The 57,671-nt window shown below is 70.0% G+C and carries 48 protein-coding genes and 4 pseudogenes (1 of these 52 running past the window's edge); 23 read left to right on the top strand and 29 right to left on the bottom strand.

Features of this window, described 5'->3' with window-relative positions; genetic code table 11:
• The 13 genes from AB0J08_RS03025 to AB0J08_RS02965 form a co-directional block, all read right to left on the bottom strand.
• Positions 1 to 459, bottom strand: partial view of a hypothetical protein gene (locus AB0J08_RS03025; protein ID WP_360625909.1) — the start only. Its footprint begins 459 nt before the window's first position; only the first 459 of its 918 coding nucleotides appear in the window; it begins with the start codon at positions 457 to 459; its stop codon lies off the left edge, out of view.
• 290 nt (positions 460 to 749) lie between these two features.
• Positions 750 to 1,178, bottom strand: coding sequence for a hypothetical protein (locus AB0J08_RS03020; protein WP_360625906.1), 429 nt, complete (start codon positions 1,176 to 1,178; stop codon positions 750 to 752).
• Positions 1,179 to 1,188: 10 nt separating this feature from the next.
• On the bottom strand, positions 1,189 to 1,959 hold the full coding sequence (locus AB0J08_RS03015) for a hypothetical protein (protein WP_360625903.1): 771 nt from the start codon (positions 1,957 to 1,959) through the stop codon (positions 1,189 to 1,191).
• Positions 1,960 to 1,970: 11 nt separating this feature from the next.
• A complete protein-coding gene (locus AB0J08_RS03010) occupies positions 1,971 to 2,384 on the bottom strand; it encodes a hypothetical protein (RefSeq protein WP_360625900.1) in 414 nt (137 codons plus the stop codon).
• A gap of 48 nt (positions 2,385 to 2,432) precedes the next feature.
• Positions 2,433 to 3,077: a hypothetical protein gene (locus AB0J08_RS03005; protein WP_360625897.1), complete on the bottom strand. Its 645-nt coding sequence runs from the start codon at positions 3,075 to 3,077 to the stop codon at positions 2,433 to 2,435.
• 61 nt (positions 3,078 to 3,138) lie between these two features.
• Positions 3,139 to 3,465: a hypothetical protein gene (locus AB0J08_RS03000; RefSeq protein WP_360625894.1), complete on the bottom strand. Its 327-nt coding sequence runs from the start codon at positions 3,463 to 3,465 to the stop codon at positions 3,139 to 3,141.
• Positions 3,462 to 4,733, bottom strand: coding sequence for an ATP-binding protein (locus tag AB0J08_RS02995; protein ID WP_360625891.1), 1,272 nt, complete (start codon positions 4,731 to 4,733; stop codon positions 3,462 to 3,464). The genes AB0J08_RS03000 and AB0J08_RS02995 overlap by 4 nt, the downstream gene beginning before the upstream one ends.
• Before the next feature lie 253 nt (positions 4,734 to 4,986).
• Positions 4,987 to 5,430 carry a DUF6238 family protein gene (locus tag AB0J08_RS02990; RefSeq protein ID WP_360625888.1) on the bottom strand — a complete coding sequence of 148 codons (444 nt, stop codon included), beginning with the start codon at positions 5,428 to 5,430 and terminating at the stop codon, positions 4,987 to 4,989.
• A gap of 13 nt (positions 5,431 to 5,443) precedes the next feature.
• Positions 5,444 to 6,901 (bottom strand): SCO6880 family protein, encoded by a 1,458-nt coding sequence (locus AB0J08_RS02985; protein WP_360626374.1) that lies wholly within the window; start codon positions 6,899 to 6,901, stop codon positions 5,444 to 5,446.
• Positions 6,902 to 6,966: 65 nt separating this feature from the next.
• Positions 6,967 to 8,196, bottom strand: a complete 1,230-nt coding sequence (locus AB0J08_RS02980) for a type IV secretion system protein (protein WP_360625885.1) — start codon at positions 8,194 to 8,196, stop codon at positions 6,967 to 6,969.
• 272 nt (positions 8,197 to 8,468) lie between these two features.
• On the bottom strand, positions 8,469 to 9,167 hold the full coding sequence (locus AB0J08_RS02975; protein ID WP_360625882.1) for a hypothetical protein: 699 nt from the start codon (positions 9,165 to 9,167) through the stop codon (positions 8,469 to 8,471).
• A complete protein-coding gene (locus tag AB0J08_RS02970; RefSeq protein WP_189278178.1) occupies positions 9,167 to 9,484 on the bottom strand; it encodes a DUF6112 family protein in 318 nt (105 codons plus the stop codon). The genes AB0J08_RS02975 and AB0J08_RS02970 overlap by 1 nt, the downstream gene beginning before the upstream one ends.
• 96 nt (positions 9,485 to 9,580) lie before the next feature.
• Positions 9,581 to 10,750: a C40 family peptidase gene (locus AB0J08_RS02965; protein WP_360625879.1), complete on the bottom strand. Its 1,170-nt coding sequence runs from the start codon at positions 10,748 to 10,750 to the stop codon at positions 9,581 to 9,583.
• Between the two features lie 711 nt (positions 10,751 to 11,461).
• Between AB0J08_RS02965 and AB0J08_RS02960 the strand changes: the two genes are divergently transcribed.
• The 5 genes from AB0J08_RS02960 to AB0J08_RS02940 all read left to right on the top strand — a co-directional run bounded on the left by AB0J08_RS02960 (position 11,462) and on the right by AB0J08_RS02940 (position 16,782).
• The gene (locus AB0J08_RS02960; RefSeq protein ID WP_360625876.1) at positions 11,462 to 12,235 is read left to right on the top strand and encodes a DNA methyltransferase; all 774 of its coding nucleotides are present in this window, start codon (positions 11,462 to 11,464) and stop codon (positions 12,233 to 12,235) included.
• A 112-nt stretch (positions 12,236 to 12,347) separates the two neighbouring features.
• Entirely contained in the window at positions 12,348 to 13,556 is a 1,209-nt protein-coding gene (locus AB0J08_RS02955) for a DUF317 domain-containing protein (RefSeq protein ID WP_360625873.1), read from the top strand.
• Positions 13,557 to 13,595: 39 nt separating this feature from the next.
• Positions 13,596 to 14,483, top strand: coding sequence for a DUF317 domain-containing protein (locus AB0J08_RS02950; RefSeq protein ID WP_360625870.1), 888 nt, complete (start codon positions 13,596 to 13,598; stop codon positions 14,481 to 14,483).
• A gap of 182 nt (positions 14,484 to 14,665) precedes the next feature.
• Positions 14,666 to 15,832 (top strand): DUF317 domain-containing protein, encoded by a 1,167-nt coding sequence (locus tag AB0J08_RS02945; RefSeq protein ID WP_360625867.1) that lies wholly within the window; start codon positions 14,666 to 14,668, stop codon positions 15,830 to 15,832.
• Positions 15,829 to 16,782 carry a hypothetical protein gene (locus tag AB0J08_RS02940; RefSeq protein WP_360625864.1) on the top strand — a complete coding sequence of 318 codons (954 nt, stop codon included), beginning with the start codon at positions 15,829 to 15,831 and terminating at the stop codon, positions 16,780 to 16,782. The genes AB0J08_RS02945 and AB0J08_RS02940 overlap by 4 nt, the downstream gene beginning before the upstream one ends.
• 406 nt (positions 16,783 to 17,188) lie before the next feature.
• Here AB0J08_RS02940 and AB0J08_RS02935 read toward each other — a convergent pair whose 3' ends face one another.
• From AB0J08_RS02935 to AB0J08_RS02925, 3 genes are all read right to left on the bottom strand, one after another.
• Positions 17,189 to 18,049 carry a DUF5655 domain-containing protein gene (locus AB0J08_RS02935; RefSeq protein WP_360625861.1) on the bottom strand — a complete coding sequence of 287 codons (861 nt, stop codon included), beginning with the start codon at positions 18,047 to 18,049 and terminating at the stop codon, positions 17,189 to 17,191.
• Between the two features lie 153 nt (positions 18,050 to 18,202).
• Positions 18,203 to 18,742, bottom strand: coding sequence for a hypothetical protein (locus AB0J08_RS02930; RefSeq protein ID WP_360625858.1), 540 nt, complete (start codon positions 18,740 to 18,742; stop codon positions 18,203 to 18,205).
• 109 nt (positions 18,743 to 18,851) lie between these two features.
• Entirely contained in the window at positions 18,852 to 21,170 is a 2,319-nt protein-coding gene (locus AB0J08_RS02925) for a DUF262 domain-containing HNH endonuclease family protein (RefSeq protein WP_360625855.1), read from the bottom strand.
• A 548-nt stretch (positions 21,171 to 21,718) separates the two neighbouring features.
• On the opposite strand from AB0J08_RS02925, the gene AB0J08_RS02920 reads away from it, so the two are divergent.
• From AB0J08_RS02920 to AB0J08_RS02895, 6 genes are all read left to right on the top strand, one after another.
• Positions 21,719 to 22,897, top strand: coding sequence for a cysteine desulfurase family protein (locus AB0J08_RS02920; protein WP_360625853.1), 1,179 nt, complete (start codon positions 21,719 to 21,721; stop codon positions 22,895 to 22,897).
• Positions 22,898 to 22,957: 60 nt separating this feature from the next.
• Positions 22,958 to 24,064: a DUF4007 family protein gene (locus AB0J08_RS02915; RefSeq protein ID WP_360625850.1), complete on the top strand. Its 1,107-nt coding sequence runs from the start codon at positions 22,958 to 22,960 to the stop codon at positions 24,062 to 24,064.
• A gap of 2 nt (positions 24,065 to 24,066) precedes the next feature.
• Entirely contained in the window at positions 24,067 to 27,675 is a 3,609-nt protein-coding gene (locus AB0J08_RS02910; protein ID WP_360625847.1) for an ATP-binding protein, read from the top strand.
• On the top strand, positions 27,672 to 28,505 hold the full coding sequence (locus tag AB0J08_RS02905) for a phosphoadenosine phosphosulfate reductase family protein (protein ID WP_030396134.1): 834 nt from the start codon (positions 27,672 to 27,674) through the stop codon (positions 28,503 to 28,505). Before AB0J08_RS02910 ends, AB0J08_RS02905 begins: the two co-directional genes overlap by 4 nt.
• Before the next feature lie 192 nt (positions 28,506 to 28,697).
• Positions 28,698 to 29,216: a hypothetical protein gene (locus tag AB0J08_RS02900; RefSeq protein ID WP_360625844.1), complete on the top strand. Its 519-nt coding sequence runs from the start codon at positions 28,698 to 28,700 to the stop codon at positions 29,214 to 29,216.
• Positions 29,217 to 29,622: 406 nt separating this feature from the next.
• Positions 29,623 to 30,003, top strand: coding sequence for a hypothetical protein (locus AB0J08_RS02895; RefSeq protein ID WP_360625841.1), 381 nt, complete (start codon positions 29,623 to 29,625; stop codon positions 30,001 to 30,003).
• A 523-nt stretch (positions 30,004 to 30,526) separates the two neighbouring features.
• Here AB0J08_RS02895 and AB0J08_RS02890 read toward each other — a convergent pair.
• From AB0J08_RS02890 to AB0J08_RS02870, 5 genes are all read right to left on the bottom strand, one after another.
• Complete coding sequence (locus AB0J08_RS02890; RefSeq protein WP_360625838.1) at positions 30,527 to 31,354, bottom strand: helix-turn-helix transcriptional regulator; 828 nt, start codon at positions 31,352 to 31,354, stop codon at positions 30,527 to 30,529.
• A gap of 10 nt (positions 31,355 to 31,364) precedes the next feature.
• Positions 31,365 to 31,613, bottom strand: coding sequence for a hypothetical protein (locus tag AB0J08_RS02885; protein ID WP_360625835.1), 249 nt, complete (start codon positions 31,611 to 31,613; stop codon positions 31,365 to 31,367).
• Positions 31,614 to 32,034: 421 nt separating this feature from the next.
• Positions 32,035 to 32,697, bottom strand: coding sequence for a tyrosine-type recombinase/integrase (locus AB0J08_RS02880; protein ID WP_360625832.1), 663 nt, complete (start codon positions 32,695 to 32,697; stop codon positions 32,035 to 32,037).
• 905 nt (positions 32,698 to 33,602) lie between these two features.
• Entirely contained in the window at positions 33,603 to 33,821 is a 219-nt protein-coding gene (locus AB0J08_RS02875; protein WP_360625829.1) for a hypothetical protein, read from the bottom strand.
• Positions 33,822 to 34,018: 197 nt separating this feature from the next.
• The gene (locus tag AB0J08_RS02870) at positions 34,019 to 34,417 is read right to left on the bottom strand and encodes a hypothetical protein (protein WP_360625826.1); all 399 of its coding nucleotides are present in this window, start codon (positions 34,415 to 34,417) and stop codon (positions 34,019 to 34,021) included.
• A 232-nt stretch (positions 34,418 to 34,649) separates the two neighbouring features.
• Here AB0J08_RS02870 and AB0J08_RS02865 point away from each other — a divergent pair.
• The 3 genes and pseudogenes from AB0J08_RS02865 to AB0J08_RS02855 form a co-directional block, all read left to right on the top strand.
• Positions 34,650 to 34,848: pseudogene (locus AB0J08_RS02865) on the top strand (carbohydrate ABC transporter permease); the annotation flags it as partial.
• A gap of 380 nt (positions 34,849 to 35,228) precedes the next feature.
• Positions 35,229 to 35,630, top strand: coding sequence for a nuclear transport factor 2 family protein (locus tag AB0J08_RS02860; RefSeq protein ID WP_360625823.1), 402 nt, complete (start codon positions 35,229 to 35,231; stop codon positions 35,628 to 35,630).
• Positions 35,627 to 36,421, top strand: a complete 795-nt coding sequence (locus AB0J08_RS02855; protein ID WP_360625820.1) for an SGNH/GDSL hydrolase family protein — start codon at positions 35,627 to 35,629, stop codon at positions 36,419 to 36,421. Before AB0J08_RS02860 ends, AB0J08_RS02855 begins: the two co-directional genes overlap by 4 nt.
• A gap of 15 nt (positions 36,422 to 36,436) precedes the next feature.
• Here the strand turns inward: AB0J08_RS02855 and AB0J08_RS02850 are convergent, their stop codons facing one another.
• The gene (locus AB0J08_RS02850) at positions 36,437 to 37,018 is read right to left on the bottom strand and encodes a PadR family transcriptional regulator (protein WP_360625817.1); all 582 of its coding nucleotides are present in this window, start codon (positions 37,016 to 37,018) and stop codon (positions 36,437 to 36,439) included.
• A 320-nt stretch (positions 37,019 to 37,338) separates the two neighbouring features.
• Here AB0J08_RS02850 and AB0J08_RS02845 point away from each other — a divergent pair.
• A pseudogene (locus AB0J08_RS02845) lies at positions 37,339 to 37,588 on the top strand (MarR family transcriptional regulator); the annotation flags it as partial.
• A 215-nt stretch (positions 37,589 to 37,803) separates the two neighbouring features.
• Complete coding sequence (locus AB0J08_RS02840) at positions 37,804 to 37,947, top strand: hypothetical protein (protein WP_360626412.1); 144 nt, start codon at positions 37,804 to 37,806, stop codon at positions 37,945 to 37,947.
• Positions 37,948 to 38,142: 195 nt separating this feature from the next.
• On the opposite strand, the gene AB0J08_RS02835 is transcribed toward AB0J08_RS02840, so the two are convergent.
• Together AB0J08_RS02835 and AB0J08_RS02830 are read right to left on the bottom strand one after the other, a co-directional pair.
• Positions 38,143 to 38,769 (bottom strand): TerD family protein, encoded by a 627-nt coding sequence (locus AB0J08_RS02835; RefSeq protein ID WP_360625814.1) that lies wholly within the window; start codon positions 38,767 to 38,769, stop codon positions 38,143 to 38,145.
• 76 nt (positions 38,770 to 38,845) lie between these two features.
• A pseudogene (locus tag AB0J08_RS02830) lies at positions 38,846 to 39,178 on the bottom strand (TerD family protein); the annotation flags it as partial.
• Between the two features lie 601 nt (positions 39,179 to 39,779).
• Here AB0J08_RS02830 and AB0J08_RS02825 point away from each other — a divergent pair.
• Positions 39,780 to 39,968 carry a hypothetical protein gene (locus AB0J08_RS02825; protein ID WP_360625811.1) on the top strand — a complete coding sequence of 63 codons (189 nt, stop codon included), beginning with the start codon at positions 39,780 to 39,782 and terminating at the stop codon, positions 39,966 to 39,968.
• Positions 39,969 to 40,164: 196 nt separating this feature from the next.
• On the opposite strand, the gene AB0J08_RS02820 is transcribed toward AB0J08_RS02825, so the two are convergent.
• The 5 genes from AB0J08_RS02820 to AB0J08_RS02800 all read right to left on the bottom strand — a co-directional run bounded on the left by AB0J08_RS02820 (position 40,165) and on the right by AB0J08_RS02800 (position 48,793).
• Positions 40,165 to 40,530: a hypothetical protein gene (locus tag AB0J08_RS02820; protein WP_360625808.1), complete on the bottom strand. Its 366-nt coding sequence runs from the start codon at positions 40,528 to 40,530 to the stop codon at positions 40,165 to 40,167.
• A gap of 70 nt (positions 40,531 to 40,600) precedes the next feature.
• Positions 40,601 to 45,193 carry an AMP-binding protein gene (locus AB0J08_RS02815; RefSeq protein ID WP_360625806.1) on the bottom strand — a complete coding sequence of 1,531 codons (4,593 nt, stop codon included), beginning with the start codon at positions 45,191 to 45,193 and terminating at the stop codon, positions 40,601 to 40,603.
• 703 nt (positions 45,194 to 45,896) lie between these two features.
• On the bottom strand, positions 45,897 to 46,889 hold the full coding sequence (locus AB0J08_RS02810; protein ID WP_360625803.1) for a LysR family transcriptional regulator: 993 nt from the start codon (positions 46,887 to 46,889) through the stop codon (positions 45,897 to 45,899).
• Positions 46,890 to 47,240: 351 nt separating this feature from the next.
• Entirely contained in the window at positions 47,241 to 47,534 is a 294-nt protein-coding gene (locus tag AB0J08_RS02805) for a hypothetical protein (protein ID WP_360625800.1), read from the bottom strand.
• A gap of 47 nt (positions 47,535 to 47,581) precedes the next feature.
• Positions 47,582 to 48,793, bottom strand: coding sequence for a DUF418 domain-containing protein (locus AB0J08_RS02800; protein WP_360625797.1), 1,212 nt, complete (start codon positions 48,791 to 48,793; stop codon positions 47,582 to 47,584).
• Positions 48,794 to 49,035: 242 nt separating this feature from the next.
• On the opposite strand from AB0J08_RS02800, the gene AB0J08_RS02795 reads away from it, so the two are divergent.
• From AB0J08_RS02795 to AB0J08_RS02770, 6 genes and pseudogenes are all read left to right on the top strand, one after another.
• On the top strand, positions 49,036 to 50,943 hold the full coding sequence (locus AB0J08_RS02795) for a phosphatidylglycerol lysyltransferase domain-containing protein (RefSeq protein ID WP_360625794.1): 1,908 nt from the start codon (positions 49,036 to 49,038) through the stop codon (positions 50,941 to 50,943).
• A gap of 71 nt (positions 50,944 to 51,014) precedes the next feature.
• Positions 51,015 to 51,929 carry a hypothetical protein gene (locus AB0J08_RS02790; RefSeq protein ID WP_360625791.1) on the top strand — a complete coding sequence of 305 codons (915 nt, stop codon included), beginning with the start codon at positions 51,015 to 51,017 and terminating at the stop codon, positions 51,927 to 51,929.
• Positions 51,930 to 52,605: 676 nt separating this feature from the next.
• Complete coding sequence (locus AB0J08_RS02785; protein WP_360625788.1) at positions 52,606 to 54,033, top strand: glycoside hydrolase family 43 protein; 1,428 nt, start codon at positions 52,606 to 52,608, stop codon at positions 54,031 to 54,033.
• 124 nt (positions 54,034 to 54,157) lie between these two features.
• Entirely contained in the window at positions 54,158 to 55,726 is a 1,569-nt protein-coding gene (locus AB0J08_RS02780; RefSeq protein ID WP_360625785.1) for an alpha-L-arabinofuranosidase B, read from the top strand.
• An 89-nt stretch (positions 55,727 to 55,815) separates the two neighbouring features.
• A complete protein-coding gene (locus tag AB0J08_RS02775) occupies positions 55,816 to 57,192 on the top strand; it encodes a glycoside hydrolase family 43 protein (protein WP_360625782.1) in 1,377 nt (458 codons plus the stop codon).
• Between the two features lie 45 nt (positions 57,193 to 57,237).
• Positions 57,238 to 57,567: pseudogene (locus tag AB0J08_RS02770) on the top strand (metalloregulator ArsR/SmtB family transcription factor); the annotation flags it as partial.
• Positions 57,568 to 57,671 lie beyond the last annotated feature (104 nt).

Raw genomic sequence — 57,671 nt, 5'->3', positions numbered from 1 at the left:
GACGGGCGCCTTGAACACGCGGGTCTCGAACGGGTCGTCGTTCTGCGCGACCTGGGCCGGCGGCGCGGCGGCCGAGGGCGGGGTGCGGTCCATCTCCGCGATCAGCCGGGTGGCGAACGGGTCGGTGGACTCGTACGGGGCGCTGAGCGGTTCGAAAGCCAGGTCGGAGGCGACCCGCAGCCCCTGGCCGCGCAGCGCGGCGACGGCGGTGGAGGCCCGCTTGTCGCCCTCGAACTCGGGCTCGTCCATGACGTAGAGGCCCGGGTTCCCGCCGGTGCGGGTGAAGCCGGCCTCGGCGAGCGCGTAGGCGGCGGTCTGGTTGCTGTGCGGGTTGGTGGCGACGATGCCCAGATGTGGGTGGCGGCCGATGTGGACGTCGAAGCCGCGGGGCGGAGCCGGTGCACTGGTCTGGACGACGGCGTCGGGACCGGCGGCGCGGACTGCCGGGCTGTCGGGCACGGGGCGGGCCGCGTCGTTGTAGTCGAAGGCGGCGTCCGCACTGACCTTGACCCCGGCTCGGCGCAGGGCGGCGGTGGTCTGGCGGGCGTGCAGGAAGATGTTCTGCTCGCTGCGGTCGAGGGCGTGCCGTCCGTCGGCCAGCTGCCGGAAACCCGCGCGGGCGAGCAGCGTGTGGGCGGTCGGTGAGGCATCGGGGCCGACCTCGGCGACGACGCCGTACTGCGGGTCGCGGGTGATGGAGACGTGCTCGGGGGTGATGCGCTGCTCCTCGGGGCAGATGGCGGACGCGGTCAGCGGCGGGTGGCCGGTGCCGGCGGCGGGGACGTGGGCACAGCGGGTCGGGGCTGGTCGGATACGGCGGAGCCGGACGCCGCGGTCGCGGTGCGGGCGGCGGCGGCACGGGCTGCCACCGAGGGGGAGATGGATACTGCGGCGTCTTCGAAGCCGGGCAGCGGCGTTGACCGGGAGGTGACCGGGACACCCATCTCCCGCAGAGTGGCTGCGAGTTGGGCCGCCGTCCTGGACTGCGCGCTCGGGTCGCGCTCGGCCAGGGAGTAGCGCTCCGGGGCGTCCGGGAGGCCGAGGCGGAACCCGGCAGCGGCCAGGGCGTCGAGGACGGCCGGGTCGCGGCTGGCGGTGGTGGCGGTGATCCCGGCGGAGGCCAGGCGGCGGAAGGTGACGCCGACGGGCTGCTGGTGGGGCAAAGCGGTGTTCTCCAAGAGGGCTCGGTCAGCGGGAGGCGGAGCGACGGGGGGCTGGTCCGGGGGGCAGCGGCGCAAGGGCGGGGGCGGCTGCCATCCGTGCCCGGCGTGATGGACGGGCTGCCTGGGCACGGGCGGCCGGCGGGTGGGTGGTGTCCCGCAGCTGCGTGGCCCGGAAGTCGCGGCGAGCCTGCGGCCCGTAGCCGGCGGCCCAGTGGTCGGTGATGCCGAGGTGGCCGTTTCCGGTGTCGTGCCGCAGCATCACGTACGACGACAGGGAGTCGTCCTCTTCTGCTGCACTGCGGGCCAGCCACCAGCCAACATCGTCGAAGGTCTGCATCGCTTCCACGACGATGTCGCCGGAGAGCACCGCGCGGGCGAGGCCCCGATCGGCTGGGATCAGACGCTCTGTGGCGAGGGCGGTGCAGACGATTGACCAGGCCGCCTCCGCGGCGCGGGCGGCGTCGGGGAACGGGCCCTCGTCCTGCAACCACCGGTAGTGCTCGGACAGGTCGCCGTTGGCCTGCTCAGGGCGGTGCCAGCTGGCGACCGGCACCCGGGCCGCGACCAGTCGGTCGACGAGCCGCCCCGCCCTGCGGATCTGCTCGTGCGGTTCGACGCTCCGGCGCTGGTGCCAGCAGTCCAGCGCATCACCGCGCCTGGAGAATCCGGCCTGGTAGATCGCTTCGCGGGCGGGCTGGGGCACCTGGCCGTTCAACACGACGAACTCGCCGTGGTCGTAGTCCCAGCCGAACGCCACCAGCCCGCCGGTGGTGCCGGGATCCGTTGTCGTGGGCATCGGGCTCCCGATCAGCGGCGCCGTGCCGAGGCTGGAGAAACTGTCACCGGAACCGGCGCTGGGCCGGTGGCCGGGGCGGCCTCGGCCGCCTTCCGCTTCACCTCCTCCTCACGAGCCTGGAGCAGCCGCACCAGGTCGGCCTCCAGCACATCGCGCTCCTCGGCCGCCTCTTCCAGCTTCTCCAACTGCGCGTCCAGCTCGTCGAGGACGGCGTCGTCCACGCGCCGCTGGGCGGTGGCGACATTGACCAGCCGCACGCGCTGGAAGGACACCGCGGTCTCGGCGGCCACCAGCGCGCGGTGCGTGTCGAGCACCCGCGCGGTCTTCGCGTCGGCCCGCGCCTGGTTGGCGATCAGGGCGGTGATGCTCTGGCCGAGGGCGGCCTCCAGGCGGGCGTCCTGGCGGGTGAGCGTCATGGTCGACATGCGTCTCCAAGAGGTAGGAATAGCAGCAGAGTTGGCGAAACGTGAAGGTCAGAAGGGGGGCTCCAGGCCCGGCCCGGCGAGTCCGGCACTGATCACCGGGCGAGGCGGTCCCACGGGGAGTGCGCCCGGGCGGCCGAGCACCACGGGGGAAGTCCGGCGGGCGGCAGCAGCCCGCGGAGCACCGGGCACCGGAGCCTCGGCCGCGTACCCGTAGGAGGTCCACTCCGCCCGTGCGGCGGCGAGGCTGGGGTGGCGGCTGGGGCCGTAGTGGCCGCTGTCCGGCTCGGTGTAGAACACCGCCGCTTCGCCGGCAGCGGGGTAGTCGACCAGCAGCTCGATCGAACCCTCCGGTGCCTGGTGGTGCGCGTGGATCACCAGGTGGCCGGCGGCGACATCCTCGCTCACCAGGTGAACCCAGACGGTGCGGTCGCCGAGCGTCCGCGTCGAGCCCGGGGGCGACGACGTCCCCAGTGGCGGCCGGGCCATGGCGCGCAGGCGCTGCTCGTCCGCGCTGTACACCCGGGTGATCCCGTAGTCGGCGGCGGCCAGCAGGCGCCGGGCATCGCGGATTTGCCGCTCAGCGGTGGAGTCGCTCGTGTCCCGGCGGATGCGGTGCAGCCGCAGGGCGTCGTCACGGACGAACCCGGCCTGCTCCAGCCAGTACGCGCTGCGCCGGTCGGGAGGGTCGGCCACGATGGTCTGCCGGTCGGGCAGGTGGGCGAGGGTGACGTGAGCGATGACGACTCCTGGGCGGTCAGCGGTAGTGGGTGCGGCCGGACCGGGCGGGAGCGGCTGGGATTGGGCCGCTGGGCTCGGCGCCGACGGGCGGAGCGGTGCGCGAGCCGCGGGAGACGGCGGCCTGGCCCTGTTGCTCGCGGGTGAGGCCGGCCGGGAGCCGGTAGTCGGCTCGCTCGGGAGCCGGAGGGGGGCGGTAGGTGCTGGCCCTCCGGGGAAGGAACCCGGAGCGTTGCAGGATTCCGCCCGCACCGAGGCTGGCCTGTGCGACGATGGCGTTGCCGGGCTCGTTCACATCGGGGGAGATCACCACGCGGCGCAGCCGCAGGCGGTCGGGCGTGATCATGCCGCTTCCGGGGCCGCGTGCATCCGGGCGTCGGTGTCGAACAGGTCCAACTCCGCACGATGCAGCAGATGTTGGACAACGAACGAACGCCCTGCCACCTTCCACAGACCGCGGCCCTTGCCGAGGGCGGCGATGGCCGCAGTCTCGACCCCGCTCAGTCCGAGCAGGCCGGCGGTGGCGGCCAGCTGGTCGCTCTCCTGCCGATAGATCACGCGCGTCGCGCAGTCGGTCAGCAGGCCCTCGGCGAGCGCCCGGGTCCGGGAGCCGGCATCGCCGGCCGACAGCAGGTCGGACAAGCGATGGATGATCAGCATGTTCGCGATACCCAGTCCCCGGCTCAGCTTCCACTGGCTCTGCATGCGCTCCAGCAGTGCCGCGTGCCGCATCACGCGCCACGCCTCGTCGTAGATCACCCACCTGCGACCGCCGTTGGGGTCGCTCAGCGCCGCTTCCATCCACGCGGACGCGCAGGTCATCGCCAGGGTCAGCGCAGTGTCGTCGCCGGAGGAGCCGAGCCGTGAGAGGTCGATGGTCAGCATCGGGCTCTTCGGGTCGAACTCCGCGGTCGACGGCGCGTCGAACATCCCGGCCAGGTCGCCGTTGACCAGCCGGCGCAGGGCGTGGGCGAGGTCCTGGGCAGCTGCGCCGACCCGCCGGGTGGGGTCGCCGAGCGCGGCGTCCAGCACGGCGGCCTGCCCGAGGACGGCGGCGACGTCGCCCAGCAGCGGGACCTGGCCCGTGCGCGCGGAGCGGTCGACCACCGCGTCCAGGGCGATGTCCATCGCCGTGTACTCCATCGGCGCCAGGTCGCGCCGCAGCACGGTGCGGGCCAGCGAGCCGAGCAGCAGGAGCCGGCGCTTGCGGACCTCGCCCGCCCAGTCCGCCAGGTCGACGCCCGCAGGCGGGGCCGGAGCGTCGAGCGGGTTGAGCCGCCCGGGGAGCCCGGGGCCGAGGGCGATGGTGGTCCCGCCGATCGCCTCGGCGACGGACGTCCACTCGCCCTTCGGGTCGCACGGCACGTAGACGCGGTAGCCAAATGCCGTGCTGCGCAAGGCGATCGACTTCGCCAGCGCGGACTTTCCCTGGCCAATCACGCCGGCCACCAGCGTGTTCGGGTTGGTGAAATTTTCGATGCGTCCGTAGAGGGCGAACGGATCGAAGACGAAGCTGGCCTCGGCGTGGACGTCGCGACCGATCAGGACGCCGGCGGACCCGAGCCCGCCCTCGGCGAGGAAGGGGTACGCCGAGCTTGCCGTGGCGGTGGTCATGCGGTGCGCGGGCAGTCGCAGCCGGCCGCCGCGCAGGGAGGCGGGGCCGGGGCGTCCGGCGGCGGGGTAGACGGGGAGGAGTTCGGCGTTCTCCTCTCGGCGATTCTTCGGGCGCTCGGGGCGGCCGGCCTGGCGGGCGGTGCGGCGGGCGGCGGCGAGGTCGCGCTTGGCCTGGCGGCGGGCGGCGCGATCCGAGCGGGTCGGGGTGAACAGGGGGGTGGCACTGGCGGAGCGCAGAGGAACGTTTCTCCTGTCAGATGCGAGGGGCTGTGGTCGGGGTGCCGCGCAGCTCGGAGGGGGTGGCGATCACCCGGACGCGGCCGGAGGTAGTGCTGTGGCGCTGGCAGATCACCATGTCCGGGGCGCCCTCCGGCAGCCGCAGCGCGCACGCTTCGCGGGTGGGGCGGCGGCCGTCGGCGCGCGGGGCGCGGTGGTAGGCGTCGTGGAGGGCGTCGCACGTCTGCCAGAGCCGGATGCGGGCGGCATGGAGGTGGCCGGCCTCGGCCGGGGCGAGGGGCCGGGTGGTACCGGTGTGAGAGTCGAGCAGCGCGAACAGGGCGACGCAGTGGGCGTGGAGGGCGTCCAACTCGCCACGGGAGACGGGTTCTTGCTCCGGGATGGCGGTGTGGTGGTGGACGTCGACGCCCGCGGTCGCGAAGCGCAGGAGACGGTGGTCGCCGGTGGGCGGATGGTTCACGGCCGGCCTCCCGTCAGGTGCGGGCGAGCGGCAGGGCGGCCTGCGCGAACGCCTCGGCCTGCTGCCAGCGCAGGAGCCGCGGGTCCAAGCCGGTGCCGGCGGCGGCGGTCTCGATCGAGGCACAGGCCCGACGCAGCTCTTCCGGGTTGTCGGCGCTGACGACCACCAGGCCGGTCAGGTCGACGTCGGCGTGCCCGGAGATCAGCTCGCGCTCGTGCTGCTTGGCGTCGGCGTACTCCATGCTGTCGGCCTCGGAGTCGACCTGGCCCTTGCGGACCCGCTCGGCGGCGTCGGCGATGATGCTCGACTTGGTGCGCTGCACCGCCTTGAGCGCGGCATCCAGCGCCTGCGGGCCGTAGGTCAGGGAGAGGGTCCGGCGGGCGCCGCCGGCGAAGACCAGCGGGTGGAGGAACCCGTGGGTGACCTCGGACCTCGGCCACTGCTCGATCCAGTACACCGCGTGGCAGGCGGTGTCGGTGGTGAGGCGGCCGGGCTCCTCGACGACCACGACGGGGCCGGCGGCGGCCGGGTCGGCGACGGCCTCGCCGGTCTCCGACCACTGCTCCAGGTTGGCGAGCGACTTCGGGTCGTAGGCCGAGCGGATCACGGCGGCGATCTCGCCGGTACTGAGCCATCCGCGGGGGTTGAGCCCGGCGTTGCGCAGCGACTGCTCGAAGCCGGGCACCAGCTGGGACAGGACGCTGAACGCGCCGGTCAGGCCGCCGCCGGCCTCACCGATCAGGCGGCGGGCGCCCTTGAGGTCCAGGCTGATCGCGATGTACGCCTCGTGCGGGGCCGCGGTCGGGCCGGCGGCGGCGAGAAGGTCCTGGTAGACGGGGCTGGCGACCTTGGCGTCGGGGCGGCCGTTCTCCGCCCAGTACCGGGCGAGGGCGTCGCCGCTGTCGGGGACGGTGCGCTCGATCACCTGGACGGTGGTGATGTAGCCGGTGCGGGCGAGCGAGGCCAGGCACCGGCCCCAGGCGTTGACGTTGCCGGCCTGGGTGGAGGGGTCCAGCAGCGCGAACGCGCGGCTGGAGACGCGGATGACGGCGGTGAGGCTGTTCTTCTGCGGGTTGTGGATCGCGCCGAGCGTGCCGCCGGGGGCGGTGACGGCGCGCAGGCTGGCGTCGATGCCGGGCAGGTGGAGCAGGCCGTCGCGGCGGGGCCGGGTGGCGGGCCGGGCGAGCCAGACGAGCTGGCCCTTGGCGCGGCGCAGGTAGTACCGGATGAGGATCGGGGCCCAATCTGCCACGGAGCGGCTGTGGAAGCGGATCAGGACAAGGGCGGCGGCCACGGCCCAGAGCGGGGCAGCGAGGGCGGCGCCGGCGAGTCCGGTGGCGACCATGGTGGCCAGGAGCATCGCGCCGGCGGTGCCGACGACGGTGAGCTGGGCGGCGGTCAGCCCGAGCAGGACTCCCCGTCGGGATCGGCTGGGGAAGCGGACGGTCGGTGTGGGAAGGTCGGCCGACAGGGGCGACTCCTTCGGTCAGGGCGGGGGCACCGGCCGGGGCGGGCGGTGGCCCCGGCCGGTGCTGGTCAGGAGGCCGGCGGCGTGGAGGAGCCGACGGGGCTGCTCGGCGCTGCGGCCGGGCCGGTGGCGGCCACCGACGGAGTGGCGGGACCGGCGGCGGACGCCGGCGGGGCGGCAGGCGCCTGGGCGCTGCTGCGGGTGGCGCGAGCGGCACTCATCACGACCTGCGGCGTCGCGGACCCGCCCGAGGCCGCAGCGGCAACTGCGCTCGCGGGCTTGGCGGTTGACCCATCGCTAGCACCGCTCCCGGCGGACTGGCCGGAAGCGGGGGCCCGGGAGATCAGCGGCTGACCCTGGTCACCGCCCGACTGGGCGCGGCGGGTGATCAGCGCCTTTCCGATCGCGTCGCCGCCTCCGGAGGAGGTACCGGGGAAGCGGAAGGTGCTCTGCGACGGGGACGAGCTCTCGCCGGAGCCCGAGCTGCCGGAGCCGCCACCGGCCGGGGCGTCCTGGCCGGGCACCTGCGCCGGGCCCTGCGGGGCGGCTCCGCCCATCGCTGCTCCGCCAGCTCCGCCGGCACCCGCGGTCGCGGCCATCCGGGCGCCCTTCTGGGCGGTCGCGGCGCCGACCTGCAGGCCGGCAGCGGTGCTGCGGTGCAGGTCGTGGCCCTGCCCGCCGTCGCCCGCCCAGTGGACGAACTTGTAGATCGCCATCGGGCTGAGCAGCACCAGGGCCATGACGACGAGGCCGGCGATGATGTCGCTCAGGGCCTGGATGCCGTCCTTGGTGTCGGTCTGGCCGAGCGCGGAGACGCCGACGAGCATGATGATCGTCATGATCAGCTTGCTGAACACCACCGTGGCGGTGGCCTCGATCCACTTCCTGCGCCAGTCGCGGGTCGGCTCCCAGGCACCGCCGGCCGCCGCGAAGGGGGCGAGCACGACGAGCACGAGGATCGTCACCTTGCGCAGGACCATCGCGCCCCAGTAGAGGATCGCTCCGGCCGCGCAGCCGAGCGCCACCAGCGCCGGGATCGCCCAGCCGAGCGGCGTCGTGATGCCGATCATCGACACCTTGACCAGGCGCCTGACCGCGTCGTCCATGCTGGAGTTGGCGATCTGGAACAGCCCGCGCGAGAGTGCGTCGACGACGACCAGGGAGACGCCGGTGAAGGTGATCGCTGTCATTGCGAACAGGGTCGCCGAGACGGTCCCGGTGACGGCCTGGCCGAGCGCCTGGCCATCTCGCCTCCAGGCGGCGCGGATCAGCTGGAAGATGAAGGTCATCACGAGCATGACCAGCGCGATCGGCAGGATGGTCGCGTAGTTGGTGCGGAACCACTCCGCGCCGAGATCGACGCTGGTGGTCTTGTCGACGGCGCGGGAGGCGAGGTCGACCGCGCTCTTGGCGAGGTCGCCGGCGCTCTTGGCGACCCAGTTGCCGATGGAGTCGGTGACGGAGTCGCTGACGCCGCCGACGATGACGTCGCAGAGCAGGCCGGAGCCGGGAATGTCGCAGAAACCGATGGGCGATCAGCTCCTCTGGTCGGGACCGATGGGGAAAGAGGTCAGGGGTAGACGGTGGTGGCGATGGAGGCGAGCGCGCAGTCGCTGCCCGGCCGGCACTGGACGGCCAGGGTGAGGGCGCGGTCCTCGGCGCCCCGGCCGCCGTCGTTCCAGCTGACGGTCTGCTTACCGGTGACGGTGACGGCGTAGACGTAGGCGACGGTGAGCTGCGCCGGGTCCTTGCCGATGGCGTGCTGCCAGGCGGCGGGCAGGTGCGCCTCAGCGGCTTCACCGGTGGCGTGCTGGCCGTTGTCGCGCATCCGGCTCCACAGAGTCGGGTCCGGAAGCTGGGCGGCGAGGGCGTCCGGGTCGGCGTACTTGCTCTCGCCGGTCAGCCAGGCGCGGAGGCCGGCCAGCTGCTGGGGCTGGGTGGCGGTGCGGGTGTCGTAGCTCCACAGCGCGGTGGCGAACGCCGTCGCGAACTTGATGGGGTCGCTGGTGTGCGGCGGAGCGGCGACGACGGACGCGCCCGGTGTCGCTCCAGGCGAGGGGGTGGGGCCGGAGCCGTGCGGCGAAGCGGTCGAAGTCGCGGAAGTGGAAGGGTTGGAGGGGGAGTTGGCGGCGCTCGGGGTGCGGTGGCCGCCGCCCGCCAGCCGGGCGGTGAGCCCGGCCAGCAGGGCGACGACCACGAGCACGCCCAGGCCGATCAGCAGCCGGCGCAGCATGGTGGACTGGCCGGTGAACGGCGAGGACTTCGGCATCAGTGGACGCTGGTCCCCACCGTCGAGAAGAAGCTGACGATGCCGTTCGCGGCGCCCAGCAGGAGGGCGCAGCCCGCGGCGACCAGGGCGCCCTGCTTGCCCTTCTGCTCGCTGCCGTGCGATCCGGTGTGGTGGCCCCAGGCCCAGACGATGCCGCTGACGCAGAGCGCCCCGACGACCGCGATGATGGCGAACAAGTTGATGCTGCCCACGGTGGACTTCAGGACGGACAGGCCGGGCAGGCCGCCCTCGGAAGGCGAGATGCCGGGGTCGTACGCCAGCTGGGTGGCGGCGTCGGCGAGATAGTAGGTGAGCAAACACACTCCACGGCTAGAGGGGCAGGACGGTGCGCGGGTGGGCCGCGCGGGAAGGGAGAAGTGCGCGAAGTGCGCTGAGATAGACGGCAGTTGCCGTCAGGGGGCGATGCGGCGGGCGGCGATGATGTCCGCCTTCCACGACGCGAGCGTGGAGATCTTGACCACGTCGCCCGTCTTGGGGGCGTGCACCACGAGGCCCTGGCCGATCGCCATGCCCACGTGTTCCGGCAGTCCCTCATCGTTGCGCCGGGTGAACAGCAGGTCGCCCGGGCGGATGGCGTCGACGGACACCGCGGTGCCCTCGCCCACCTGCGTGTACGTGGTGCGCGTCAGGGTGATGCCGCCGGCCTTGTACGCCTGCTGCGTCAACGAGCTGCAGTCGCACCGGCCCATCGGGTCCTGGCCGTGCGCGTCGGTGCAGCTGCCGCCCCACTGGTAGGGCGTGCCCAGCTGACCGAGGGCGAACTTGATGGCGTTCTGCACGGCGGGCGGGACGTCGGTCGGGATCTGGTAGCCGGCCGGAAGGACGCCGGGCGGGATGACGCCCCAGGATGTCCCGTCGCCGCCTCCGGTGCCGCAGCCGCTCGGTGTGGCCGGTGCGGACGGACTGGGCGACGGGGTAGCGCCCGGCGATGGGGTGGGGGCGGGGGCCGAACTGCTGGACAGCACCTGGGAGATGGCCTGCTGGAGGGCGGTCGCCAGCGGCTCCCACTTGGCGTAGGCCTCCGGATACCCGGACCGCTGGACCTTCTGCGCCGCCACGGTGAGCGGCAGCTGCTCCCAGCCGGGAACCTCCAGCAGCGCCTTGTAGAACCGGGTCGAGGCGTACACCGGGTCCTGGATCTGCTCGGCCGTGCCCCAGCCCTGCGACGGGCGCTGCTGGAAGAGGCCGAGCGAATCCCTGTCCCCGTAGGCCAGGTTCCGCAAGGTCGACTCCTGCAGCGCCGTGGCCAGGGCGATGACCTGCCCGCGGGCGGACACGTTCATCGAGATGCCGGTCGCCACGATCGTCTTCGCGAAGGGGATCTGCACGGCCGGGCTGTCCAGCCCGGCGACCGGGCCGACCTGCCCGGTCGCGCCGTCCAGGATCTTCTTGACCTGGGCGGCGACGGCCGCGCTGTCCACAGGCTGTGGACCGGGGCCGGATGTGCAAGTGCCGGACTTGGTGGAGTCGTTGGCGGTGACCGCCAGAGCGGGGAAGGCGATGGCGAACGGGGCCAGGAGAAGGCCGGCGAGACCACCGCCGACCCACTTCTGCCAGCTCATCGCGCCCCCCGAACGTCACCTCCGGCTGGCACGGAGCGAGGGTCCGGCGGGCGGGGATTGGGCATCCGCATCCGTGCGGTGAGGGCGAGCAAGGCGGGGACTCCTGTCGGATCGTGTGGCCGAGTGCGGGCGGGGCCCGCTCCACCCGGGTGAGGGCGAGCGGGCCGGCGAGAGCGGCAGCAAGCCGCGCTCGTAATCTCGAAAAAGGCATGGGTGTCCCCTGGAATGGGTGGGATGGAATTCGCTTGCGGTGGCCGAAGGTAGCGAATCGAGGGCTCGCAACCTAAAACGGAGTGGGCCCTGCGGTTCGGGATAGTCCGTCGGCAGGCCCGGAGGACGCTAATGCTTTCTCGACTCGCGACCAAAAACGGGCTGCTGGTCGTCGGGCAGGTATTAGCCGGTGTTCCTCCGGGGTGCCCCACCGTAGAACCGGACCGGCTCGGAACCTAAAACGGGATATCCGGGCCGGTGGATCTGCGGGGGCGTGGCAGACGATAGGCGCAGTGCGACTCGCAACCTAAAACGATCTTCGCAGGGGTGGTCGGGGTACGTTTTAGGTTGCGAGCCCTCTCTGGGCTAGGTTCCTGACGCAGCCGCAGCCCGAGCGTTCCGGAGCCGCCTTTCCGGCCTCCGTCCGCCAGCCGAAAGGCCAGGTCGCCAAGCCGGTTGCCGCTGCTGCCCCCATCCCCGACCAGGAGGTCAGTCCGCCCCTTGCCCTACGAAATTCACCAGGGCGACGCCCTCACCCGGCTCGCCGCGATCCCCTCGAACTCCATCGACGCCGTCATCACCGATCCGCCCTACAATTCGGGCGGACGCACCGCCCAGGAGCGGACCGGCCGAACGGCCCGGGCGAAGTACACCTCGAACGACGCCGCCCACTCCCTCGCCGATTTCCCCGGCGAGAACAAGGATCAGAGGAGCTATACCTACTGGCTTTCCCAGCTGCTGGCCGAGTCCTACCGCGCGACCAAGACCGGCGGCGTCGCCCTCGTCTTCACGGATTGGCGTCAGCTGGCTGCCACGAGCGACGCGCTGCAGGCCGGCGGCTGGATCTGGCGCGGCGCACTCGCCTGGTACAAGCCTGCGGCCAGGCCGCAAAAGGGCCGTTTCACGCAGCATTGTGAATTCGTGCTGTGGGGGAGCAAGGGCCCGATCGACGGCGACGCCCACCCCGTCTACCTGCCCGGCCTGTACACCGCCTCCCAGCCGCGGGCGGGCCGCGTCCACATCACCCAGAAGCCCGTCTCGGTGATGCGGGAACTGGTCAAGATCTGCCGCCCGGGTGGCACGGTGCTCGACGTCTGCGCGGGCAGCGGCAGCACCGGAGTCGCCGCCCTGCTTGAGGGCCGCAACTTCATCGGCGTGGAGGTCACCCCGCACTACGCCGGCATCGCCGAACTGCGCCTCGCGGATACCGAGCGGCAGATCGCCGAGGGCACGACCGACCCCGAGGACGCGGACGAGGAGCAGGCCGAAGCCTGATCACCGACAGCCGGGCCGCCCCGACCGAGGCGGCCCGGCCCCGCCCGAGCCCGAAGGAGACTCCCTGAGCACCCCCGAAGCCGACCTCGAAGTGGTGGTCACACCAGGCCACTTGGCCGGACCGGGCAACGCCGAGGCAGCCCTCGCCCACTTCCTCGAAACATCCCCCACCTGGGGCCGCTACAGCCCGGGGCAGGACACCACCGTCGCCCTGCACGAGTCCCTCCTCGCCGCAATCGAACTCGACCACGACACCACCACCAGCCCCCGCTGGACCATCGCCGCGTACGCCTCGTCCGTCGGCGAGCGGACCCGGAACGCCACCTTCTGCATCCGCACACCGGTCGAGGTCGTGACCGCGGTGGCCGAGCGCCTCTCCCACGCCCTGACCGCGACCTCCGAGACGGTGCGCGACGAACTGCTGTGGGGGCGCCGGTCGCTGGACAACACCATCGCGGCCGCCCTGGAAGCCGCCGCCGACCCGTGGCAGCGGGAGACCGCCCCCGTCCCCGGCGTCTACAGCTACACCCGCCCCGACGACACCGCCGGCATCGGCGTCAACCACAACATCGGCGACATCCGCGGGATCGGGCCGACCGTCACAGTCTGGGGCGGCCCCCGCGGGTACCCCAGCGAACGCTGGCACGCCGTCTTCGCCGGCCACACCCCCAACGCCCTCATCAGCGCCGCGCTCGACGAGGTGGTCAACCCTCTGCCAGCGCTCCGCCAACGCCTCCAGATCCCCGCCGCCAACCGCACCCAGGTCCACCTCGAACCGCACCCCCGCCGCAACCTGCCACCCGGGCCTGGGAAGCAGTCCGCCCGCGAAGGCCCAGGCGAGGCGCCGGCCGAGCCCGGACCCGCCGGCCCCGGCCAGCCCGACCCGAACGCGGTCACCGGAGACCGCCTACCGAGCAACACCGCAGAACAGCTGGCCGAGCGCATCGACGAGGTCACCACCCACCTGCTGCGCACCACCGACCCGGCCGAGGCGCGCAGGGTGGCCGGCGTCATCACCGGCGAGGGCGGCGTGCTGGATCGCAGCGCCCGGGCCCTGCGCGCGGCTGGCGGCTGGGCCCTCCACCACCGCGTCGGCGGAGACGCCGGTGAAGCGCTCCGGCTGACGGCCGAGATCGTCGCCTCCGGTCGGGAGGCTGCCGACCACGCCGTCGGCCGCCTCGGCACCGACCGCTCGCCGCGATCCGCAGCAGCCCGAACCCGCACCACGCCGGTCACCCCGACCGCACTTCCTCCGGCCGCCGGCCCGCTCGGCCACACCGGAGCTCCGGACCGCGACGGCCCGCAGTCGAGGTCCCGCTGACCGCCCGCATCGCATGAAACCGCCTACCTGGAGCAGCAGTTGACCACGGCCAATCCCCACTGGGCCAAGCTGGCCCGCGACCGGCCCTGGCAGCAGGTCCGCATCACCCCAGCCCTGTACGCCGGCCCCACCCCGGACACCGAGCGCGCCATCCGGCCGCTCACCAACGCGGGAGCGGTCCGCCTCGACGACGGCCGCGGCAACCAGCTGATCATCTCCACCGACGGCCGGGTCCGGCTCGGATTCGAGCCGGAGAACGGCGACGTGATGTGGAAGGTCGCCGTCCACGAGCGCCCCTTCCTCCCTCCGCTGTGGACCGTCAGCCTCACCGAGAACACGCCGATCGAAGTCGTCGAGGCCATCACCACCGACCTGGCCAACCGGCTGAGCACCGGTGGACGGCTGACCGGGGCCGCCGCCGACGCCGAGTGGCGCACCCCCCTCCACGCCAACGGGTGGACCCTCACCTGGGACGCCGCGACGGGCACCGAGACGGCGTGCTCGAAGTACAGCCCGCAGGACACGATCGTCCTCAACACCCGGGCCTTCCCGGACCCCGACGAGTGGGAGGAGGCCGGGCAGGACGCCTTCTGGAGCGTCGACATCGCCGGCGACTTCGACGGCTGGTCCGCCGTGGCGAGCATCTCCACACCGGACGCCATCCTGCACACCATGGTCAGCACGATGCTCGCCCCAGCCATCCGCGACATCGGAGACATCGACGACCTGGCCGTCGGCGCGGCTGTCATCGGCGCTGCCGAACTGACCGAGATCCCCTCCAGCCCGACGCCGCTGGACGTCCACCGCGCCCAGGCCGCCCGCAGGACCTCCCCGGCTCGAGCTGCCGCCGACTCCACCCGGATCGCCGTCTCGGCACCCCCGCTCTCCCCGCAGCCGGCGGCCAGGCCGGTGCCGCGCCCCCGCTGAACACCGGGGCACGGCAGACGCCGACCGAGCCCGCCCCCACCAGCGGCCGGGCCACTCCTCCAGCCGCCCACAGCGGCGCACCCCAGTTCCTGCGCCCCCTGCGAGAAATCCTGAAACCCACCCACTCCACCGTACTCACCGCCCTCGCACCGCTGGCCGACGGCACCGCCACCGGCCGGCAGATGATCGCACGCCGAGGCGGAGTGCTCGTCACCGCCGAGCTCGCTCACGCAGGCATCCGCGACGACACCTTCAACGGAATCCGAATCCGAGCCGTCGTGCGGGAGACCGGCGCCGAACTGGGCTCGAACCGCTTCGACTTCGACACCCACGCCACTGTCCCCAACCCCGGCTTCGTTCACCGCATCGACGACCTCGACCGGATGCACCGCTTCGGAGAACTCACCCCCGAACTCCTGCAAGACGCCATTGACCGGTACCTGGACCTCTACACCGACGCGCCGCCCGGTGCGCCAGGTCGGCACCGCGTCGCACCGGCCCTCCCCCGCGCTGACACCGCGGGACCGACCCGTAAGTCCGTCCAGGACCCATCCCCGGTGCTGGTCAGCCCGCTCTACCTCGCCGGTCCCGCCGGCCCCCGGGAGCTGGCGACCGCACCCCTGCTGGAGCACGGCTGGAGCGTGCGCACCGACCGGTCGACGACGACCTACACCAGCCCGTCCACTCTCCACCACGTCGTCGTCACCCCGGAATCCGCCATCTGGGCCTGGACCATCACCGGGCTGCACCACGCCGGCGGCCCTCCGGCGTGGCGGGCAGCGGCCGACGCGAAGACGCCGCCAGAGATCATCGCTGCACTGACCACCGCCGTCACCCAACTCCCCGGCCCACGCGATCCGCGCCGCGCGCTCCCACCGTCCACTGCCGCCTTGGACCAGCTGGCCGCCGCCGGATGGCAACGGCTTCCCCACCTCCCCGACGACATCATCTACGTCGAGCCCGTCCACGGGCTCGCCCGCGTGTCACGCTCACTTCCCGCCGCCCACCACGCCTTCCGCCGGGACGACTGGCACATCAACGGAGGCAGGCTCAACCTCGGGCCCCGGGAAGGCTGGTACATCGAGATGGACTCCAGCATCCCGTCCCCGCTGCTTGCCGCCGTCACCGGCGCACTGCTGGACCGCACCCCCGTGGAGCGCCCCCGGCACAGCCTCGCCGACGAACACCTTCCCCACCTCGACATCACCACCGTGCAACCCGACCGGACCCTGGCAGCGGGTCGCGCCAGCGCGGCCCGCTCGTCCACCGCCACGCCCGCAGCGCTCCCGGCTCCCGCCCCAGCGCGCATCGTCTCCGATGCCACCGCGTCAAAGGCGCGCGGCCGGTGAACCCGCTGAACCCACCACCGCCACCACGGAACAGACTTCGCAAGGGACACGGCCTGACCACCACCACCGCCACCACCGCTCTCGACACCATCGAACGGATCGCCCGCGCCGCCGCATACCCGCCCACCCAACGGATCATGATCCGCGGACTGCTCGACACCCCCGGCTCGTATGCCGCCCTTGCCGCCGCCGTCCACCGCGACGACCTCCGCCCGACCGCACTGGCCGCCATCCGCACCCTCGTCGAACAGGACATCGACGCGGGCCGACCCTGGCCCTCCGAAGCCGCTCGCTGGCTCAGCCGCGCCAACGCGGACTGGCAGACCAGCGCCGCCCTGGCCAACCACCTCGCGTGGTACGCCCGCAGTCGGCGCAACAGCGCCCTCGCCCATCTCGCCGGCAACAACCACCTCACCCAGCCCGGCACCGATCGCACCCACGCCCAGGCGCTCCGGCACATCCACCTCGCCAGCCTGCGCTTCGACTTCCGGTGCCGCAGCATCCAGCAGCTGCTCGACCAGGCCCCGGTGAGCGAGCGCACCCGCTGGGATCCGTACACACGCGCCCTCGCTGCCTTCGCCCTCCTCGGAAGCTCCGCCCCCGGCGCCCTCGAAGCCCTGGACCGCAGCCTCGCCGAGGCCGGCGACAACCCCCAGGTCTGCCACGCCCTGCTCCACGGCCTCTGGCTCGGAGATGGACTGCCCGACCAGGCCGAGCGGATCCTCGAGCTGGCCGCGTGGCCCACCTTCGACGACGCCGACCCGATCATGCTCTTCCGCACCGCCACCGCTTGGCGGAGCCTCGGCCGCCGATCCGAAGCCCTCCACGCGATCGACAGCGCCATCGAAGCCCTCGACCCGAACCAACCCGACGTCCACGCCGACCTCGTCCGTGAACGCGCTCTGATCACCGTGCTGGCCCGAGAACCGCGGCACCACCACGGACACTGATCCCGCTCGGCCCCGGCCTGCGCCCGGAGTCGCCACCCCTTGACGCGGAGGACCACCATCGAACAGCCGAACCCCCAGGATCGTCAGCCCGCAGCCCCTCACCCGAGCCTTGTCGGAGGTGAGGAAGGCCGGACGTACCAGCGAGACCTGAGCCGTTGGGCCGCCCGCCAGGCCCACATCAAGCAGGCCCTCAACTCGACCTCCGCCGGGCAGGCGAGCGAACCGCCCGCCACCGCACCACCCTCACCATCCCGCCCCCGCCGGTGCTGACCGCCAGCTGGGGTCGCTCGGCACACGGCTGAGCGCCAGGGCCCGCCCCGTGGACGCAGCCCTCCGGCGAGCGGGCCGAACAACGGCGATGGGCCGTACCCCGGAAAGAGGGGTACGGCCCATCGCCGTTGCCGGACTATGCCGCAGCGGCGTAGCTCGTCCGCAGCAGTGCCATCGACCGGTCGAGATCCTCCACCGAGCCGATCCGGACCTCCAGCTCGCCCGTCCCGAGGTGCCCGATTCTCCGGACGTCCCGGGTCCAGCCCGGGATCAGCTGGACTGTCGTCGGGTCGACGCGCAGGAACACGACCAGAGCCTGAGCCTGCGCCAGCACCCGGACGCAGGCGAAGTTCCGCCGCCGGCGGTAGGCAACGTAGTGCTGCAGCGATACCGCGTGGCCCTCGCCCAGGTCGAGCAGGCGCGAGTCGAGCTCCTCGTACAGTCCGCGGATCCCGTCGCCAGCCTGAGCGAGCACGTCGGTGACCGTTCGACGGTTGGCCGAGACCGGCCGGGCAAGATCCGTCCGCCGACCTGGGATGGTGCCGCACCCGCCGGCGACTGACGCCGCCAGCTCCAGCGTCACCAGGTCGTCCCCGTATCGCCGGTAGACCACCATGTCGATCCGGTGGTGGGACATCCCGGCCGCCACCAGGTCGTAACGGGTGAAGTCCGCTGCGATACACACCACCCGCGGGTTGCTCCAGTCCACCTGCTCGGCGGCCTCGGCGCCGAGCCGCTGCTCGACGAGCGCCTCGAACTCTGCGCGGTTCTCCACCAGCCACGAGAGATAGAACAGCCCCTGCGCGAGGACCGACTCGCTGCTCGTGCGCTTGTACTCGATCAGCACTGGGCTGCCGTCCTCGTCCAGACCGAGGCTGTCGATCCGACCCCGGTGCACCGGGCCGGTGGAGTACTCGCTCGCCAGGAAGCGGACGCCGCCCAGCATCTCCTCCATGTTCGCCTCGACGAGAGCCTGGAGGTGACGCTCCAGCTCCACGGTGTCGCCCTCGATACGACGAACATCCCCATCAGAAACGCGGAACACCTGCAGACCCGCCACGTACCCCCCAGCACACCATCCACCGGACCACCCGGCGATGAACCGGACAACATACATGCCAGAAGTCGGACAATCTAGTACTTGTTGCGTTTATTGCACTTTGCTCCGGCAGGGAATAGAGGGGGTCGCGGTAGGTCGCTGTTCTCGAAGTGGCGGCTCTACTGGGGCAGTTGCGATACCGGCAGGCCCGGTAGCTGTCCCAACCCCGGTGAGGACCATGTTCTGAGCCATCGGGTTCGTCGCCACGCTCTGCACTACCGAGCCCACGCGCTGCAGGAACGTGCGGACGCGGCCCTGGTCAGGATTCCCCGTCGCGGCCTCGGCCTCCAGCGCCGCGACGTCGCCCTCGACCGCCGCCTGTTGTTCCTCGGGGAGTCCGAGGATCGGGATGCTGAAGCGGATCATGCTGACGAGGGTGGCGAGGTCCTCGCTGCTGACGCCGGCGGCGGAGGAGTTGCTCGACTGGTGGTTGTTGCCGAACGCGATTGGATCACCGGCCAGACCCTCCGCCAGGGCATGGACCTCCTCGGCATCGGGATGCCCGAGCTGCTGTAGCTCTGGACGAGCCTCGGGGCGGGCAGGTATCACCTGCCCGCCCGGAAGGCGTGTGTAGTTGTGGTCCGGCAGCACCGCTGTCCCTTGGGATTCCGGGAGGCTCCGGAATCCCAAGAGGTGGCGACTGTGGGTGTCTATCGACCCGGGTTGGGGGCTATCGGCAGTCCACAGCGGACTCCCTGGCTCAGAGCCCGAGCCAGGGGGCGAGCGAGTCCCAAGCCATGCCGCACAGCCGCTGGGAGCGCTCGCGGACGAACTCGACGGTCCAGTCCTCCTCGCGCTCCGCGAGGGCTGCGACCAGAGGCAGATAACGCGCTCGGCGGATGATGGCCTCCGCCCCTTCGCCGATTTCGATACCCTCGTGGGCCGCCTGTGCGAGCGTCTTTTCCGCCTCCTCGACAGTCGTCGCGGAGAGTGCCCGGAACATCAGCCGCTTGATCGGCCACGAGCGCTGATGGGCGGAGGAGTTCTCGACCCTGGGAAGCAGCGTCAGGTTCCCGAGCATGTGGACGGTGTTCGACTCGTCATAGAGCCTTCCCTCCCACCCACTCGCACCGGACCCCTTCGGGGCCACATGCTCGATCGTGGAGAACGCCTCGTCGTGCCAGCGCTCCAGATTGAGGGTGCTCAGGACTCCCTGCCTGCCGATCGTGATCAGGCCGGGCCGCTCCCTGTCGGGAGTCGAGTCGTTGGAGGCCGCGAGGAGCAGGAGTTTGGTGAGCTGCCGCGAGCTCGAGTAGACAGGGATCTCGGCCGCGCGTGCCACCCAGCGGTCCTTCTCGCCGAGCCCCTCCTCCTGGAGCTGTTGGCGGAAGTAGGCCAACAGCTCCTCGATCGGGGGAACCTCGGTGAGCTGCCGGCCGAACCGCATGAACCGCGGCGCACCTTCGCCGGATGCCGGGAGGCCCATGAGCTTGCGGTACTTGTTGTCGATGCCGTTGGTGCTGCCGAAGGCGCCTCGCCAGAGGCCGTAGAAGGCGCCGCAGGCTCGGACGGCGGTGAGGAACTGACGGGCCCGCTCGTCGATGTTGTCCTGCGCCAGCCGGTGCGAAGCGTAGTACCGGGTGAGCGGCGCGACCACGATCTCGTGCTTGGCCTCGCTAAGTACCTGGGCACACAATGCTGCCTGCTTTCGCAGCGCGTCATCCGTGCATTCCGGCAACCTGTCCGGCTGAGCCCACGGGCCGGAGACGAACTTGGTGACCTGGGCCAGCGCCTGCAGGAAGACCCGCCGCTCGGCCTGGCCGGCCTCCTTGTCGAACGAGGTGCGCAGGTAGTGACGCTGCTCGCTGAGGCGCTTGCTGAGCCGGGTTCCGTCATTGAGCAGAGCGAACGGGATGAGGATGTTGTCCGTCGCGGTCTGCCGCTTGTCAGCGGATGACGCACCCTGTGCATCGAGGTACTTCTCGATGGTGTCGAAGTGGTTGTACGACTCCGAGTCGTGCCACTCCTTGAGCGGCTCGTTCTTGATGGCCTTGGGCTTGAACGTCTCGATCGCGGTGAGCGGCTGCCCAGTGGTGTTCAGCGCTTCGAACATGTCGAAGCCGTAGTCCTCGTGCTTGGACGTCACGACCGCCACGGTCACGCGGTTGAGCAGGTAGTTGGCGAAGACGATCAGCCGGAGAAGCGCCCCCAGGCGGTCGTCTTCCCGTGCGGCGTCGATCACGTAGTCGGGGAACGGACTGTTGAACAGGCCCTCCTGGAGGACCTTGGAGTCCACCATGGCCTGAGCGGAGGGGATCTCGGCCTCGTCCTCTCGAGCCTGCCGCGACAGCGAGACGGCCTGGCGCAGCGTGCGACGGATGAGGGCGCGCGTGAGCTCGAGATGCCGGTGAGCCTGGGCGTTGGCGTCTTCGGCCTCGCCCTCGACGAAGGGAACGTGCTTGTAGTCCTGGGAGATCGGCTCGTCGCGGCGGAACTTTCCGTACTGGTGCAGGTAGTACCCGATCGGTGATTCGTACTGCGCTTCGCCCTTGTTGCGGGACCACACGTCGTGAAACGAGCGGATCATGCGAGGGTAGAAACGGAAGCCGCCCTCGCCGTAGCGCATATCCTCCTCGAAGGTGTCGGTGAGACGGACCGTCACATCGACTGCCTGGTTGAAACACCAGTCTCGGGCCTCGCCTCCATTCTTGGGAAGCCGATTCGCGCGCAGGCTGATTTCTTCGTGCAGGACAGTGGTCAGCAGGAGAAGGGTGGTCATCCGCTGCTGGCCGTCGATGATGCTCATAACCTTCGCGGGCACCATCGGTCGGTGGATCGGATCCACGGTGCTGTACTGCAGGTCGCGCAGTGCGATTACCGATCCGATGAAGCAGATCGACTCCGGGAACTTGGTGATCTGCTCCACACCGTGGGCGACGTCAGCGATGAGACGCTTGACCTTGTTGGACTCCCAGCTGTATGCGCGCTGGTACGGCGGGATATAGAGTCCCTGCCCGGTTTCACTGAGGTACTGCGCCACGGTGTAGGGGGCGGCGTCAAAGATTTCTCGGGTTTCCAAATGAAGCTCCCGTGCATTTCGCGGTTCCGTTTGCCAGTCAGGCTCTCTTCGCGCGCTATCGCGGCTTTTCGGTTCCTCGGCTCACGCGGGCAGCCTGCGGCCCGGCGTCGCTGGAACACTTCACAGCTGCTGCGGTTCCTGCCGGCCCCCTCGCCACGTGTCCCCGGATAGGGGCACCTCTGCTTCCCACCGTCCCCCTCGGTGTGCCCAACTCTGACCGTCGCGGCCTGCCGCTAATGGGTAGTCCACGACCAGCGATCACCCTAGACCGAGCGACTGACACGCATGAGTTCCTCTCGGAAAATCGCATACAAAAAACCGGGCATATCTGGCATATGCCGCAAAATTTCGGGATTCGATTGCGGAGCGCCGGCACGAGGCCGGACAGGCGAGTGGCGCAGAGTGTCCGGCCGGGCGGCTTGGGTGAGCGCGCCTCGGCAGTCGCTCCGGTTGGATAGGATCTCAGTGCACTCCTGGTGGAGCGGGTCAGCCCGCCGAGGGGAGCCGCCAGGAGTGAGAGTCGGAACGTGTCGGAACGAGGGGGCAACATGGTCGAGGGCCGTGCCGCAGAAGCAAAGATCGTGTACCTCGACTACAACGCCACAGCTCCGCTGCGTCCGGAGGCGCTCGAGGCAACGCTGGTCGCGCTCAAGAGCGTCGGCAACGCCTCAAGCATGCACCACTTCGGCAGAGAGGCCGCCGCCAGGGTCGATGGCGCGCGCCGCCAACTTGCCGATCTGCTCAACTGCTCCCCGGGAGAGATCATCTTCACCTCGGGGGCAACCGAGGCGAACAATCTCGCCCTGCGGGCCGCGCTTGCCCGCGGCGGTGTACTGGTGACCACTGCGGTCGAACACCCTGCCGTTCTTGAAGCGGCGCGTGCGATCACTCAAGGGGAAGTCGACGGTCTTGTCGTACTCCCCGTGGACGGCGATGGCATCCTCGACCTGGAGCCGCTCCACGAGGCCCTCAGCCGGCGGAACGTCGCTCTCGTGTCGGTCATGCTCGCAAACAACGAGACCGGAGTCCTGGCCGATCTGGCCCCCATCGCCAAGGCCGCGCACGAAGCCGGTGCCCTGGTCCACACAGACGCGACGCAGTACGTCGGTCGGCTGCCCCTGGACCTTGCCGAGCTGGGCGTCGATCTGCTGTCGCTCTCCGCTCACAAGTTCGGCGGCCCGCAAGGAGTGGGGGCGCTGTTCGTCCGCCGTGGCACCAACCTTCCGCACCGCCCCCTCCTGATCGGAGGCGGCCATGAACGCGGATGGCGAGCCGGAACCCTCAACGTGGCCGGCATCGCTGCGCTCGGCGCTGCAGCAGAGGCTGCCCGACGCAACCTGCCCTCGGAAGCCGCCCGGGTGTCTGAGCTGCGCCACAACCTGGAAGTCGGCCTGACCGCCCGGGTGCCGGGCTGCCAGATCAATGCAGCGCGGGCGCCTCGCCTTCCTGGCGTGACCAGTGTCACCTTCCCGGGAGTGCCAGCCGACGCGGTGCTCGCCGCAATGCCACACGTAGCGGCATCGGACGGCAGCGCCTGTTCGTCGGGAGCGCCGAGCCCGAGCCACGTCCTGCTAGCAATGGGCCGCAGCCGTGGGGACGCGGACTCCACTGTGCGCTTCTCCCTGGGATACGCCACCACCACGGAGGACGTCGACCGCGCAATCGACGCCGCTGCTGCAGCGGTCGAGCGAACCCGGTTGCTGATGGCCGCTACCGCCGAACAGTGACCGACGTTATCCCCTATTAGCCCTTCTTTCCTGCGATTGACCACCGAGAGGCATCCCCGAATGTCAGACAGCCGGCTCGCTGAGGCCGTCGAGCTCAATTTCAACCGCCACGAGACCTTCGCGCCGCGGTTCGGTTGGATGCACAAGGCTTATACGCAGGTGAAGGACCACCCCGACATCTTCTACCGCGAGGACGCGCCCGTCCTGCTCGGCGTCGGTCGGAACATGGTCAACGCGATGCGCTACTGGTCGAAGGCGTTCAAGCTGACCCAGGAGCACGCGCACACCGACCCGTCCAAGAAGGCACGCCTGTCCGCACCGACATGGCGCGCCCGGTGGCTGCTCGACGAACACGGCGCGGACCCGTATCTCGAGGACACCGGCAGCCTCTGGCTGCTGCACTGGTGGCTGCTCTCCGCCGAACCGGACTCCAAGTGCCAAGCGCCCAGCTGGTACGTGATGTTCAACCTGGCGCCCCGCTCCCGAGTCACGACCGCAGAGATGACGAGCGTCATCACGCGTTTCGTGCATGAGAACTTCGACGAGGACAAGTGGCGGGCGGCGGAGTCGGTCAACCGTGACGTGGACTGCCTGATCAAGATGTACGCCCTGGACCAGGAGTTCAACCCGCTGTCTCCGGGTAGTTTCGAGGACCTGCTCATGTCCCCGTTCAGGGAGCTCGGACTGTTGGAAGGGCAGGGCAAGGGCAAGCAGCGGACCTGGCGCTTCACCAGCGGATCCCGGTCGAACCTGCCCGCGCCGGTGCTCGCCTACGCCTGCCTGGACTACGCCTCTCGGCTCGCCCCGAACGCTGGCTCGATCACGCTGGCACGGCTCGCCGCAGAAGAAGGGTCACCGGGCCGCGCGTTCCGTATGCGGGAGCCTGAGTTGGCCAAGGCCATCGAGTCCGTGATCAATGATCACCCTGACCTCCAGCTGGTCGAGGCCCTCGGCCAGAGGAGCCTGGCCTACCTCAAGCCCCCACAGACGCTCGCGTGGGACATCTTGGATGAGTACTACGGCTGTGTCCGGGATCGGGACGGTTTCCCCAGCCCGGAGCGATGGACCGAGATCTACCCCGGGCTTGCCAAGACCGCGGTGAGCAGTGCGCGTAAGAAGACGTCCCAGCAGGCCGAGGAGCTGGTGTTCGGCGAGGAGAACTCCTGATCATGACGACGAAAACCAAGCAGCGCTCCCGCCAGAGCACCGACAGTTTCCAGCTCCCTAAAGGCATCGCCCTGGTCGGATCGGAGCTGCGATCCACCAACCTCGAACGTGACGTCCGCGAGCGCCAACTGAACTCGCCCTACGTCGGCGCGCGTGCCCTCGATGTCCTCGAGCGCGTCACCAACGCCGTCGGCGATCTCGGACGTACCCGCGCATGGTCGTTCACCGGCCCCTACGGCTCCGGCAAATCCACGCTCTCCAACCTCTTCGACGCCTTCCTCGGACACGACAAGGCTCGCCGTGCCGAAGCAGAAGCGGCCGTTGCGGCAACCAGCCCCGGATACGCCGCGCGGCTGTCCCGCGTCCGGGACGAGCTGACCACGGACGGCTTCCTCGGCGCTGTTGCCACGGCCCGTCGTGAACCTCTTGCCGCAACGATTCACCGAGCCCTGCAGACAGCCGTCGAGCGCAGGTGGAAGAAGCGGCCCCCGAAGGTCGTCGCCCAGGCCCTCGCCGCGTGCGCCGAACGGGAGGTCCCGACTGCGCAGAGCCTGTTGGATGCCGTCACCGTGCTGTGTGACGCTGCCCCCGTCCTGCTGATCCTCGACGAGTTCGGCAAGACACTCGAGTACCTCGCCGCGGCCGGCGACACCGGAGACGCCGACAGCGACGTCTTCCTGCTCCAGATGCTGGCCGAGAAGGGAGCAGGGCGCTCGGGCCTGCCACTGTTCGTCTTCACGCTCCAGCACCTGGCGTTCACCGACTACGCAGCGCGATCCAGCTCCGTACAGACCCAGGAATGGGCGAAGATCCAGGGCCGGTTCGAGGACATCACCTTCGCGCCGAACCTCGGCGACGCCGTCCACCTCATGCGCCGCCGCCTCGACCTGTCCGCCGTTGGCGAGCCGGGCCGCGCTCTTATCGAGGCCCAGGCAGAAGCTGCCGCGAAGGCGTGGAGGGAGGGGCACGCACTCAACTCCGTCGTCGACATCTCGGCGGAGATGTTCGCTGGCCTTTACCCTCTGCACCCGCTGACCGCTGTCGCGGCTCCGCTGCTCGCTTCCCAGATCGGCCAGCATGACCGCAGCCTCACTGGCTTCCTCGCCAGCGACGAGCCCCACACGGTCCGGCGGACAATGGAGATGCTGTCCTCGGACGCGCCCGAGCGCGCCTCGACGGTTCGCCTCCCGCAGCTGTACGACTACTTCTTCGCCTCGGGCCGAACCACCATCCTGGCCTCGTCGAACGCCAGCCGCTGGCTTGAGGTCGACATGCGGCTCAATGAGGCCCACGGCCTGCCCAACGAGGACCAGGAAGTCCTCAAGGTCATCGGCATCCTGAACCTCATCGACGCCGACGGTCTCCTGCGCGCAACGCCCGGCATGATCCAGTTCGCGCTCAACGACCCACTCGACGCCAACGACCCGGACCGCTTCGCGGCCCTGCAGAAGAAGCTGGACAAGCTCGTCCAAGACGGCTTCGTGGTTCACCGCGCCTACAGCAACGAATACCGCGTCTGGCAGGGCACCGACGTCGACATCGACGCCCGGGTCCGCGAAGTCGCCACCCGGATCCAGCCCGCGGACGTCGTCGACTACGTCAGCAAGCACCTCGGCACCGTCCTTCCCGCCGCCGTGGTGGCCGGCAAGCACAGCCAGCAGACCGGAATGCTGCGCTACTTCGTCACAGCGGTCAGCCACGAAGGGGAGAAGATCGACGGCCCCGAGGTGGTCAAGGACGCCGCTGACGGCCTCATCGTCTACCACCTCGGCACCCTCGACACCCGGCCTGCCGTCAACTCGCCCCTTCCGGTGCTGATCGGCGTCACCCAGAACCCTGAGCGGGTCCTTCAAGCCGGAATCGACCTCGTCGCACTCGAGGAACTCCTCGACGACGACACCATCGACCACGTCGCCTCCCGGGAGATCGCCGAACGCGCAGCAGAGATCTCCCAGCTCATCGGCGCGCAGCTCGACGAAGCGTTCAACCCCCGTAGCCCGCAGGCCACCTGGCACCTCTGGAACACCGCTGCCGACGTCACCAACGCGCCCGACGCAGCTCTCGAAGCGCGCAGCTACGCCAGCCTCGCCTCCCAGGCGTGCGAACTCGTCTACCCGCACACTCCGCGTATCCGCAACGAGATGGCCGGCCGTCACCAGCTCACCAGCAACGGCTCGCGAGCCCGCCGCGAGGTGCTCACCGCCATGATCCAGCGATCGGGCGTGCACCTCCTGGGCTTCGACCCCGACAACTACTCCGCGGAACGCGCGATGTACCACGGAGTCGTCGAGTACCTTGGCCTCCACCGCGTCGCAGGGGAGAGCGGCAACGCTGTCGACTCCGACACCATCCTCACGCACGGAATCTCCAGGCCCAGCAAGGAAGCCAACGCCGAAGCCAACGTCACCGAAGTCTGGGACACACTCGAGGCAGCGCTGACCAAGGCCACCCGACCGACCCCTCTGGGCGATATCTACGAGCAGCTGATGGCGCCGCCCTACGGCGTCAAGGCCGGCGTCGTCCCGATCCTCGTGGTCACTGCCCTGATCCTTCGCAGCGACGACATCGCGCTGTTCGAGGACGGCAACTACTGCCAGCGGTTGACCCCGGAGATCATCGAGCGGCTCAACGTCAACCCGGACCGCTTCATGGTCAAGGCCGCACCCGTCGGCCGCGGTCAGCGCCGCCTCGTGGTCGAAGGACTCGCCAAGGCCCTGAACATCACCGCGCCGCGATCGCGCTCGGCCCGTAACCCCATGCTCCTGGCCGTCACCCGGACGATCCTCGGCCGCTACATGGCCCTTGATGACTTCGCCAAGGCCACCAAGCGCCTGAGCGCGCCGGCGCTGGAGCTCCGGGACGTCCTGAAGGAAGCCACCGACCCCGACGAGCTGATTTTCACCGCCCTGCCCCTCACGCAGGGAGTCGAGCCCGTCCTGGCCGAGACCGCCAAGGACGAGCAGGCAGCCAAGACGTACGTCGCGGGCCTCGTCGCCACCCTCGACGAGCTGTCCGGCGCGAGCGCCGCCCTGCGCCAGCAACTCGTCGCGGCCCTCGCAAAGGAATTCCGCCTCCCTGCCGAGATCGCCGAACTCCGCTCTGGTCTCGCCGAACGGCTTCGCGGGTTCGCCAACGCACCCCTCGAACTCAGCCTGCAGGGCTTCGTCTCACGCGTTCTCGACGAGAACCTGCCAGACGAGGACTGGCTCGAGCCGATCACCATCCGTCTCCTCAACAAGGCCCTCGTCAACTTCACCGACCGCGACACGGATGCCTTCCCTGCCAAGGTGAAGGAGGTCGCCCGCGCCCTCGACCGAGTCAGCCACCTCTACGAGACAAACGATGAGCCGGCGGCTGCCCAGAAGCCTGCCTCGCCGCGGCGCATCGACACCCGCCTTCTCACGCTCACCACCCCCCAGGGCACCGAGGAACGCACCCTCATCCACGTGCCGAAGCAGTCACGCAAGGCAGCCGACAAGCTCGTTGTCAGTGTCATCAGGCAGGCTGAAGAGGCGCTCGGCCCGGACGGAGCCCGCATCCTGCTCGCCGCCCTCGCCGAACGCCTGGCCGCCGCCACTGACGCGGCCCCCGAGACGAAGGAGAAGCTGTGAGCGACACCAGCTCCGGCACCAAGAAGCGCCACGTACTCGGCCTGTCCGGGGGCAAGGACTCCTCAGCCCTCGCCATCCACATGCGCGACCGGGTACCCGACATGGAGTACTTCTTCTGCGACACCGGCGCCGAGCTGCCCGAAACGTACGAGTACCTCAACCGCCTTGAAGCCGCAGTCGGCAAGCCGATCGTCCGGCTGAACGCCAGCCGCGACTTCGATCACTGGCTTGAGGTCTACCAGGGCACCCTGCCCAGCCCTCAGATGCGCTGGTGCACCAAGAACCTGAAGATCAAGCCGCTGGAAGAGTGGGTCGGCGACGACGAGGTGATCTCCTACGTCGCCATCCGCGCAGACGAGAACCGCCTCGGCTACGTCAGCACCAAGCCGAACATCACCGCGGTGTTCCCATTCCGCGAGGATGGCATCGACCGCGCCGGCGTAGACAAGATCCTCGACGAGGCCGGCATCGGCCTGCCGGCCTACTACGAGTGGCGCACTCGCTCGGGCTGCTACTTCTGCTTCTTCCAGCGCAAGCACGAGTGGGTCGGGCTGAAGGACCGTCACCCGGACCTCTTCGAGAAGGCCATAGCTTACGAGGAGAAGGTCAACTACCGGCACACTGCGATGCAGGGCCGAGAGTACACCTGGTCCCAGGGCGAGTCCCTGCATGACCTGATCGAGCGCCGCGAGGAGATCGAAGCCAAGCACCAAGCAGCTCTGGAGAGGGCGGCCACCCGCGTAAAACCGAACCGACCGCTGCTCGAGATCCTCGCCGATGCCCATGACGAGGACGACGACGAGGCAGGCTGCTCCGTCTGCCACCTCTGACGAATAACACCTGAGCCCCCGCTGCGACCGGCGACAGCCGTCCGCAACGGGGGCTCAGGTGTACCGATGGCGCTCGGAGCAACTCAGCCGCGCCGCCAAGATCCAGTACGGCACGCCGGAGAGCGCTATCGTTTGGGAGCCCGCGCGTGAGCCGGGCCTGAGTAGACGATGTCCCCCGGAGAAGCACTGGTCATGGCCGCACAGTTGCCGTACCTGGTCGGCCACACCGAGATCGCCGCCCTGTTTGGCATCGAGCGCCAGACATCTCAAAAGTGGCGGACCGACGGCATCCTCGGCGAGCCCGACCTCATCGCGTCCGGGAACCCCTACTGGCTACTCGCCACGGTCCTTCAGCTCGAAGGTCACAGTGGGCGGGAGATCACCGAAGAGCGGCTGGCGCAGTACAAGGCGACGATCCCAGGTGGATACAGTCTCGCGGACCCGGAGGGCCTTCCGGTGATCGTAGGGATCAAGGAGGCCGCTCTCGTACTGGGGGCCGACGAGCGAGCCATCGCTCGATGGCGGAATCGGCGGACGATTGCGGACGAGGATCTCAAGCTGTCGGGTTCACCGCTCTGGCTTCTCGACACGCTCATCGCTGACGCCCAGGCCCGCGGCCGAGCAGTTGATCCAGAAGCACATGCAAGGCTGCTCGCCGGTGATCGGCTGAGTCAGAAGCCGCGAGGCCGAAAGGCAGCCTCGGAAAAGTAGTCAGGGAGGAGGCCGCACGCCGCGAACCCCGATGACGCTACGTCATACACCAGCCGGAGTCGCACAACCCGTCGTCGTCAACGACAACGAGAGGCTCCACCGCTATCGCCTCGGCCAGCGGACGGCCGTAGCGGGTCAGGTACACCGGATCCCGACCGAGAGCCTTGCGTCGGCGATTGACCAGTTCCTCGATGTGCACCGACTGGGCGAAGAGCTCGGGCTCCAGCGACCGCTGACGGCGCCAATCCCCAACGGTGCGAAAGGGGCAGAAGAAGCACGAACTTTTCGGAGGGACGGGAAGCCCCGCTTCCTCAATGACTCGCACACAGTCCGTCCTCCGAAGCCCGAGCTCCAGAAGCGGGTACTCGATCAGCTCATACGGTTCGCTACGCCTGCGGTTCGCACGATGGATCTCGTCGACGGAAATTCCGATGCCCACGTGAGCCGGTGCGGCGGTCGTGGCTCCGTGTTCGCGAAGCCATCGTCCGATCACCTTGATCTTGAAATCAGCTGTGCAGGACCTTCTTCCTGGCGCCCCGTTCGCCATGCGAACTGGGATCGGGATGGAGCGAGTGTCAGGTCTGCTGAGCCGTTGTACCAGCGTTTCGGACTCGCCATCGCGCCGCAGCCGCCGGAGCTGCCTGAGATCGATCCCAGCGCTGGCAGCGAACGGAACTGCGACATCGCGTACGTACGTGAGCGTGGCCGGGTGCTCGCTATCGTCACCGACGTTCGCGAACAAGAACGTCGGGTAGTCGATTTCTCGGCGAGCTGCGAGGACGAGTAGCGCGGTGGACTGAACGCCGCCCCCGTACGACACCGCCCTCAACGGACCGGCCGTCCAGTCCGTACGCCCGGACATTGCATCTACTGACGGTTGACCCATGGAGGCTCCCAGGTTGATCACTCGAACCTGAGATACTCTATGGATGATGATCGAACAGATCAAGTGTTTATCTCGCGCGGCTCGATGTCCCGCATCGCCGACCCCTTGGGTGGCGATGCGGGACATCGAGTGGACCTGCGAGTGCAGCAAGGTGTCCGGCTTGCGACTGCTGGCGGACTGCCTCAATGTGCCAGCTCGGCGTCGGGGCCAGTCGCCAATCAGCGAGCGCCAGTGCTCGGGACCGTCATGACCAGACCGGGCCTGCGGGTCTGTCGGGGAGCCACAGTCGGGCGGGACGTGTCTGTGGCGACCGCGGGTCATGCCCTGCGAATCTGCCTGACCGGTCGACAGTCGACCACCCCTGATCGAGCGCGGCGCCGCCTTAATCGGACAATGTTCCGAAGGGTGTCAGTATTTGTGGCGACTATTCAGTCTTGCCCGTATTTGAGACTGCGGGTGAGGGTGACTCATGTTTATGACCGGAAATGCGCGACTCGCCCAGTTCGATGTCTCGGCGGCGAGTCTCTTCCAAGTGTCGAATGAGAATTTCCTCCATGAGGTCGAGATGAAGGCCATCCTTTCGATATTTCTCCAGGAGGCGTTGCGCATCATATCGAAATGACCGGGCGGTGTTGCCCTCTGTAAACGTCAGTGGCTTATCTGCCATGGTCTGCAAGGACCGTCTCCGCTCCGCACGGTCCCAACCGGCGAGCCACACGCCAGCTGCGCCCTCATGGATCCCGCACGCCCTCACGAAGGATCCTACGAATCGCCTGGTCGGCACGCGGCGACCCTTCAGGACGCCGTGGATCGTGCCGCGAGAGAGATTATCGCCCGAGCTTTGAGCGCGGCGCTCCAGTTCTCGCAGCGATAGTTCTCCCGTCGCCTGATGAAGTTCGATCAAGGCGAGGCGAAGCGTGGCGTGATCTCTGATGTACTCGGGCCGCATTGGCTGTGGCGAATTGACCCCACGCCCAGCCGCCCGTGCCCTCTCATGCCGTGCACGCTTCCACAATTCACGGCCAGGTGTGGGGTCCACTCTGCATACTGTCGCGAATGCTTCCACGATCTCCAATGTGGGCACAATCTGCCCCGAGGCTGCGCGAGAGAAAACTGTTGCAGAAAACGGGGCCTGCTGGGCCATCTCGCGGTATGTCAGTCCGGACCGTTGCTTATGTTCGCGGAGCCAGAGTGCCAACTGGGCCCTGTGATGCCATGCACCTCTGTCGAGCTTTCTCTGAGGCCGGCCCATGTTGGCCGCCTCAGCGACGGCGACCGGGGACCAGGGTCGCCATCTCCCTGGCCGCTGGCATTGCAATGGCGACCGCACCGGCCAGCAGCTCAAGGATGCTGGCGGTTGGGGTGCCGGCGAGAGCCAGAACCGCGGCGAGGAGCACGATCACAAGCACGATGACGACTGCAGCCGGCGGGAGCATCTTTCGGTTGCGCCAACGGGGCATCCCGGTGGAGCACTGGAGCCCGGTCGGGTTCTGGCGGTTGCTCTTCATCATTTCCTCCATGGCGGCGAGGCGGGCTGGCGTGGTCGACGGATGTCGACGTGTTGGTCCGTCAGGCCGCTTGTGTGGTCCCGATCCTGCTGTCGGGGAGGCCGCTTCAGCAATGATGATCATGGTCCGAGTGCTGCGTTGATGTGCGCGCGTCCCAAAAGGGGGTCAGCGCCCAGGTTTTTTTGAAGCATGATCGAAAAGGAGGGCGCTGACACATCTGCCCAGGTCGGAAGATTTGATCTTGCTGAGCCGGTCGGAGTTGATGCACATCTGTCCGCAGCATCGGGTAAGGCCCTCCCTGAGACAGGGCCGGGCGTCGGTACGGTACGCAGGCGCAGCCGCGTTCAGCAGGTAGGGCCGACCGGTTCGCCGGCCGACGCCAGGTGAGAGACCTCGGATTGCGCTCGAACGGAGAACGAGAGCCTTACGCAGTGCAGCGCGCGGTGGCCGGACGGCCAACCCTGTGCTGCGTCTCGGTCTGGTCGAGGGTGCTGCCGTGTACGGCGCCCGTCCTCCTGCGGGCCGGCGTTGGCTGAGGCAGTCGGCGCGCGGCTGCACCGGAGCCACTGAAGGCGACCTCACAGTGGGCATCCGCGCTGTCAAGCGCAGCGGCCAGGGCGAGGTCGGCGTCGTCGGCGGAGTCCTTGAGGAGGCTGGAGTGGCGCAGAGTCTTGGAGACGACGGTGAGGGGGATACCGGCGGCGATCATGATGCTGGCTGCGGTGTGGAGCAGGTCGTCCAGGCCGATCTTGGGTAGGTCGAGTTCGGCGGTGCGTTTGCGGAGCCGATCGAGGAGCCACTGCGGGCGCAGGGGCGAGCCGTCCGGGCGGGCGAAGACCGGGCCTTCGAGGCAGACTTCGGGGTGGGCGGCCATCTGGAGGGTGGCCTGGCGGTGGAGGGTGGCCATCACCCTCGAGGAGAGGCTGATCCAGGCGCGGCTGGCTCCGTTTTCGGGCTCGCTGAGGTGGATCTTCCCGTTGTTCACGGCGGTCAGGGTCCAGCGGACGTAGAGCTGGTGGTCCATGAGGTGCACGTCGGACCAGTGCGGGGCGAGGATCTCGCCGCGGCGCATGCCGGTGCCGAGCATGTCCTCGAAAGGTCGGTGAGCCGGTCGGCGTAGTGCTCCGTGTTGTGCCGCAGAAACGCCGCCGCCTGGTCGGGGGTCCAGCAGACGCGCTCGGCAGCGCGGGGCTTGGCGGGTACGGAGTGCTTGGCCGGGTTGTAGCGCAGCCGCCAGGTCCGCACCGCCTGGTTCAGGGCCTTGCGCAGCATGGCCACCGCGTGGTGAACGGTGGTGCGCCCGTGGCCAGCGGCGCGCTGGCGACACGTCGCGAGGGTGATCACGGACCACGTTCGGCGGGTAGGGCGGCTTGATCGCGCAGCATCGGTCCAGGGGGTCGCTGCTCGGAACGGTGGCCGCGGACCGGGAGGAGGCGGGCCGCCGGTTGGCAGCGGGTTGTTGGGCTCGTACAACTCGGAGCACGCGCGGTGCGTCGCGCCGAGCCTCGGACCGGTCTCCGGAGTGGGCGATGGCGAGCGCCGAGAATTTCTACGAGACGGCAAGGAATTGGTGATAGAGGGATTTGAGGTGGCCATTCTCTGGCCGGCGTTCGGCCTGGGTCAGACTGATTTCTCTCGGCGCTAGTTGGCTTCTGCCCGGTGGCCCTCTGGGCGATTCGCAGGAATCGCTGGATTAACGGCCGGAGTGGCGCTAACCTGGAGACATGAACGCCATCCGGAACCTCCGTCAAGCCCCTGACCTGGGGACCAGCTGGGGACCACACGTCGTGCGCGGCACTGCACGAGGTGCACGAGACGCGCTCATCTGCACACGCACGACGTGCGCGTTGGCGCATTTCGAGAGCTAATGTGATAGCCCTACTAAACTGGGGGTCAAGGGGTCGCAGGTTCAAATCCTGTCGTCCCGACTGTGAAGTCGGTTGTGAGAGCCGGTACTTGGGAAACCGAGTGCCGGCTCTTTCTGTTCTTGCGTCAATTGGTGGTCGCATTGTGATCGCCGGGCCACATCGGCCAGGCCGCTGTGGGTTCTTCGGTTCGTGTCTGCTGGTGTGCGGGCAGTTGCCGGTGCGGGCGCGGGTTCTGGTGCCAGGGGCGGCGGGCGCGGCAGGCGGGCCAGCCGAGGGCGGCGCGGTCGGCGTTGTTGAGGACCCAGGCGACGGCGTCGACAGCCGCGCGGGCGGCGAGGAGCATCAGGTCCGTGTAGATGTTCGCGCTGGTGGACAGAGTGCGGTGGCGCAGGGTTTTGGAGATGACGGGCAGGGGACGCCTGCGGCGGTGGCGAAGCTGGCGGTGAGGTGGCGTAGGTCGTGCAGGGCGATGCGGGGGACGCCGGCCTTGTCGCAGTTGGTCGGTAACGAAGGCCCGGAGGTGCTGGCGGGTGAGGTCGATCAGGGGATCTGGCCGAGGGCGGGGATGAGGTCCTGTTCGACGTAGGCGCGGTAGCGGGCCATGGTGGTGGGCTTGAGGTGGAGCTCCCGCTCGGCGAGCCAGTCCCGAAGGTAGTCGGCGGTGCGCTGCCGCGGGTCGGTGATGACGCAGAGGGCCAGGTCCTCGTTGAAGCGCCGCAGTGCGGTGTGGGCCTCGATCTCGTCGGGGAAGCCTGCGCGGCGGATGGTGCGGCGGTGGCCGTCGCCGGTGGGGGCGTCGACGGCGAAGGCCCAGCCGCCGTGGCGGGGGTCGGTGGCGAGACGGGGGCATTGGGTGCCGAGCTGGCGGTGGTCGTCACGGCAGCCGCAGCGCCGGTAGACGCGTCCTGGGTCTCTGCCGGGATTCGGTGAGCAGCGCATGGTGATCGCCTCGAATGATCGTGCGCGAGTCGTCCCCACCTCCAGTGTGTGTCCGCGGCGCGGCCCACCGTGCGACCACCGGCCCCCGAATTTGGCCCATGGCCTGCGGGTCTCCCTTGATCAGTGACAAGGGCCCGCAGGCAGCTGATCGTCGGCTGGCTTCAGCGGCCGACGCAGGTTGGTCAGATGAGCCGGTCGCGGTGGGCGGCTGAGCTTCGCGGAGGAGGCGGGGGGCTTCCTCTTCCCGCTGATCCTGACCCAGAGTCCCGACAACGTGTCCTGCCCCTGTTCGTGTGGAGCTTCCAGCGCGAGTTCACCATCAACGTCCCCGCCATCCTCGCCGCCGCGATCCTGTCCACCTCCCGATCCTCGCCCTCTACGTCCTCGGCCGCCGCCAGTTGATCGGCGGCCTCACCGCCGTCGGCAACTAGCGGCCGTCGGCGACGGTCCGCTTCGGGAAGCGCGGTCGGCCGCCGCATCAGCGACCGGTAGGGCGCATAGCAGCCGGGGTGAGGGGCCGTTCCGGAAGGGAGGGGACCGCTCCCGTGGGATCGCTGCCCCGTGTGCCCTGGGTGCGAGCCCCGTACCGTCGGCCACAGGGTCGGCCGACGACTCCCGCTACAGGTCCTGGCAGTCCGTCCTCGATGTTCCGGCCGGTAACCCAGCGGCTTTCGTCGGAGACCAGGGTCGCGCCCGGAACGCCCTGGCGTCCTCGCGACCGCCGAGGTTCGGTGCATCCTCGACATCGCCCGGATCGCGCGATTAGGCTCGCGCGCAGCAGCTATTCAATTTGTTGACTATGGAGCCCACCGTGCACCCCTTCCGCGTAGTCGTCGAGGCCGGCGACCACGACGCCATCGAGGCCCTCCTGGCCGAGGACGTCGTCTTCACCAGCCCCGTCGCCTTCAAGCCCTACCTGGGCAAGGCCATGACCGCCGCGATCCTGCGCGGTGTCGGACGGGTCTTCGAGGACTTTCGCTACGTCCGCGAGATCAACGGCGCGGACGGCCGCGACCGAGCCTTCGTCTTCAAGGCCGCCGTCGACGGCCGCGAGGTGCACGGCTGTGACTTCCTCCACTTCGACGAGGACGGCCTGATCGACGAGTTGACGGTGATGGTTCGCCCGCTCTCCGGCGCGCAGGCACTCGCCGCCGCGATGGGCGCACAGTTCGAGCGAATCACCGCCGAAGCGCTGGGCGCGTCCGAGGCATGAGCGCGACGACGGGCTTGCGCCGGTACGTCGCGGTCGGCGACAGCCAGACCGAGGGCCTGGGTGACGGTGACGAGACGGCCGGATGGCGCGGCTGGGCGGACCGACTGGCCGAGACGATCTCGGGGCAGGCACCCGGCCTGCTCTACGCCAATCTCGCCGTCCGCGGCCGACTCGCCGGCCAGGTGCGGGCTGAACAGCTCGCCCCCGCCCTCGCGCTGCGGCCGGACCTGGTCACCGTGGTCGCCGGGATGAACGACCTGATGCGGCCGCGCTTCGACGCGGGCGCGGTCGTGGCGGAACTGGACGCGATGTTCGCGGCCTTCACGGCCACCGGGGCACGGGTGCTCACTTTCACCTTCCCCGACATCGGCCGGATCGCTCCGCCGGCGCGCGGGCTGCGGCCTCGGGTCCTGGACCTCAACGCACGCATCCGGGCCACGGCCGACCACCGCGGCGTCGTGGTCGTCGACTTCTTCCCGCACCGGGTGACGACCGATCCGCGCATGTGGAGCGCGGACCGGCTGCATGCCAGCCCGCTCGGCCACGCCGGGATCGCCGCCGCGGCGGCCGACGCGCTCGCGCTGCCCGGCAGCGACAGCGGGTGGGCCGACCCGCTGCCGCCGCTCCCGGCGGTGGGGGTCCGGCAGTGGGTTGCCCAGGAGGCCGCCTGGATTGGCACCTTCCTCGGACCGTGGCTGCTGCGCCGACTGCGCGGCCGCTCCTCCGGCGACGGGCGGGTCGCGAAGCGCCCGGAACTGCGGCCCGTCGAGGCTTCCCGCCCGGTCCGCTGACCGGTCGGGAAGCCTTCAGGCCGGCCCCCGCACGGGGGCCGGCGCGGCTGCGCGCCGCTCCAGGACCGCGAGTGCCTGCTCGCACCAGCGCTGGTTCTCGAGCTCGAACGACAGTCCGCGCATCAGCGTCAGATACGGCCCGATCCGCTCGGCCGTGGCGAGGTACTCGTCCTCGAAACGCCCGTCCAGCAGCCGCGCCCGCAGGCGTTCGTAGCGGGCAATCTTGGCCTGCGCCCACGTGAGACGTTCGAGCAGCGCCGCGCGCACGGCGTCCGGGTCGCCCGCGTCCACGGCCTGCACCTGGACGAGCAGCTCGTCCCGGATCGCGGACGGCCGCGGCGGCGAGGCCGTGAACGACCGCAGGGCGGTGCGGCCCGCCTCGGTGAGCGAGAACAGCCGCTTGTTCGGCCGCCGCTCCTGCTCGACGACCCGGGCGCTGATCAGCCCCTCGGCCTTCATCCGGTCCAGTTCCCGGTAGAGCTGCTGCGGTGTGGCCATCCAGAAGTTCGCCACCGACGCGTCGAACGCCTTCGTCAGGTCGTAGCCGGACGCTTCGCCCTCCAGGAGGGTCGACATGATCGCGTTGCGCAGGGCCATGCCGCCAGCCTAGCGAGCGTCCCGCAGATCGGCGACCAATGCGATTAATCAACAAGGCACGTATCTCTGAGACGAATCCCGGCATGCTCCTGGAGCGGGAACACCGTCCTGGTTGTACGAGAACGGGGCGGCCTGGTCGATGAGGGCCAGGGTGTCGCGTGTCGGTGAGGACGGTGCTGAGTAGCAGACGCTGCCGATCGCGCTCACGGTGGCAGCGGAGGCGGGAGCCGCGGAGACGTGGGCGGACGGGCCCGCGAGGAGAGTAGCGGCGACGGCGGTGGCGCCGAAGGCCGCGAATCGTTGGGTGAGACCCCATGCAGGAGGCCCTGTATGTCTCGAGGCTGGCACGCACCCTGGAGTCGGCCGGCCTGGTCGAGCACACCCGCGACCCCCGCGCCGTACAGCTCTCCCTATACCGAACAGGGCCAGGCCGTAACGCGCCAGGCCATTTAGGTGGTCCAGGATCTGCTCCAGCAGCTGCTGGAGCAGATCGGAGGCCTCGACGCCCCGCAGACGCGCGCGTTCACCGAGGAGCTGAGGACCCTGCTCGACGCACCTCTCGCTCCATCCGCACGGAACACCGAGAACAGCGCCGGATACTCTCCAGTGGAGGTTCCTTCCATGTCCGACTGGCGTGCACGCTCGACCCGGGCGAGCAGGCGTCCGTTCACCCGACCGACCGACCGACCCGACCGGCAACGGCACCCCCACCCGGCGCCCGAGCACTCGATGCCCCCCGGCCCGACCACCACGACGAGCCGTCGTCGATCCCGATCGAACGTTCGGTGCTCGACGCCGCGGTCTACCGGGACGGCCACCGGTCCCGGACGCCGTCCAGCCTCACGGAGGTCTACCGGCAACTGCCCGGCAAACCCGGCACCATGATCTGGATCGGTCTCTACCGCCCGGCCGAGGCCGGCAACGGCTGAATCTCACCCGTTGCCGGCCACAAGCCCACCGCGGCGCTGCGGTGTTCACCTGTCCTGTCTCGGCGCTGTGACGTACAGCGAATCGGAGCGGTCCGCAGGTGCCCTGATCCGCGGCGGTCGGTTCGGTGGTGGCGTCAGGTTGGTCGGCCTGGCTGCCAGGAGCAGGCCGTTGCTTCCGTCCGGGCGCCGGAGTCCTCACTCGTCGTAGTGGCCGTCGTCGCTGAACGCCCCGCCGAGCAGGGCGCCGCCCACCAGGCCGGCGGCGCCCGCGCCGAGCATCGCGCCGGCGCCGAAGCGGCGGCCTCCCTCCGGCCGTTCCTGTCCGGGGGCCTGGGGATAGCCCTGCTGCGGGTGGGCGTCCTGGTGGTAGGCCTGCTGCGGGTAGCCCGGCTGTACTGGCTGCGGGTACCCGTCGGTCTGCGGTGGGGTGTAGAACGGCGGCTGGGTGGTGCTGATGCGGTGGGCGCATCCGCCGCAGGTGTGGATCTGGCGGGGCACCCCCCACTGCGGGGACCACAGGACGGTGGTGGTGCCGGCGCCGTGCGAGGGGTCGAAGAAGCAGGTCATGAGTGAACTCCCTGGTGTTTCCTTGGTGATGACGATGGCTGTGGCAGGAACGGCCGGCACTGGCGGCGGTGCTGGTGCGGGCGGTGGCGCCGAGGGCTCTAGCACGTCCACGCCGAAGTCGGTGGCGATCCCGGCCAGCCCGGAGGCGTAACCCTGGCCGACGGCGCGGAACTTCCAGCCGCCGCCGTGCCGGTACAGCTCGCCGAAGAGCATGGCCGTCTCCGCCTCGCTGCCGGTGAGGTCGTACCGGACCACTTCGGTGGCGGTGACCGGGGTCGACGAGGCGGATGTGGGCGCTCGGGACCAGCGCGAAGGAATGGCGGCGCCAGCGGGCGTCGTAGATCGCGACGGCGAACACTATGCGCTGCACGGCGGGCGGTACGGCGGCCAGGTCGGCCTCGATCCGTTCCCGGTCCTCGGTGGTGGCGTCCGCCGGTTCGGCACCGAGATGGCGTACCGAACCGTCCGGGGTGCGCAGGTTGTTGAAGAAGACGAAGTGCTTTTCGGAGAGCACTCGCCCGGACGCGTCGCACAGCAGCGCACTGGCGTCGAGTTCCACACCGGGGGCCGTGGCGGTCCAGCCGACCCCGACCGTGACGGTGCCCAGCTCGGAGGCCGCCTCGGTCAGGGAGAGGTTGCCGCCCTTCGCCAGCCTCACACTCATCGACCATCCTCCGTTCCTGCACGGCCGTCCGTGGCTCCGCTGTCACTGACAGCCTGCCGATCCGGCCGGTCCGGTCGGAATCCCGCAACCGGCCGGGAGGGCCCCGCCGGTCGGCGGTGGGACCTGGCCGAAAGCAGGGGCCGGGAACCGGCTGCAGCCGGTTCGTCCTCGTCACCGGGGGGGCGGGCGATCGCGGTTCGCCACCGTCGGCCGTCGGCTGTCCGGATGCCCCGGCGGTGTTCGCTGCGCGGCGCGCCGTAGCGGGTGGGTCCTGGCAGACGATCTAGCCCTCACCGAGTTGACCGCCGACCCGGGATCGTGAGGACTGACCACGTGGCAGACCACTCAGCGCCGCCTACGACCGGCCGCCGCTCCAACGCTTCCTGGCGCGGCCCCACGTGGTGGTCGATGGGGTCTACGGGGCGGTTCTCGGGAGTTCGATGACCGCGGCCCTGAGCAAGGAGGTGCCCGACGACCGGCGGTACGACGCGACGTGGTTGCTGATCACCGCCGTGGTCACCGCAGCCGCCCACGGCTACGCGCACCTGATCGCGACCCGCGCCCAGCGGCGGATCGGTGCACGGGCCGCAGTCGCACCGTTGTGGACGAGTGGCCGCTCGCGGTCGGCGCGCTGCCGAGCGTGGTGCTCCTGCTCGGCGCGGGCCTCGGCTGGTGGCCGTCGCACGGGATCGAGTACGTCACCTTCGCGGTCAACATCGTGCTGCTCTTCGCGGCAGCCGCAGCGCCGGTAGACGCGTCCCCGGTCCCGGTCGCCGGAGGGATTCGGTGAGCAGCGCATGGTGATCGCCTCGAAGGATCGCGCGCGAGTCGTCCTTCTCTCAGTGTGCCTGCGCGGGGCGATCACCGTGCGACCACATACTCGCGAAAAGGGGCTGTGACCTGCGGATCTCCCTTGGTCGGGGCACAAGGGAGATCCGGCCGATCGATGAGTGTCAGCGGCCGATTCGGCTGGTGGGGGCAGGCGGTCAGATGAGCCGGTCGCTGTTGGCGGCGGCGGTTTCGCGGACCAGCTGGGCGAAGCGCTCGCGGCTTCGCTGCTGGTGCTGTTCGGCCTGTTCGTCGGTCCAGTCCTCGGCGTCAGCGGCGGTGTCGTTCTCGTAGTCGAGGTCGTCGTACTCGCTGTGGAGGAGCCGGCAGCCGTGGATGCCGGTAAGTGGCGGGAGGGGAAGCGGGGTTCTGCGACGGGCCAGGAGGTCTGCCCGCTCGACCCCTGCCTCGTCCGCGGGTCTATTGCGGCTCGCGGTGTTCGGGGTAGACCCCCGCTCGCTGGAAGCGGTCCTTGCGCATAGTCGAGTGAAATAGCGGCCTGTGTTGCAGTAGCACTGCAACACAGGCCGCCGCCGCGCCCGTCTTCCCGCTCATCCCGGGGCAGGACTCGTCCTGTCCTGGGATCTGCCGGTATCAAGCGAAGTGGTGCTCGCCTGCCATATCCGCGTCCACGGTGCCAGTGCTGGCGCCGACGCTGGCCGTACCCACCCGGCGCTCGAGTGCGCCGCCGGTGATCGCCTGGCCGGGCCACCCGTCCCAGACCGAGAAGGGCATGGCCGCGTCACCCGCGAGCAGCAGCGTGCCCTCGAGCAGGGTGGCACCCTCGGCGACCGAGCCCATCATCATGACCCGGGACTGAGCCCGCAGGCAGGCGCCCGCGCCGATCTCGATCGTGCCCATCGTCCACTCGCCGCGGGTGTTGAGGTGGGCTATCAGGACGGCCTGGTCGATGCAGGCGCCGTCGCCGATCGTGGTGAGGTCGGCCTCCTCCAACATCGGGTCGGCGCTGTTGGGGTACAGGCACACGCCGCGCCCGATCCGGGCTCCCAGGCAGCGGAAGAACCAGACTATGTAGGCGGAGCCTCCGAGGAAGTCCAGCAGGTCGCGTCCGCTGAACCAGTTGCCGGTCAGCGAGGAGATCACGGTGTGGATCTTCCAGCGCTGGCAGTACGAGTCCTGTGTCCAGAAGTGCTCGCCGCTGGTCCGCAGGCCGCCGATGATCCCGCGCTTCGTGGCCACCACGACGGCCGTAGCGCCGAGGGCGCTGACCAGGTGCAGCGGGATGTACAGCAGCAGCGTCAGGGCCAGCAGGACTGCGGTGTTGTGCAGGCTGCCGTGGGAGACCAGAAGCAGCTCCCAGGTGATCAGCAGCGCGCCGATCAGCGGGGCCGCCCGGTACAGCGCCGCCCAGACGGCGTTGGCGAGGTTGAACCCGATGTGGGCGGCCAGCGGCAAGACCCGGTACGGGGCCTGGTGGTGGTACATGGCCTGGGCGTACGGGCGCAGCGTGTCGGCCTCGGCCCGGCGCGGCGTCGCCGGTTCGAGCTCGATCGGCTGCAGGCGGCCGTCCTGGCCGATCCAGGTGGAGCCGGCCGGGGCGGTGAACCCGGCCGGGGCGTAGGTCCCGGAGCCAAGGACCGCGTTGCGCTCCACGACCACGCCGGGGGCCAGGACGCAGCGGTCGGCGACGTTGGCGCCCGCCTCGATCCGGATCGGGCGCGAGCCGTGCGCGTCCGTCATGAGGTAGGTCGAGCGGGAGCCGAACGTCACGTCGTCGCCGCATTCGAACAGGTCGTACTCGGTCATGATGTGGCCGGAGCCGGGCCAGTAGATGCGCTTGCCGACCTTGGCGCCGAGCAGCCGGAAGACGACGCTGATCGCCGCGAAGTTCGCGCCGAGGATCCGGCCGGCGCCGCCGAGGCTGCCGTCCGGGAGCAGTTTCCACATCAGCCAGCGCTCGAACTTCGGCCACGCCTTCGTGATGTCGTCGTCGGCCCGGAAGCGGCCGATCACGGTCCACTTCACGACGATGACGCCGGCCAGGTACAGGAACGGTGCGGTCACGGTCGAGACGGCCAGTACGGTGACGGACCGCAGGAGGTACTGCGGGGACATCATCCGCACGAGCAGGTCCACCGGGCCGTGCACGTGGACGCCGCGCGTGATCATGGTGGACATGAGCGCGTGGATGAGCATGATCATCGGGACCCAGGCCCCGACCGTCACGGCGCCCTTGATGAGCATGCCCAGGCCCTTGAGCCAGGACGGCGGGGAGTAGACCAGCGCGCGGGACAGCGCCCGGGTGCCCTGATTGAGTGAGCGCGGGTTCGTCGAGGTGCCCAGCGGCGCGAGCTCGGTGCCCGCCGGGACGTCCGCGCCGGGGACCACCGTGGAGCGGGTGCCGATCGAGCAGCCGGCGCCCAGGCGGATCGGCCGCAGGCTCATGGCCCCGCCCTCGAAACTGAAGGGGCGGATGATCGCGCCCTCGTCGACGACCGCGTCGTCGCCGATCGTGAGCAGGTCGAACTCGCCGAGGTCCGCGGTCTCCGCGATCCGCGTCCGGCGCCCGACCCGGGCCCCCATCAGCCGGTAGTACAGCGCGGTCAGCGGGTAAGAGAGCCCGAACACGCCCAGTCCGACGGTGCTCTGGATCTGGTGCGCGAGCCACCAGCGCAGGTAGGCCTGGCCCCACAGCGGCGCGGCACCCTGGCGGTAGCGACCCACCAGGACCCACTTGAGGCCGATCGCCACGATCGGGGCGACCAGCTTGCGGGCTGCGACGGCGGCCCCGAGGGCCGCGAACATCACCCACAGGCCGTTGAGTCCGAGGTCGCCGCGCAGGTACCACCAGAACATGATCCAGGCCGCGAACTGTCCCATCTGCAAAGCCGTCGGCAACAGCGCCAGCGGCGCCAGCTGGGTGAGCAGCGCCGCCACCGCCGTCTGCGGCTTCGGCGCCGGTCCGCAGGGCAGCGGCGCTGCCGGCCCGCTGGCGCCGTCGGTTTCGGCCCCGAGGTCCGCGACCCCGGCTCGGACAAGTGCCGCCAGGGCCCGCACACTCCGGTTGCGGAAGACGGCGGTCGGCGGCAGCGCTATGCCGTAGTGGGTGCGGAGCTCGGCGATGATCTGCACGGCGGTGAGCGAGGCCCCGCCCAGGTCGTCGAAGAAGTCGCTGTCGAGGTCGATCTCGCGGTCCGCGCCGAGGTGCGTCCGCCACTGTTCGAGCAGGTGCGCCTCGATCTCGTCACCCGCCCCGGCCTCGGGACGGTGGTTGGTGGCGGTCAGGGCCTGAAGCTGCTCGCGGTCCGGCTCGCCGTCGGCCAGCCGGGGGAACGCTTCGAGCACTGTCACCGCGCGTGGCAGCAGATAGTCGTGGACGACGCTCCGCAGCGTTTCCCGGAGGGCGTCGCCGTCGGGGACGGCTTTTCCGGGACATCCGACCGCCCCGGCTATTTCGACTGCGGCGCGCAGCACGCCGGAGTCCGGATCGCAGCTGACGTACACGTCCGTCGCGGCCGGCCAGGACGAGCGGATCGCGGCGACGAGCTCATCCGGCTCGATGACGACCGGCTCGGCCGGGATCGAGCCGGTGAGCGGGGCGCCGACCGGCGGGCAGATGGCTTCGTGGAGGCGTCGGCGCGCGGGCGTCCGTTCGTCGACCTGGTCGATCCCGAGCCGGCTGGCGAGCCGGAGGCGCAGGACCTTCCCGGTCGGGCCCTTGGGCAGGTCGTCCATGTAGACCAGGAGCATCGGCCACTTTGCCGGGGCCAGGTTCGCCGACAGGATTGGGGCCAAGCCGTCCAGGTCGACCCGCCGGTCGGCGTCCGGCACGACCACGCAGCCGGCTACCTCCCCCAGCACCGGGTGCGGGACCGCGAAGGCCAGCGCGGCGCGCACGTCCGGGTGCGCCACCACGACATCCTCGATCTCGGCCGGCGCGATCGTCTCTCCGCCGCGTTTGATGACGTCCTTGGCGCGGGCGACTATATAAAGGTATCCGTCCTCATCGAACCGGCCGATGTCGCCGGTGTCGAACCAGCCCGCCGGGACCGGCGGCTCGCCCGGCCCGGGCTCGTCCTGGACGATGCGCGCGAGCGGGACGCCGCTGATCATGATCCGGCCGTCGACACCGGTCGGGGCCTGGTTCCCCCACTCGTCGAGGATCAGCACCCGGGGGCCCAGGACCAGGCCGCTCGCGCCCTGGCGTTCCAGCCGGTAGTCCAGCGGCGGGATCGCGATCGGCATGCACTCGGTCATGCCGTAGCCGGGCAGGACGGCGGCCTGGAAGCGCTCGCGCAGCCGCGCGGCCGTGGAGGGTAGCAGGTCGCCGGCGGCGTTGCAGACGAATCGCAGCCGTGCCGTGGCCGTCCGCGCCTGGCCCTCGCGCAGGATGCCGTCGTGCATGGTGGGCGAGGCGTAGTACCAGGTGAAGCCCCCGCCGCCGACGAGTTCGTCCCAGAACGCCGCAGGGTCGAACCCGTCGGAGTAGACCATGGAGCTGCCCGCGAGCAAGGGGGCGAACAGGTTCCGCACGATGCCGCCGGCGTGGAACAGCGGCATCATGTTGAACCCGCGGTCCTCAGGGCCCAGTTCCAGCGCGGCGGCGATGCAGGACGCGCCGACGACCAGGTCGCGCAGCAGGATCGGCACCCGCTTCTTGCGGCCGGAGGTGCCGGAGGTGAACAGATCCAGCGCGACGTCGTCCGGACCGTTGGCCCGCCGCCTGGCATGCCGGGCGGCGGCGGGCAGGTCCGCCGCCGCAGCGGCCCGGCCGTCGACCGCCAGGGCGAACAGTCCGGCCGCCGACGGGTCGGGGCACAGATCCACGACGCTCACCCCGGCCGTCCGCGCCGCGCGCCGCAGGTGGTCGAAGTCCGTGCCGACCGGAACGATCAACGCCTTCGCCGCCGTCTCGGCCAGGTCCGTGGCGACCTCCCCTTCGGGGTTCCACGGGTTCATCGGCACGGCGGCGCAGCGCTTGCTGACCGCGAGCAGGCACACCGCGAGTTCGGGACCTTCAGGGATCGCGATCGCGCACCGATCCCCCGGGCGCAGCCCGAGGTCGTCGAACGGCCCGCCGCCGCCCAGGAAGTCGTGCAGCCGCGCGTAGGACAGTGGGCTGCGCCCGCGCGCGGACGGCGCCGCGACGGCGCACGCGCCGGGATCGGCGGGCAGCAGGTCCAGCAGCGATCCGAAGTCCAGCTCTCGCGCGACACGCTCTCCCATGACCTCCCCGCGTTTCCAGGCGGCGTTCCACTCCCGCAGTCGATGTCGCAGAGGATGAGCCGCGACGGATGGGTTGATCGTCATCACCGACCTCTTTCTGAAATGCAGGCGATCCCGTTAAGCGCCTGGCTTCCATGGACGTTGCTTCGCGCCACATCCCTCCGGTGTGGAGAGGTCGCAACTCAACGGCATGCCCGGACGGCGTTGCTCTGGCTGATCCCTGCTGCCGCCAGTTAACGCAACCAGGTAGTCCTGACCTGAGGCGTTGCCAGGGGGTAATCGCATAGACACGTAGGATGATGAACTGGGCAATAACTCCGGTCCGCGCTCAGCGCCTTCGCCGAGGACGTGCGCTACACACCGAGCGCGCCGGCTGCGCATGGCGCGTGCGAGCGGTGCTGCCGACCGTGCCCTGGAGCCCGGACAGGGACACCGCACCGGCTGGGGTGCGACGGCGGCGGCCAGGGCGGCCACGGCCAGGGCGCAAGCGGCAACTACCTTGTGGTATCGGAGCATTGGGGTCTCATTGGTGTGTGGGGGGTTGCCGGAACCCTAGCCCGGGACGGAGATGGTTGGGGACATGCCAAGGGGCTCCCGCTTCGACGTGATGTACGTGGCCGTAACACGGGGGACGTGGGGTCGTTCAGAGCGGTGGACCCGGATGGATGTCGAGCGGATCGGGGCCCGTCCGGCCCAGGGGAGGTCATCGCTCCGACGGTGGAGGAGTGCGGTGTCCTCCATGTCGCGCGGTCACTTCCTCCTGTTGTCGCAGCCATGCCGTATACACCGGGCTGTGAGCCACGGCTTCGGCGTGCACCGCCATGGCGTGACGGAGCAGCATGTCCGTGAGTCCGCGTGCCAGGGTGGGCGCATGCCAGAGGAGGAGGTGGCGCCAGCTCAACTCGGAGGCTGCCAGGGGAATCAGTTCCAGTCCGGGCGGCAGAAGGAAGGACGCCCTGCACAGAGCTGCGGCTCTCTTTGATCGGACGAGGTAGAGGCTTGACGCGGCATCGGTTTCGTAGACCGATCGGGGCAGGAAGCCCGCGCGCACGCAGGCGGCGGCGAGGCATTCGCGGCAGCAGCTCTCGCCGGACGGCAGCGCCCAGCGCTCGTCCACGAGTTGCCCGAGCTGCAACTCCCGCTCCCGCGCCAGCGGATGGTCCTCGGCGAGCAGGACGAACACCGGGTCGACGGCGATCTCCCGCCATGCCAGGCGTTCGTCGTCCATCGCCTTCCCGTGCCCGCAGCACCCGGTGAGCGCGAGGTCCAGTCGCCCGCCCACGATCCGATCCGCCAACTCCTCGACCGAAGTCGAGGATTGGGTGCTTGTCGCCAGGCCGGGCCGTGCCGCATCGAGCCCTTCCATCAATGGGCCGAGGAAGGGGCCGGGCGTCGTCCCCAGGCGTAGTGCGCCGTCCTCGCCCACCGTGTTCGCGAAGCGCAGCGCGTCCTCCTGGAGTTGGCGCATCGCCAGCAGCAGCACGCGGCTCCGTTCCAGGACCATGACGCCCAGCGGGGTCGGTTGAACGCCTTTCCGGCCCCGCTCGAAGAGGCGCCCGCCGACCGCGGCCTCGATTCTCTTCAGCTGGGTGGAAAGCGCTGATTGGGCAAGTCCCAAACGATCCGCTGCTTTGGTCACGCTTTCGGTGTCTGCGATGGCCCGGATTATCCTCAGATGACGAAACTCCAGTTCCATGGCGCAAACCTATCCCGTTATTTCAAGAGCCAATGGCCCATCGGTCATGCTCTGGGCGGACATGGCGGCCACCAGGGGCGTTGATGGAGATGATCGCGGCGGAAACGTGGAGGACGCCTACGCCGGGGTGACCTCCCCGTACTCGACTGCGTCAGTAAATTAGCGTCGACCGCGTCGCCGATGGTGAAATAGAATCGGAATCGGTGCGGCGTCAGGAATGCCGGGGTCGTTCGCAGAGTAAATAGGCCAGCTGGGGCGACGGGGCCGGTGCGGACATTCGGGTGCGGCGCGTCCGTGTTCGGGTGGTTCCCGGTTGGGTCGGGCGGGACGACGGAACATCGGGGCAGACCCTCAGGACTTCTTGGCGGTGGTGGCGGACGGGCCGGCGTGGTCGTCGAGGCGCCGGCACGTGGCGGGGTCGGGCGCGGGTTGGGCCTGGCAGCGGTACGCGCGGTCGGCGTTGTTGTCGCTGAGGTAGCGCCCGGAGCACTGGTCGTCGGCGGCCTTGGCGCAGTAGGCGAGCGCGTCGTAGCCGGTCGCCTGCCCGTCATCGACGGCGGCCGGCTGCGTGCTTTGCGCTGCCGACCGCCGTCGTGCCAGTCCGGTCTTGCGGCTCCTGCGGGCGGTGCCCCCGACGCTGGGCACGACGCGGACGCGCTCCGGCCGTTCGCCACCCGCCTTGCCCGCCGCCCCTACTTCGCCAGCCTGGTGGCAGTGTTGAGCAGGTACTCCAGTGGGCCGCGGCGGAAGAAGCGGGACCAGACCGCGGCGAAGACGATCGCCACCAGGATGTACGTGAGCACAGGCATCCAGGACTTCGCAGCACCGGCGGCGGAGGTGGGCCACGCGGACTGTGCGAGGAAGTGGCCCACATACGCCGTCAGAGACATGGTCCCCACGGCGATGACCGGCTTCGCCAGACGGCGCAGGCGCGGTAGGCGATCGATCAGTACCGTCGTGCCCACGATCACGAGGATCGCGACACCCACGCTGCCCAGGATGTCGAACGTGGTGCCAGTGTGCGGCCCGGCGCCCAGCAGGTCCGAGGCCGAGGACACGAGCTGCTTGCCGGACCCGCTGCCGCTGGTCCCCGCCTCGGAGCCGCTGGACGCCCCTCCCGTCGTCGCGAACACCGCGCTCGTGCCCGCCAGCAGCATGGAGATGCCGTAGGCGGCCACGGTGAGAGTGGCACCGAGCGCGGTCAGGCGGCGCTGAACGGCGACGGCGGACAGGTCGAGGCGGGCCAGCGCCATGCCGGCGATCACGAACGGCATCCACGTGATGGCCGGGTAGAGGCCCGTGAGCAGCAGATCCATCACGCCCACGTTGTTGAGCGCCTTGAGCGGGTCGTGGGCGTTGATGCTCTGGACGGACTCGCCCATCGACGCTTTCAGGACGAACGCCAGCTGCGGCGTGACGAGCGCGAGCCCTGCCGCGGTGATCGCCAGTGTCCTGGCGGACAGCCGTAGCAGCGGCAGGGCGAGGAGGAAGTAGACGCCGTAGAAGCCGAGGATGATGACGTCGCCGTGCTCGATCGCCAGCACGCTGCCCAGCGCCAGCAGGATGACGGCGCGGATCGCGATCCGGATCTTCGCCTGCCGGCCGGCCAGTCCAGTCTTCGGCACCCGGCGACCGGCGATCAGCATCAGCGAGAACCCGGCGAGGGTGGCGAACAGGACCGACGAGTGGCCGTCCGCCAGGAACCGGACCCAGGTGCCGACTCCGGTCGTGGCGTCCAGCGGCGGGCCGATGTGCACGACGTACATGCCGAACACGGCCAGGGCGCGGGCCAGGTCCACGCCGACCAGCCGCGCGGTGGACGCGGGCTTCGCCGACGCAGCGGGGTCGGGCCCGGCAGGGGCGTTCGACGGTGGTGACGTCTGCGTGGGATCCGTGGGTGTCATGGGCGCCAATCTCGCCGTCCGCGGCCGTGCGAACCATCCGGCGGGCTTCCGGGCCGCCCCCGCCGGTCGGCCGGACCGCCCCCGCCGAACGCCTGCCGCAGCATCGCCCGGCGGCACCACGGCCACGGAAGACCTCCCGGTAACCAGCCACCTGGGCGGCCGCCGGGGACGGCCGCCGCTGCTCCCGCCGACCAGCGGAGAAGCGGCGGCCATCCGGCGGGGTACCCCCGGCTTCCCGCCGGATGGGATCGGGAACGGCCCGCCTACAGGGTGGGAACGTGTCTGCGAACCCACTCTCCCGAACCGCCCGGCCCACCGGCAGGCTGCGGCAGCGCGCCGCCGCCTCGACGGTCTGGTACCTGCGGCTGGTCGCGCTGCTCAACCTGGTGGCAGTGCTTGCCGCGCCCTTCCGCGACCAGGTGGAGGCGCACAACGACGGCGAGTACTTCACCCCCTACCTGATGACCGCCGGGCTGACGTCGGCGGTGCTCTCGCTGCTGCTCGCGGTGGCGATGCGCCGCCGCAAGCGGGCCGCGTGGATCTTCAACACCGGGCTGTCCGGCCTGTTCCTGCTGCTGTACGCCGCCGGTCTGGCGCTGCCGGGCGAGCGGTTCGGGGCCCACGCCTTCAACTACCTGTCCACGGCCCTGACCGGCGCGTTCTTCCTGGCCCTGCTGATCGGCCGCCGGGAGTTCACCGCCAAGGGCGACCGCTCCAACCCGAGGGCGGCCGTGGCGGCGTTCGGCGGCGGACTGCTCGCGGGCGGCACGATCGGCGCGCTGCTGGTCCAGGTCACCAACGAGTTGAGCGGTGCCGGCTTCGCCGACCGCTTCGGCTACGCGGTCGCCGGCATGGTCACCGTCGAGCCCTCCTCGCACGCGGTCGACGTGATCTCCCTTCCCGCCTGGTCGGACGCTGCGATCAACGTGATGGGCGCGGTGCTGTTCCTCGCCGTGGTGTACGTGGCCTTCCGCAGCCCGCGTGGGGAGGTACTGCTCAGCGACGAGGACGAGGCGAAGCTGCGCGGCCTGCTGGACAAGCAGGGCGAGCGGGACTCGCTGGGCTACTTCGCGCTGCGTCGCGACAAGGCGGTCATCTTCTCCCCGAGCGGGAAGGCGGCGGTGACGTACCGGGTGGTCGGCGGGGTCTCGCTGGCCTCGGGCGACCCGATCGGGGATCCGGAGGCGTGGCCGGGTGCGATCGAGGCGTGGCTGTCGGAGGCTCGAGAGCACGCGTGGGTGCCGGCGGTGATGGGGGCGTCGGAGGAGGCCGGGGTGATCTATGCCCGGCACGGTCTGGACGCGTTGGAGCTGGGTGACGAGGCGATCGTCGAGTTGGACGAATTCTCGTTGGACGGCCGCGCGATGCGGGTGGTGCGGCAGGCGTACAACCGGGTCAAGCGGGCCGGGTACACGGTGCGTATCCGCCGTCACGAGGACATCTCCGAGGAGGAGATGGCGCGGCTGGTGGCCAAGGCCGACGAGTGGCGCGACGGGGCGACCGAGCGCGGCTTCTCGATGGCGCTGGGCCGGCTCGGGGACCCGGGCGACGGGCGCTGCGTGATGCTGGAGTGCCACGACGGCGGGAGCGAGCTCCAGGCGCTGCTGAGCTTCGTCCCGTGGGGTCCGGACGGGCTCTCGCTGGACCTGATGCGCCGGGCGAGGGACACCGAGAACGGCCTGATGGAGTTCATGGTGATCGAGTTGCTGCAGCGTGCCGAGGAGGTGGGGCTCAAGCGGGTCTCGCTGAACTTCGCGATGTTCCGCTCGGTGTTCGAGCGTGGTTCGCGCCTGGGCGCCGGGCCGGTGCTGCGGCTGTGGCGCTCGGTTCTGGGCTTCTTCTCGCGCTGGTGGCAGATCGAGTCGCTGTACCGGGCGAACGCCAAGTACCGGCCGATCTGGGAGCCGCGCTACCTGCTGTTCGAGAAGAGCAGCGAGATCCCGCGGATCGGCATCGCCAGCGCCCGCGCCGAGGGCTTCCTGACAGCGCCCGCACTGCCGGGGCCCCGGCGCTCCCGACTCCGTGAGAAGTCGGGAACGCCGAGGCCCGCGGCGCCGCGTCCGGGGGTGCTTCCGACCGGCGTCGAAGCAACGCGACGCCCCAACTCTGACTGCCCGCCGGGAGCCGGCCAACCCGCCGGTCGGCCGTAGCCACCTGCCGGTCGGCGCCCGGAACCCGGCCGACCGGCCCCGTCCCACCCCTCCAACGAAGGGAGTCCCTGGTGATAGCCGGACTTCTCGTCGCCGCTGCCGCGTCCGCCTGTTACGGCACCGGCTCCGTCCTCCAGGCGGTCGGTTCCCGTCGCGCCGCCCGCGAGGCCGCCGCCGGAGCCGACGCAGCACAGCTCACCGAACACGGCGGCCCCACCCTGTCCTCCACCGGCCGCGCGGCGCGCACCTGGGAGTTCATCCTGGGCACCGCCCTAGACGTCGTCGGCTTCGCACTCGGCGCGCTGGCCGCCCGGATGCTGCCGCTCTTCCTCTCCCAGACCGTCATCAGCGCCAACCTGGTCGTCACCGCCGTGCTCTCCATCAGGCTGCTCGGCACTCGCCTGCGACGTCCCGAATGGGCCTCGATCGCCGTGCTCTGCGCGGCCCTGGTCCTGCTCGCCGTGGCCTCCGGACCGCAGGGCGGCCACCACGCCGGGCCGGCCTTCCACTGGTGGCTGCTGATCGCCACCAGCGTGGTGATCGTCGGCGGGAGCCTGCTGGTGCGCCGGATGGGCTCGCGCGGCGCGATCGTCGCGGGCCTGCTCTCCGGCCTCGGGTTCGGCGCGCTCGGCATCGGCGTGCGCGTCCTGAACGGCGTCGACACGCTCGACCTGGGCCGCATGCTCACCGACCCGGCCCTGTACGCCGTGCTCATCGGCGGCATCGGCGGGATGTACGTGCACACCGTGGCCCTGCAGATCGGCTCGGTCAACGGCGCCACCGCCGCCCTGGTGATCGGTGAGACCGTCGTCCCCGGCGCGGCCGGCGTGCTGTGGCTCGGCGATGCCTCCCGCAGCGGACTGGGCTGGCTCGCCGTCGGCGGCTTCGTCATCGCCGTCGCCGCGGCCGTCGCGGTTGCCCACTTCGGCCAGGAGGAGGGAGCCGCCGAAGCGGCTCCCCACGACCGGGAGCCGGTCGGGGTCTGAGCGGAATCCACGTCGCCGACCGCGCGGCGGGTGGAGTCCGAGGTCTTGGAAGAGATCGTCAGGTACTACCGTTCGTGATCGCGGTCCCAGTGGCGCTCCGTGGCTCTGGCGCGAAAGTGATCCATAGCCAGTCTTCATTCGTTGGCGAGATTCCGGAGCCGGCCAGCCGGCCGGCCGACCGCTTGGCCGGGGTGGGCTGTTGTCTCAGTCGAGGTGCAGGGGCGACGCGTCGGTGATCGGTTCGGTGGCCGCCGACCACGAAGGTCCTGAGCAAGTGGACGGCGGTTGAGGCGTCCTGCCCTCAACGGCGCTGCTGCTGTGGATGGTTGGGCAAGGTCGAGTGGATCACGATTTGGCAACGGCGAGCGCTTCCTCTTGTCGAGTCAATTGTGAGCGTTAACACTCTCATCCGGAGCGAAACAGCGGTGTCACCTCCGGTTCACACGAGCCACCTGGAAGGGGCGCCGCCCGACCGCTCACGAAGCCGGGCTGCGCACTCCCGCCGTCACCACGCCGACACGTGCCGCACTCGGAAAGGGGCAGGTCAGTCGGGTGGCCTTGTCCCTTCTGGGTTGTGCAGGACTGACCGTGTCCCGCCGCACCGAGACCGAGCCCGTCCGCCACCCCAGTTCCTCCCTTCGCCCTGGTGCATGCACAGAACGATCAGGAGATGTCCATGTCCGCGCTTCGCGCCCGGCTGTCGGTGATACTGCTCGCCGTCTGCCTCCTCCTCACAGGCCAAGCCCTGTCCACGGCCCAGTGGGCGGCCGCCGCCGATCCCGGCTATCTGATGGTGCACTTCACCGGCGATTCCGCGACCGGTCAGATGCTGTACCTCGCGCACAGCACGGACGGCCTGCACTGGAACGACCTCAACGGCGGGGCACCGGTCCTCAACTCCATGATCGGCACGAAGGGGGTGCGCGACCCCGCACTGGTGCGCTCTCCCGACGGCAGCAAGTACTGGATCGTCGCGACCGACCTGTGCATCCGCTGCGGCTCGACGTACCAGAACGGCAGCCCCAACTTCGTGGTGTGGGAGTCGACGGACCTGGTGACGTGGTCGAATCCGTGGCTGCTCGGCGCCGCCGGGCTGATCCCCGGCGGGCACAACGCGTGGGCGCCGGAGGCGATCTGGAACCCCGAGACCAACGACTACGTCCTGTACTGGGCGACGAACGCCACGGTGAACGGCATCTTCAAGTACCGCATCTACTCCGCCCGCACCACGGACTTCCGCACCATCACCACCCCGCAGATCTGGATCGACCCGCCCGGCACCACGCCGGTCGTCGACACCCAGATGACCGAGGTGCCCGCCGGCACCGGCCCCTACCGTTACCTGAGGGTCTCCGGCGACGGCCAGAACAACGTCGAGGGCAGCAACTCGATCCTGGGGACGTGGACCAACCTCGGCAACCTCTCCAGCATCGGTCTCACCGGCAACGTGGTCGAAGGCCCGGTCTGGATGAAGTTCAGGGACCGCAAGGAGTGGGCCCTCTACATCGACTACAACAACCCCCAGGGCGTCCGCGAGTACCGGCCGATCCTGACGACCAACCCGTTCGACGTCAGCACCTACCGGCTCCAGCCGACGACCAGCTACGACATGGGCGGCACCGCCAAGCGGCACGGTGCCATCACGACCCTGACGGCGGCCGAGGAGAGCCGGGTGCTCTCCCGCTGGCCCAACACCCCGGCCCAGCGGCTCCAGTCCTTCAACTTCCAGGACCGGTACGTCCGTCAGAGCAACTTCGACGTGCGGATCGACGCGAACGTCAGCCCGCTGGACGATTCCCGGTTCCGGCTGCGGCCGGGTCTTGCGGGCACCGGAACGGTCTCCTTCGAGTCGGTGAACTTCCCCGGCTACTTCCTGCGCCACGCGAACTACGACTTCCAGCTCGTCCGCAACGACGGCAGCGCCCAGTTCGCCGCGGACGCCACCTTCAACAAGGTCGCCGGCCTCGCCGACCCCACCTGGTCGTCGTTCCAGTCCTACAACCACCCTGACCGCTACATCCGGCACTACGCCTACGAGTTGAAGCTCGACCCGATCACCACCACGACCGGCCGCGCTGACGCCACCTTCCGCGTGACCAGCTGAACCGCATCGCCGGAAGTGCCGGCGCCGGCGCGGATACGTCACCCCAACCCGCCACGTCCGCACGGCCGAACAGCATGGATGTGTCCGCTCACCCTCATGCCCCCGCCTGATGAAGGAGTCCTTCGTGATCAAGCGACCGTGGATACGCAGTGCCAGGCGCGCGCTGCTCGCGGCCGGTGCCACCGCCGCGCTCGCCGCCGGCCTGCTCACCGCCACAGCCACCACCTCGCAGGCCGCCACCCAGGGACCGTGCGACATCTACGCCGCGGGCAGCACCCCCTGTGTCGCCGCGCACAGCACCACCCGCGCCCTGTACGGGGCGTACAACGGCCCGCTCTACCAGGTCAAGCGTGCTTCCGACAACGCGACCAAGGACATCGGCCTGCTGAGCGCGGGCGGATACGCCGACGCCGCGCAGCAGGACTCCTTCTGCGTGAACACCAGCTGTGTCGTCACCGTCATCTACGACCAGTCGCCCAAGGGCAACAACCTCACCCAGGCGCTCAAGGGCCACTGGCCCGGTCCGGCCGAGAACGGGAACGACAACCTGGCCAACGCCTTCGAGGCGCCGGTCACGGTCGGCGGCCACAAGGCGTACGGCGTCTACGTGGCCCCCGGGACCGGCTACCGGAACAACAACACCAACGGCATCGCCACCGGTGACCAGCCCGAGGGCATGTACGCCATCTTCGACGGCACGCACTACAACGCCGGCTGCTGCTTCGACTACGGAAACGCCGAGACGACCGGCAACGACGACGGCAACGGCACCATGGAGGCCATCTACTTCGGCAACAGCACAGGCTGGGGCTCCGGTAGCGGCACCGGCCCCTGGATCATGGCCGACCTGGAGAACGGACTGTTCTCCGGGGTCAACCGCGGCGTGAACGCGGGCGACCCGACCATCAACCACCGGTTCACGACCGCCATCGTCAAGGGCGGCCCGAACCGCTGGGCCATCCGCGGCGGCAACGCCCAGTCGGGCGGCCTGTCCACCTTCTACGACGGCGTGCGCCCCAACGCCACCGGCTACAACCCGATGAAGAAGCAGGGCGCGATCATCCTCGGCATCGGCGGCGACAACAGCAACACCGGCCAAGGCACCTTCTACGAAGGCGTCATGACCCAGGGCTACCCCTCGGACGCCACCGAGAACGCCGTCCAGGCCAACATCACCGCCGCCGGCTACACCAGCGGCTCGACCAGCACCGGAGCCCTCACCCCCGGCTCCCGGATCTCCCTGCAGGCCACCACCGCGCCCTGCTGCACCTCCCACTACCTGCGCCACAACAGCGCCGACACCAAGGTCGTCATCTCCGGCATCAACTCCGCCAGCTCGGCCACCGACAAGGCCAATGCCACCTGGATCGTCCGCGCCGGACTGGCCAACACCTCCTGCCTGTCCTTCGAGTCCGCCGACAAGCCCGGCCAGTTCCTGCGCCACTCCAACTACCAGCTCTACCTGAACACGGACAGCGGCGGCAGCTCGTTCGCGAAGGACGCCACCTTCTGCCCCACCGCGGGCAACAGCGGCGTTGGCACCTCCTTCCAGTCCTCCAACTCCCCGGCCAAGTACATCCGCCACTACGGCTACACGGCCTACATCGCCGGAAACGGCGGCACCAACGCCTGGGACAACACCAAGTCGTGGGCCCAGGACACCAGTTGGCTCACCGCGGCTCCCTGGAGCTGACGAGGGACCGAACCCGTGGGCGGCTCCGGGTCGGGGCCGCCCACGGGTTCTCCATCCGCCCGCACCTTCCTACGCCCCGGAGGCACCAGATGAGCGCACCACCCCTCCCGTCGCGCCGGCTCTTCCTCGGCATGGCCGCGGCCGTTCCGCTGGCCACCACCGGCGTGCTGACCCTCGGCAGCCGGTCCGCGAGCGCCGCGACGACCTCCCCGTTCGTCATGGCCTACTTCACCCAGTCGCCGAGAAACCTCGGCACGGACTACGGCCTGCACCTCGCCGTCAGTACCGACGGGCTGCAGTGGATGCCGCTGAACCAGAACAACCCCGTCGTGACGCCGACCGGGGGCGACGGCGGTCTGCGTGACCCCGTCATCCTGCCCAAGCAGGACGGCACCTACGTCGTCATGGCGACCAACCTGAAGGGCACCGACTGGACCAAGAAGAGCCCGTACATCCACGTCTGGGACTCCGCCGACCTGCGCTCCTTCGACAACTACCGCCTGCTGAAACTGCACGACATGGCCACCCACACCTGGGCGCCCGACGCCTTCTGGGACCCCTCCCGCGGCCAGTACGCCATCATCTACTCGGCCGTCAACAGCAGCGGCCACAACGTGATCATGGTCAACTACACCACGGACTTCCAGACCGTGACGTCGCCGCAGGTCTTCTTCGACCCCGGATACGACATCATCGACGGCACCCTGACGAAGGACGTGAACGGCGTCAACTACCTGTACTACAAAGGCCACAACAGCCTCACGGGTGCGAAGTCCACCTCCCTCGCTCCCGGCAGCTTCACCCAGTTCACCTCGGGCCTGGCGCCCCAGGGAGGCATCGAGGGCCCGATCCTCGCCGAGGCCTCCGGCACCTGGTACCTGTGGGGCGACGCCAACGCGCTCTTCTACACCTGGCAGACCAACGACCTCTCCACCGGCACCTGGACCGCCACCGACCGGCGCCTCTACACCCAGCCGCTGAACTCCAAGCACGCCGACATCAAGCCGATCCCCCAGACGGTGTACGACAACCTGGTCGCCACATGGGGAAGGCCTGCCTGGAACCGGCTGAAGTCTTACAACTACCCGGACAGATACTGGCGGCAGGCCGACTCCCTCGGCCGCATCGACCCGTACCCGTTCGACCCCTACACCGACTCGCAGTGGAAGCTGGTGCCAGGGCTGGCCGACTCCTCCGGCATCTCCTTCCAGTCCCTCACGCAGCCGACCCGCTATCTACGGCACTCCAACTACCAGCTGCGACTGGACGCCAACGACGGCACCACGAGATTCGCCCAGGACGCCACCTTCCACCGGACCGCCGGGCTCGCCGACCCGTCCTGGTCGTCGTTCCGCTCCCACAGCCACCCCGACCGCTACATCCGGCACTTCAACTACGGGCTGCGCATCGACCCGATCTCCACTGTCACCGGCCGAGCCGACGCCACGTTCTCCGTCTGGTACTGAGGCCACGCGCCCGCTCCGAGTGCCGGATTGGTGGTTCGGGGGATGTCGATCGTCCGGGAGGCCTGCCCGAGGATTCCGCCGACCAGGCTCGTCGGCACACTCCGCGCGCTCGCCGACGACACCCGCCTGCGCGCTCTGCGGCTGCTCGCCGAACGCCCCAGCAGCACGCAGGAGTTGGCCCCGCTCGTCGGCGTGAGCGAGGCCGCCCTGTCCAAACACCTGCGGGTGCTGGCGGACGCGGGCCTGCTGGAGCGCCGCCGTGAGGGCTATTACGTCCTGTCCCGGCTCACGCCCGGGCAGGTGGCCGGCCTGACCCCCAGCCTGGAGAGCTTCCTGCACGGCGACGGCGAAACGACTGATTCGCCATCCGCCTAATAAGTGGATCCCGTACAGCGCCTTGAAGGTCGCCCGCGCGGGCAGCGGCGGGGTGTCCGCGCCGGACGGCTCGGATGCGGTGTTCACGGTGTTCCTCTCGGCCG

The sequence above is a fragment of the Kitasatospora sp. NPDC050463 genome, from assembly GCF_040655255.1.
GTDB lineage: Bacteria > Actinomycetota > Actinomycetes > Streptomycetales > Streptomycetaceae > Kitasatospora.
Note: the sequence above shows the minus strand (reverse complement) of the source record. Positions and strands in the feature narration are given on the sequence as shown.

What these genes read in the sequence shown, in the direction of transcription:
- AB0J08_RS03015 (WP_360625903.1), bottom strand. Translation starts at nt 1,959, where the DNA reads ATGCCCACGACAACGGATCCCGGCACCACCGGCGGGCTGGTGGCGTTC.
- AB0J08_RS03010 (WP_360625900.1), bottom strand. Translation starts at nt 2,384, where the DNA reads ATGTCGACCATGACGCTCACCCGCCAGGACGCCCGCCTGGAGGCCGCC.
- AB0J08_RS03000 (WP_360625894.1), bottom strand. Translation starts at nt 3,465, where the DNA reads ATGATCACGCCCGACCGCCTGCGGCTGCGCCGCGTGGTGATCTCCCCC.
- AB0J08_RS02995 (WP_360625891.1), bottom strand. Translation starts at nt 4,733, where the DNA reads ATGACCACCGCCACGGCAAGCTCGGCGTACCCCTTCCTCGCCGAGGGC.
- AB0J08_RS02980 (WP_360625885.1), bottom strand. Translation starts at nt 8,196, where the DNA reads ATGCTCGTGATGACCTTCATCTTCCAGCTGATCCGCGCCGCCTGGAGG.
- AB0J08_RS02975 (WP_360625882.1), bottom strand. Translation starts at nt 9,167, where the DNA reads ATGCCGAAGTCCTCGCCGTTCACCGGCCAGTCCACCATGCTGCGCCGG.
- AB0J08_RS02965 (WP_360625879.1), bottom strand. Translation starts at nt 10,750, where the DNA reads ATGAGCTGGCAGAAGTGGGTCGGCGGTGGTCTCGCCGGCCTTCTCCTG.
- AB0J08_RS02945 (WP_360625867.1), top strand. Translation starts at nt 14,666, where the DNA reads ATGATCGCACGCCGAGGCGGAGTGCTCGTCACCGCCGAGCTCGCTCAC.
- AB0J08_RS02920 (WP_360625853.1), top strand. Translation starts at nt 21,719, where the DNA reads ATGGTCGAGGGCCGTGCCGCAGAAGCAAAGATCGTGTACCTCGACTAC.
- AB0J08_RS02915 (WP_360625850.1), top strand. Translation starts at nt 22,958, where the DNA reads ATGTCAGACAGCCGGCTCGCTGAGGCCGTCGAGCTCAATTTCAACCGC.
- AB0J08_RS02910 (WP_360625847.1), top strand. Translation starts at nt 24,067, where the DNA reads ATGACGACGAAAACCAAGCAGCGCTCCCGCCAGAGCACCGACAGTTTC.
- AB0J08_RS02900 (WP_360625844.1), top strand. Translation starts at nt 28,698, where the DNA reads ATGGCCGCACAGTTGCCGTACCTGGTCGGCCACACCGAGATCGCCGCC.
- AB0J08_RS02895 (WP_360625841.1), top strand. Translation starts at nt 29,623, where the DNA reads ATGGATCTCGTCGACGGAAATTCCGATGCCCACGTGAGCCGGTGCGGC.
- AB0J08_RS02890 (WP_360625838.1), bottom strand. Translation starts at nt 31,354, where the DNA reads ATGGGCCGGCCTCAGAGAAAGCTCGACAGAGGTGCATGGCATCACAGG.
- AB0J08_RS02885 (WP_360625835.1), bottom strand. Translation starts at nt 31,613, where the DNA reads ATGATGAAGAGCAACCGCCAGAACCCGACCGGGCTCCAGTGCTCCACC.
- AB0J08_RS02880 (WP_360625832.1), bottom strand. Translation starts at nt 32,697, where the DNA reads ATGCTCGGCACCGGCATGCGCCGCGGCGAGATCCTCGCCCCGCACTGG.
- AB0J08_RS02875 (WP_360625829.1), bottom strand. Translation starts at nt 33,821, where the DNA reads ATGCTCCTCGCCGCCCGCGCGGCTGTCGACGCCGTCGCCTGGGTCCTC.
- AB0J08_RS02870 (WP_360625826.1), bottom strand. Translation starts at nt 34,417, where the DNA reads ATGCGCTGCTCACCGAATCCCGGCAGAGACCCAGGACGCGTCTACCGG.
- AB0J08_RS02855 (WP_360625820.1), top strand. Translation starts at nt 35,627, where the DNA reads ATGAGCGCGACGACGGGCTTGCGCCGGTACGTCGCGGTCGGCGACAGC.
- AB0J08_RS02850 (WP_360625817.1), bottom strand. Translation starts at nt 37,018, where the DNA reads ATGGCCCTGCGCAACGCGATCATGTCGACCCTCCTGGAGGGCGAAGCG.
- AB0J08_RS02815 (WP_360625806.1), bottom strand. Translation starts at nt 45,193, where the DNA reads ATGGGAGAGCGTGTCGCGCGAGAGCTGGACTTCGGATCGCTGCTGGAC.
- AB0J08_RS02810 (WP_360625803.1), bottom strand. Translation starts at nt 46,889, where the DNA reads ATGGAACTGGAGTTTCGTCATCTGAGGATAATCCGGGCCATCGCAGAC.
- AB0J08_RS02800 (WP_360625797.1), bottom strand. Translation starts at nt 48,793, where the DNA reads ATGACACCCACGGATCCCACGCAGACGTCACCACCGTCGAACGCCCCT.
- AB0J08_RS02795 (WP_360625794.1), top strand. Translation starts at nt 49,036, where the DNA reads ATGGGATCGGGAACGGCCCGCCTACAGGGTGGGAACGTGTCTGCGAAC.
- AB0J08_RS02785 (WP_360625788.1), top strand. Translation starts at nt 52,606, where the DNA reads ATGTCCGCGCTTCGCGCCCGGCTGTCGGTGATACTGCTCGCCGTCTGC.
- AB0J08_RS02775 (WP_360625782.1), top strand. Translation starts at nt 55,816, where the DNA reads ATGAGCGCACCACCCCTCCCGTCGCGCCGGCTCTTCCTCGGCATGGCC.